This is a genomic window from Enterobacter sp. DNB-S2, assembly GCF_019443845.1.
GTDB classification, from domain to species: Bacteria; Pseudomonadota; Gammaproteobacteria; order Enterobacterales; family Enterobacteriaceae; genus Enterobacter; species Enterobacter asburiae_B.
This window is the reverse complement of record NZ_CP050520.1, coordinates 3,140,698-3,196,893: the sequence shown is the minus strand read 5'-3', so window position 1 is coordinate 3,196,893 and position 56,196 is coordinate 3,140,698. Positions and strand designations below refer to the sequence as shown.

General features: G+C 54.6%; 57 protein-coding genes and 1 other annotated feature (2 of these 58 cut by a window edge). Of the genes, 21 read left to right on the top strand and 36 right to left on the bottom strand.

The genetic code is table 11. From position 1 onward, the window contains the following. Nucleotides 1-803: the 5' portion of an NOB1 family endonuclease gene (locus HB664_RS15215; protein WP_219939734.1), read on the bottom strand. It extends 217 nt beyond the left edge of the window; the window shows 803 of its 1,020 coding nt (coding positions 1-803); its start codon is at nucleotides 801-803; its stop codon lies beyond the left edge, outside the window. A gap of 395 nt (nucleotides 804-1,198) precedes the next feature. On the opposite strand from HB664_RS15215, the gene HB664_RS15210 reads away from it, so the two are divergent. Next, complete coding sequence (locus HB664_RS15210) at nucleotides 1,199-2,152, top strand: helix-turn-helix domain-containing GNAT family N-acetyltransferase (RefSeq protein ID WP_033145754.1); 954 nt, start codon at nucleotides 1,199-1,201, stop codon at nucleotides 2,150-2,152. Nucleotides 2,153-2,193: 41 nt separating this feature from the next. On the opposite strand, the gene HB664_RS15205 is transcribed toward HB664_RS15210, so the two are convergent. Then, the gene (locus HB664_RS15205; protein WP_029741731.1) at nucleotides 2,194-2,490 is read right to left on the bottom strand and encodes a YciI family protein; all 297 of its coding nucleotides are present in this window, start codon (nucleotides 2,488-2,490) and stop codon (nucleotides 2,194-2,196) included. 220 nt (nucleotides 2,491-2,710) lie between these two features. Between HB664_RS15205 and tonB the strand changes: the two genes are divergently transcribed. Further along, nucleotides 2,711-3,433 carry a TonB system transport protein TonB gene (tonB, locus tag HB664_RS15200; protein ID WP_219940835.1) on the top strand — a complete coding sequence of 241 codons (723 nt, stop codon included), beginning with the start codon at nucleotides 2,711-2,713 and terminating at the stop codon, nucleotides 3,431-3,433. A 38-nt stretch (nucleotides 3,434-3,471) separates the two neighbouring features. On the opposite strand, the gene yciA is transcribed toward tonB, so the two are convergent. The 4 genes from yciA to HB664_RS15180 form a co-directional block, all read right to left on the bottom strand. Then, complete coding sequence (gene yciA, locus HB664_RS15195) at nucleotides 3,472-3,867, bottom strand: acyl-CoA thioester hydrolase YciA (protein WP_008502796.1); 396 nt, start codon at nucleotides 3,865-3,867, stop codon at nucleotides 3,472-3,474. 104 nt (nucleotides 3,868-3,971) lie between these two features. Continuing rightward, a complete protein-coding gene (locus HB664_RS15190; RefSeq protein WP_023312088.1) occupies nucleotides 3,972-4,511 on the bottom strand; it encodes a septation protein A in 540 nt (179 codons plus the stop codon). 56 nt (nucleotides 4,512-4,567) lie between these two features. Next, entirely contained in the window at nucleotides 4,568-5,311 is a 744-nt protein-coding gene (locus tag HB664_RS15185) for a YciC family protein (RefSeq protein WP_032656704.1), read from the bottom strand. 25 nt (nucleotides 5,312-5,336) lie between these two features. After that, complete coding sequence (locus HB664_RS15180) at nucleotides 5,337-5,741, bottom strand: YkgJ family cysteine cluster protein (protein ID WP_021240310.1); 405 nt, start codon at nucleotides 5,739-5,741, stop codon at nucleotides 5,337-5,339. 282 nt (nucleotides 5,742-6,023) lie between these two features. On the opposite strand from HB664_RS15180, the gene ompW reads away from it, so the two are divergent. Next, entirely contained in the window at nucleotides 6,024-6,656 is a 633-nt protein-coding gene (gene ompW, locus HB664_RS15175; protein WP_023312086.1) for an outer membrane protein OmpW, read from the top strand. 46 nt (nucleotides 6,657-6,702) lie between these two features. On the opposite strand, the gene HB664_RS15170 is transcribed toward ompW, so the two are convergent. The 9 genes from HB664_RS15170 to trpL all read right to left on the bottom strand — a co-directional run bounded on the left by HB664_RS15170 (nucleotide 6,703) and on the right by trpL (nucleotide 15,461). Then, nucleotides 6,703-7,041: a hypothetical protein gene (locus HB664_RS15170; RefSeq protein WP_219939733.1), complete on the bottom strand. Its 339-nt coding sequence runs from the start codon at nucleotides 7,039-7,041 to the stop codon at nucleotides 6,703-6,705. A 126-nt stretch (nucleotides 7,042-7,167) separates the two neighbouring features. Next, on the bottom strand, nucleotides 7,168-7,401 hold the full coding sequence (gene yedF / locus HB664_RS15165) for a sulfurtransferase-like selenium metabolism protein YedF (protein ID WP_003856774.1): 234 nt from the start codon (nucleotides 7,399-7,401) through the stop codon (nucleotides 7,168-7,170). After that, nucleotides 7,398-8,609: a selenium metabolism membrane protein YedE/FdhT gene (gene yedE, locus HB664_RS15160; RefSeq protein WP_219939732.1), complete on the bottom strand. Its 1,212-nt coding sequence runs from the start codon at nucleotides 8,607-8,609 to the stop codon at nucleotides 7,398-7,400. The genes yedF and yedE overlap by 4 nt, the downstream gene beginning before the upstream one ends. A gap of 181 nt (nucleotides 8,610-8,790) precedes the next feature. After that, nucleotides 8,791-9,600: a tryptophan synthase subunit alpha gene (gene trpA / locus HB664_RS15155; protein ID WP_029740534.1), complete on the bottom strand. Its 810-nt coding sequence runs from the start codon at nucleotides 9,598-9,600 to the stop codon at nucleotides 8,791-8,793. Beyond that, nucleotides 9,600-10,793: a tryptophan synthase subunit beta gene (gene trpB / locus HB664_RS15150; protein ID WP_023312081.1), complete on the bottom strand. Its 1,194-nt coding sequence runs from the start codon at nucleotides 10,791-10,793 to the stop codon at nucleotides 9,600-9,602. Before trpB ends, trpA begins: the two co-directional genes overlap by 1 nt. Nucleotides 10,794-10,803: 10 nt before the next feature. Beyond that, the gene (gene trpCF, locus HB664_RS15145; protein ID WP_219939731.1) at nucleotides 10,804-12,162 is read right to left on the bottom strand and encodes a bifunctional indole-3-glycerol-phosphate synthase TrpC/phosphoribosylanthranilate isomerase TrpF; all 1,359 of its coding nucleotides are present in this window, start codon (nucleotides 12,160-12,162) and stop codon (nucleotides 10,804-10,806) included. Nucleotides 12,163-12,165: 3 nt separating this feature from the next. After that, nucleotides 12,166-13,761: a bifunctional anthranilate synthase glutamate amidotransferase component TrpG/anthranilate phosphoribosyltransferase TrpD gene (gene trpD, locus HB664_RS15140; protein ID WP_219939730.1), complete on the bottom strand. Its 1,596-nt coding sequence runs from the start codon at nucleotides 13,759-13,761 to the stop codon at nucleotides 12,166-12,168. Then, the gene (locus HB664_RS15135) at nucleotides 13,761-15,323 is read right to left on the bottom strand and encodes an anthranilate synthase component 1 (protein ID WP_219939729.1); all 1,563 of its coding nucleotides are present in this window, start codon (nucleotides 15,321-15,323) and stop codon (nucleotides 13,761-13,763) included. The genes trpD and HB664_RS15135 overlap by 1 nt, the downstream gene beginning before the upstream one ends. Nucleotides 15,324-15,346: 23 nt before the next feature. Then, nucleotides 15,347-15,440, bottom strand: a sequence feature (Trp leader region). After that, complete coding sequence (gene trpL, locus HB664_RS22995; protein ID WP_106993556.1) at nucleotides 15,417-15,461, bottom strand: trp operon leader peptide; 45 nt, start codon at nucleotides 15,459-15,461, stop codon at nucleotides 15,417-15,419. Its footprint overlaps the feature before it by 24 nt. Before the next feature lie 139 nt (nucleotides 15,462-15,600). Between trpL and rnm the strand changes: the two genes are divergently transcribed. The 3 genes from rnm to rluB all read left to right on the top strand — a co-directional run bounded on the left by rnm (nucleotide 15,601) and on the right by rluB (nucleotide 18,071). Further along, the gene (gene rnm / locus HB664_RS15125) at nucleotides 15,601-16,482 is read left to right on the top strand and encodes an RNase AM (RefSeq protein WP_032656720.1); all 882 of its coding nucleotides are present in this window, start codon (nucleotides 15,601-15,603) and stop codon (nucleotides 16,480-16,482) included. Then, nucleotides 16,479-17,099 (top strand): L-threonylcarbamoyladenylate synthase, encoded by a 621-nt coding sequence (locus tag HB664_RS15120; RefSeq protein ID WP_003856793.1) that lies wholly within the window; start codon nucleotides 16,479-16,481, stop codon nucleotides 17,097-17,099. The genes rnm and HB664_RS15120 overlap by 4 nt, the downstream gene beginning before the upstream one ends. A gap of 96 nt (nucleotides 17,100-17,195) precedes the next feature. After that, entirely contained in the window at nucleotides 17,196-18,071 is an 876-nt protein-coding gene (rluB, locus tag HB664_RS15115; protein ID WP_023312076.1) for a 23S rRNA pseudouridine(2605) synthase RluB, read from the top strand. Nucleotides 18,072-18,106: 35 nt separating this feature from the next. On the opposite strand, the gene cobO is transcribed toward rluB, so the two are convergent. Next, nucleotides 18,107-18,697 carry a cob(I)yrinic acid a,c-diamide adenosyltransferase gene (gene cobO, locus HB664_RS15110; protein ID WP_033145744.1) on the bottom strand — a complete coding sequence of 197 codons (591 nt, stop codon included), beginning with the start codon at nucleotides 18,695-18,697 and terminating at the stop codon, nucleotides 18,107-18,109. Continuing rightward, the gene (locus HB664_RS15105; RefSeq protein WP_219939728.1) at nucleotides 18,694-19,455 is read right to left on the bottom strand and encodes a YciK family oxidoreductase; all 762 of its coding nucleotides are present in this window, start codon (nucleotides 19,453-19,455) and stop codon (nucleotides 18,694-18,696) included. Before HB664_RS15105 ends, cobO begins: the two co-directional genes overlap by 4 nt. 251 nt (nucleotides 19,456-19,706) lie before the next feature. On the opposite strand from HB664_RS15105, the gene sohB reads away from it, so the two are divergent. Continuing rightward, entirely contained in the window at nucleotides 19,707-20,753 is a 1,047-nt protein-coding gene (sohB, locus tag HB664_RS15100) for a protease SohB (protein WP_219939727.1), read from the top strand. 34 nt (nucleotides 20,754-20,787) lie between these two features. Here the strand turns inward: sohB and HB664_RS15095 are convergent, their stop codons facing one another. After that, nucleotides 20,788-21,039, bottom strand: coding sequence for a YciN family protein (locus HB664_RS15095; protein ID WP_023312072.1), 252 nt, complete (start codon nucleotides 21,037-21,039; stop codon nucleotides 20,788-20,790). A 399-nt stretch (nucleotides 21,040-21,438) separates the two neighbouring features. On the opposite strand from HB664_RS15095, the gene topA reads away from it, so the two are divergent. The 6 genes from topA (at nucleotide 21,439) to acnA (ending at nucleotide 28,924) form a co-directional block, all read left to right on the top strand. Next, nucleotides 21,439-24,036, top strand: a complete 2,598-nt coding sequence (gene topA, locus HB664_RS15090) for a type I DNA topoisomerase (protein WP_033145741.1) — start codon at nucleotides 21,439-21,441, stop codon at nucleotides 24,034-24,036. Nucleotides 24,037-24,223: 187 nt separating this feature from the next. Continuing rightward, nucleotides 24,224-25,198, top strand: coding sequence for an HTH-type transcriptional regulator CysB (cysB, locus tag HB664_RS15085; RefSeq protein ID WP_008502814.1), 975 nt, complete (start codon nucleotides 24,224-24,226; stop codon nucleotides 25,196-25,198). Nucleotides 25,199-25,536: 338 nt separating this feature from the next. Further along, a complete protein-coding gene (locus HB664_RS15080; protein WP_213327741.1) occupies nucleotides 25,537-25,677 on the top strand; it encodes a YmiA family putative membrane protein in 141 nt (46 codons plus the stop codon). Nucleotides 25,678-25,679: 2 nt separating this feature from the next. After that, nucleotides 25,680-25,850 carry a hypothetical protein gene (locus HB664_RS15075; protein WP_032656727.1) on the top strand — a complete coding sequence of 57 codons (171 nt, stop codon included), beginning with the start codon at nucleotides 25,680-25,682 and terminating at the stop codon, nucleotides 25,848-25,850. 138 nt (nucleotides 25,851-25,988) lie between these two features. After that, nucleotides 25,989-26,087: a small membrane protein YmiC gene (gene ymiC, locus HB664_RS22825; protein ID WP_032623144.1), complete on the top strand. Its 99-nt coding sequence runs from the start codon at nucleotides 25,989-25,991 to the stop codon at nucleotides 26,085-26,087. A 161-nt stretch (nucleotides 26,088-26,248) separates the two neighbouring features. Further along, nucleotides 26,249-28,924 (top strand): aconitate hydratase AcnA, encoded by a 2,676-nt coding sequence (gene acnA, locus HB664_RS15070; RefSeq protein ID WP_182930779.1) that lies wholly within the window; start codon nucleotides 26,249-26,251, stop codon nucleotides 28,922-28,924. A 37-nt stretch (nucleotides 28,925-28,961) separates the two neighbouring features. Here acnA and ribA read toward each other — a convergent pair whose 3' ends face one another. Next, a complete protein-coding gene (gene ribA / locus HB664_RS15065; RefSeq protein ID WP_008501210.1) occupies nucleotides 28,962-29,552 on the bottom strand; it encodes a GTP cyclohydrolase II in 591 nt (196 codons plus the stop codon). A gap of 197 nt (nucleotides 29,553-29,749) precedes the next feature. On the opposite strand from ribA, the gene pgpB reads away from it, so the two are divergent. The 5 genes from pgpB to yciH all read left to right on the top strand — a co-directional run bounded on the left by pgpB (nucleotide 29,750) and on the right by yciH (nucleotide 33,399). Continuing rightward, a complete protein-coding gene (pgpB, locus tag HB664_RS15060; RefSeq protein WP_048975163.1) occupies nucleotides 29,750-30,517 on the top strand; it encodes a phosphatidylglycerophosphatase B in 768 nt (255 codons plus the stop codon). A 148-nt stretch (nucleotides 30,518-30,665) separates the two neighbouring features. Beyond that, entirely contained in the window at nucleotides 30,666-30,974 is a 309-nt protein-coding gene (locus HB664_RS15055; protein ID WP_023312067.1) for a LapA family protein, read from the top strand. Between the two features lie 6 nt (nucleotides 30,975-30,980). Beyond that, nucleotides 30,981-32,150, top strand: a complete 1,170-nt coding sequence (gene lapB / locus HB664_RS15050; protein WP_023335944.1) for a lipopolysaccharide assembly protein LapB — start codon at nucleotides 30,981-30,983, stop codon at nucleotides 32,148-32,150. Nucleotides 32,151-32,335: 185 nt separating this feature from the next. Further along, complete coding sequence (gene pyrF / locus HB664_RS15045; protein ID WP_087822868.1) at nucleotides 32,336-33,073, top strand: orotidine-5'-phosphate decarboxylase; 738 nt, start codon at nucleotides 32,336-32,338, stop codon at nucleotides 33,071-33,073. Next, nucleotides 33,073-33,399 carry a stress response translation initiation inhibitor YciH gene (yciH, locus tag HB664_RS15040; RefSeq protein ID WP_023312064.1) on the top strand — a complete coding sequence of 109 codons (327 nt, stop codon included), beginning with the start codon at nucleotides 33,073-33,075 and terminating at the stop codon, nucleotides 33,397-33,399. Before pyrF ends, yciH begins: the two co-directional genes overlap by 1 nt. 105 nt (nucleotides 33,400-33,504) lie before the next feature. On the opposite strand, the gene osmB is transcribed toward yciH, so the two are convergent. The 3 genes from osmB to HB664_RS15025 form a co-directional block, all read right to left on the bottom strand. Further along, a complete protein-coding gene (gene osmB / locus HB664_RS15035) occupies nucleotides 33,505-33,723 on the bottom strand; it encodes an osmotically-inducible lipoprotein OsmB (protein ID WP_008501216.1) in 219 nt (72 codons plus the stop codon). Between the two features lie 265 nt (nucleotides 33,724-33,988). Beyond that, nucleotides 33,989-34,741, bottom strand: coding sequence for a DNA-binding transcriptional regulator YciT (locus HB664_RS15030; RefSeq protein WP_023312063.1), 753 nt, complete (start codon nucleotides 34,739-34,741; stop codon nucleotides 33,989-33,991). Nucleotides 34,742-34,784: 43 nt separating this feature from the next. After that, nucleotides 34,785-34,967, bottom strand: a complete 183-nt coding sequence (locus HB664_RS15025; RefSeq protein ID WP_024907126.1) for a hypothetical protein — start codon at nucleotides 34,965-34,967, stop codon at nucleotides 34,785-34,787. 193 nt (nucleotides 34,968-35,160) lie between these two features. Between HB664_RS15025 and HB664_RS15020 the strand changes: the two genes are divergently transcribed. Beyond that, the gene (locus HB664_RS15020; RefSeq protein ID WP_219939726.1) at nucleotides 35,161-36,030 is read left to right on the top strand and encodes a crotonase/enoyl-CoA hydratase family protein; all 870 of its coding nucleotides are present in this window, start codon (nucleotides 35,161-35,163) and stop codon (nucleotides 36,028-36,030) included. Here HB664_RS15020 and pdeR read toward each other — a convergent pair. From pdeR to HB664_RS14985, 7 genes are all read right to left on the bottom strand, one after another. Beyond that, on the bottom strand, nucleotides 36,027-38,018 hold the full coding sequence (pdeR, locus tag HB664_RS15015) for a cyclic di-GMP phosphodiesterase (protein ID WP_029740520.1): 1,992 nt from the start codon (nucleotides 38,016-38,018) through the stop codon (nucleotides 36,027-36,029). The two genes, HB664_RS15020 and pdeR, sit on opposite strands and share 4 nt — an antisense overlap. A gap of 323 nt (nucleotides 38,019-38,341) precedes the next feature. Further along, on the bottom strand, nucleotides 38,342-40,276 hold the full coding sequence (locus HB664_RS15010; RefSeq protein WP_219939725.1) for an exoribonuclease II: 1,935 nt from the start codon (nucleotides 40,274-40,276) through the stop codon (nucleotides 38,342-38,344). An 88-nt stretch (nucleotides 40,277-40,364) separates the two neighbouring features. Continuing rightward, nucleotides 40,365-41,351 (bottom strand): CMD domain-containing protein, encoded by a 987-nt coding sequence (locus HB664_RS15005; RefSeq protein ID WP_045143074.1) that lies wholly within the window; start codon nucleotides 41,349-41,351, stop codon nucleotides 40,365-40,367. A 153-nt stretch (nucleotides 41,352-41,504) separates the two neighbouring features. After that, a complete protein-coding gene (gene fabI / locus HB664_RS15000) occupies nucleotides 41,505-42,293 on the bottom strand; it encodes an enoyl-ACP reductase FabI (protein WP_003856831.1) in 789 nt (262 codons plus the stop codon). 270 nt (nucleotides 42,294-42,563) lie between these two features. Beyond that, a complete protein-coding gene (locus HB664_RS14995; RefSeq protein ID WP_219939724.1) occupies nucleotides 42,564-45,659 on the bottom strand; it encodes a multidrug efflux RND transporter permease subunit in 3,096 nt (1,031 codons plus the stop codon). Nucleotides 45,660-45,663: 4 nt separating this feature from the next. Then, nucleotides 45,664-46,527: an ABC transporter six-transmembrane domain-containing protein gene (locus HB664_RS14990; protein ID WP_109844029.1), complete on the bottom strand. Its 864-nt coding sequence runs from the start codon at nucleotides 46,525-46,527 to the stop codon at nucleotides 45,664-45,666. Between the two features lie 168 nt (nucleotides 46,528-46,695). Next, on the bottom strand, nucleotides 46,696-47,106 hold the full coding sequence (locus HB664_RS14985; RefSeq protein WP_126795657.1) for a transporter: 411 nt from the start codon (nucleotides 47,104-47,106) through the stop codon (nucleotides 46,696-46,698). Between the two features lie 247 nt (nucleotides 47,107-47,353). Here HB664_RS14985 and HB664_RS14980 point away from each other — a divergent pair, with 247 nt between their 5' ends. Then, on the top strand, nucleotides 47,354-48,058 hold the full coding sequence (locus HB664_RS14980; protein ID WP_025756601.1) for a response regulator: 705 nt from the start codon (nucleotides 47,354-47,356) through the stop codon (nucleotides 48,056-48,058). After that, nucleotides 48,055-49,119, top strand: a complete 1,065-nt coding sequence (locus tag HB664_RS14975; RefSeq protein WP_219939723.1) for an ATP-binding protein — start codon at nucleotides 48,055-48,057, stop codon at nucleotides 49,117-49,119. Before HB664_RS14980 ends, HB664_RS14975 begins: the two co-directional genes overlap by 4 nt. Here HB664_RS14975 and HB664_RS14970 read toward each other — a convergent pair. The 7 genes from HB664_RS14970 to pspF form a co-directional block, all read right to left on the bottom strand. Continuing rightward, nucleotides 49,100-50,041: an ATP-grasp fold amidoligase family protein gene (locus HB664_RS14970; protein ID WP_033145733.1), complete on the bottom strand. Its 942-nt coding sequence runs from the start codon at nucleotides 50,039-50,041 to the stop codon at nucleotides 49,100-49,102. The genes HB664_RS14975 and HB664_RS14970 overlap by 20 nt on opposite strands. Before the next feature lie 161 nt (nucleotides 50,042-50,202). Beyond that, a complete protein-coding gene (gene sapF, locus HB664_RS14965; RefSeq protein WP_023312051.1) occupies nucleotides 50,203-51,009 on the bottom strand; it encodes a putrescine export ABC transporter ATP-binding protein SapF in 807 nt (268 codons plus the stop codon). Nucleotide 51,010: 1 nt separating this feature from the next. Continuing rightward, complete coding sequence (gene sapD, locus HB664_RS14960; RefSeq protein WP_219939722.1) at nucleotides 51,011-52,003, bottom strand: putrescine export ABC transporter ATP-binding protein SapD; 993 nt, start codon at nucleotides 52,001-52,003, stop codon at nucleotides 51,011-51,013. Beyond that, nucleotides 52,003-52,893, bottom strand: a complete 891-nt coding sequence (gene sapC, locus HB664_RS14955; RefSeq protein ID WP_032656751.1) for a putrescine export ABC transporter permease SapC — start codon at nucleotides 52,891-52,893, stop codon at nucleotides 52,003-52,005. The genes sapD and sapC overlap by 1 nt, the downstream gene beginning before the upstream one ends. Then, a complete protein-coding gene (gene sapB, locus HB664_RS14950) occupies nucleotides 52,880-53,845 on the bottom strand; it encodes a putrescine export ABC transporter permease SapB (protein ID WP_023312049.1) in 966 nt (321 codons plus the stop codon). The genes sapC and sapB overlap by 14 nt, the downstream gene beginning before the upstream one ends. Continuing rightward, on the bottom strand, nucleotides 53,842-55,482 hold the full coding sequence (gene sapA / locus HB664_RS14945; protein ID WP_219939721.1) for an ABC transporter substrate-binding protein SapA: 1,641 nt from the start codon (nucleotides 55,480-55,482) through the stop codon (nucleotides 53,842-53,844). The genes sapB and sapA overlap by 4 nt, the downstream gene beginning before the upstream one ends. Nucleotides 55,483-55,570: 88 nt before the next feature. Then, a protein-coding gene (gene pspF / locus HB664_RS14940) for a phage shock protein operon transcriptional activator (RefSeq protein ID WP_033145730.1) crosses the window boundary here: on the bottom strand, nucleotides 55,571-56,196 show its 3' portion. 352 nt of this gene lie beyond the right edge of the window; 626 of the gene's 978 nt are visible here — the last part of the coding sequence; the start codon falls outside the window, past its right edge; its stop codon occupies nucleotides 55,571-55,573.

The following is a 56,196-nucleotide window of genomic DNA, read 5'->3' as shown; positions in this document are numbered from 1 at the left end:
TTGATCTCATTTTCAGATAACCAAGTTTCAAATCCTTTTTGAAACACGTTTTTCCATAGTTCATTGGATTGTGCTAGACGTTGAAACGCGTTGAAGGGAGGGGTTGCAAATTGCTCATACATTCCTTCGCAATATTTTTGAAAAGCAACTACTCCATCGCTAACGCAGGTCTCAATAAGTGATCTGCACATAAGTTCAGCCTCATCTTTCCCACTTGATTCAATTACAGCTCGCCTAACAACATCAATACTATTTTTTTTTGCATGAATCTTACGTAAGGAATCTCGGAATGTCCGTGTTACTGAATTGTGACCGCAAGCGGGGCAAAAATAGGCGCTACCAATAACAGCAAATCGTGAATTACATGCTTCGCACTGGATCTCAAGTTGCATTAAATCGGCAGCCTTAGCGGGGATAGTGAACGTCCTTTTCGGGCTTCCAGACACTTTCATTGACAGTGAAATGAAGCTGTTTTTTCGTTGGCGTTGGTTAAACTGGTTAGCCCCCTCGCGAAGAGAATTATCAATTTTACCTTCAACAATAGCTAACGCTTCGGATTGGGCGTGTTCGATTTGTTGTAATGTAAACCACTGGTCGGAAGGTGCTTCATGTCTACAAAGTGGGCACCAAACAGATTCATCTTTAAAAATATTAGCCCAGTCCTCTTTATTAACTTTAAAAACAAACTCACAGTTTTCGTTAGGGCATTGCTTGTCTATGTAGCCATTTTCATCAGTTTCTATTCCGACAGAAACAGACATCTCATTCATGCATTTAAGTTCTTGTATTAATTTTTCAAACATATCAGATAGCCTCATTGGAATTATTATTTTACTAAAGTCTATGTTAGTCATGTACTTAGTAATAATGTGCAACCTCAGGAGAGAAACTGACCTTTTCCTACCCGTAAGAATATCGCTGCATAGTTTAGGAGTAAATCTGTCATAGTTCGTTTACTGATGCTAAGTAATGTAGGATATCATGTGTCAGTTTGACATTGTACAAATGATAAGCAAAGCCCCGCATTAACGGGGCTTCTTGTATCGATGTGGTCAATCTGTGGACGCGCTCTGAAACAAATCCTTTTATTTCAATGCCTTGAATCGTTTTGAAAAGCTCCTGAGGGAGCCTTGTTTATTATGTTTGACAACCCCTCATCCATTAGTTGTATAGTGCAACTTAATGATGAGGGCACAACATGCACAGCGAAACCCCGGTAGTCAGTGTTATTCGACGTTCCTCGCGCCTTATGGTGCGAGAGTTAGGTTTTATGGCCTCGACCCTGGCCTCAACGAATTACTCACCTTCGGCCGTCCATACCCTGGTCGAAATAGCCCTACGCAAAGAGATGACGGCGAGTCAGCTGGTGCAGCTGCTGGGCCTGGATAAATCCAGCGTCAGCCGGATGCTGGCTCGCCTGATTGCCGCGGGCGAACTCGAGGAAGTTACTTCACCTGAAGATGCGAGAGCGAAGAGTCTCAGGCTGACCGCGAAAGGTCATGAGACGGTCAGTAAAATTAATACCTTTAGCAATGAGCGCGTGGTCTCAGCAATAAAGAGTCTGGCTCCTGCGCAGCAGCAGACCATTTCTCAGGGACTTTCCCTTTATGCCAACGCGCTGCTGGCGTGCCGTGAGACGGGCAGCGACACGCGCCCCGACGAGCTCACGATAGTGCAGGGATATATTCCCGGCATGATTGGCCGTGTCGCGGAGATGCACGGGGTCTATTACGCGCGCGAGCATCATTTTGGCCGTTTTTTTGAGGCCAAAGTGGCCGCAGGGGTTGCAGAATTTAGTGACCGCCTGGATAAGCCATGCAACCAGATCTGGCTGGCGGTGATGAACAGCAGGATAGTGGGGTCAGTGGCGATAGATGGCGAGGATTTAGCCCCGGGTGAAGCCCATCTGCGCTGGTTTATTCTCGACGATGGCTGCCGGGGACACGGGGTGGGGAAAAAACTGCTGACCGAAGCGATGCGCTTTTGCGACAGCGTAGGTTTCTCTGCCGTGCATCTCTGGACATTCAATAAGCTGACCGCCGCACGACGTTTATACGAATCGTTTGGATTTACGCTCGTTAAAGAGTGGGAGGGCGATCAGTGGGGAACCCTTATAACGGAGCAGCAGTTTACCCGGCGCAGAGACGCGTAACTTCCACCATAAAAAAGGCTCCTTTCGGAGCCGCTTTGGTTTCAGAACACTTTCTTATACGGTCGAACCGTCACTTTCGCATACACACCTGCGGCAACATACGGATCTGCGTCAGCCCATGCCTGAGCGCTTTCCTGAGATTCAAACTCAGCGATCACGGTGGAACCGGCAAAACCGGCGGCGCCCGGATCGTTGCTGTCTACTGCGGGCATTGGGCCGGCGGTCAGTAAACGGCCTTCATCCTGGAGCAGCTGCAAACGTGCCAGATGCGCAGGGCGCACAGCCTGGCGTTTTTCGAGCGAATCAGCAACATCTTCAGAGTAAATCACGTAAAACACGGCGAAGCTCCTTAACCGGTAAAAGTGTCAGTTACGTTATGTGAAAGGGCAAACGACTGCAATGTAAAATAAAAACAATGTTAATACCCTGATCTGAATGCGCCTTTTTTGGCCTCTCATGCGCTAAAGTTGCGCCAGAACAAAGTGTCTTATTGAATATGATTGCTATTTGCATTTAAAATCAGTGTTCGGTTTTTTAACGTTGATGATTATGACTTCGATGACCCTTGATTTACCTCGCCGCTTCCCCTGGCCGACGCTGCTTTCTGTCGTGATTCACGGTGCTGTTGTGGCGGGGTTGCTGTATACCTCGGTTCATCAGGTTATTGAAATGCCCGCGCCCGCGCAGCCGATTTCGGTGACGATGGTATCGCCAGCGGATCTCGAACCGCCGCAGGCTGCACCTCCGCCACCGCAGCCGGTGGCTGAACCTGAGCCAGAGCCCGAGCCTGTTCCGCCGCCACCGAAGGAAGCGCCGGTGGTGATCCACAAGCCTGAACCGAAGCCAAAACCTAAGCCGAAGCCAAAACCGGTGAAGAAGGTCGAGGAGCGTCCGAAACGCGAGGAACGTCCGGTTGAACCGCGCGCGACCCAGGCGGTGGAGAATGCGGCGCCTTCGCGTCCGGTGATGAATAACACCGCGACAGCGCCTAAGCCGACAGTCAGTGTTCCTGCGGGCCCGCGCGCGCTGAGTCGCAACCAGCCTCAGTATCCGGCGCGAGCGCAGGCCTTACGTATTGAAGGCCGCGTACGGGTGAAATTTGACGTCACTGCCGATGGCCGCGTGGATAACGTGGAAATATTGTCCGCTCAGCCTTCCAATATGTTTGAGCGCGAAGTGAAATCGGCGATGCGCAGATGGCGCTATGAGGCCGGGAAACCGGGCAATGGACTGATCGTGAATATTGTTTTCCGCCTGAACGGCGGGGCGCAGATGGAATAAAAAAAGCCTCCTGATGGAGGCTTTTTTTTGCCTGTCGATCAGGCCTGCGGAAGTTGACGAGGTTTTCCCTCGCTATCCACTGCAACATAAATAAACAGCGCTTCAGTGGCCTTATAACGCTGTCCAATGGGTTCAGAAGAGACTTTCTTAACCCACACTTCGATGTTGATTGAAATAGAGGTGTTGCCGCGTTTGACGCAGCGCGCGTAGCAGCAAACCACGTCTCCCACCGCAACCGGGCGCAGGAAGGTCATGCCGTCCACTCGCACAGTCACCACGCGCCCGTGGGCAATCTCTTTAGCCAGAATTGCGCCGCCCATATCCATCTGCGACATCAGCCAGCCGCCAAAAATATCGCCATTGGCATTGGTGTCAGCGGGCATTGCCAGTGTGCGTAAAACCAGTTCGCCCTGCGGGGCGTTAGTTGTTGTCATTGTTTTAACTCGTAACGGAAGACTTCAGGCGGGATGCTACTATGATTTCACAGCGGAGAGAATAGACCAGAACGCCTGTCGTAGACGTTCTGGTCAGTCATTAATCAGTGCTTGTCGTCCTGCGGCATGTGGCGATAGATGTATACGCCGCTTAACAGCGTGAAGATAAGCGTCAGCGCGGTCAGGCCGAAGACCTTAAAGTTGACCCAGATATTCTGCGGCAGCCAGAAGGCGATATAGATGTTGGCGAGACCACAGAGAATAAAGAAGACCGCCCAGGCGATATTCAGACGGGACCAGACTTCCTGAGGCAGCGTCAGCTCTTTGCCCAGCATGCGCTGGATCAGCGGCTTTTTCATGACCCACTGGCTAATTAACAATGCGCCCGCAAACAGCGCGTAAATAACGGTCACTTTCCACTTAATAAATTCATCATTGTGGAAGAACAGAGTAAGCCCGCCGAATACGGCGACCAGGACGAACGTTATCAGCGCCATCTTTTCGACTTTGCGATAGCGCACCCAGCTGTAGATGAGTACAACAGCGGTCGCAACGATCAGCGCAGTAGTCGCGGCATAAATATCGTACAGCTTATAAAAAGCAAAAAAGACCACGAGCGGTAAAAAATCAAGAAACTGCTTCATTCTGTGATTCCATCTTCTGAGCGGGGCGGGAGGCAGCGATGCTACCCGCCTCAGGATTACTGACGAATTAACATATACAGGCGGAACAGATAGACCAGCAGTACCGCTGAAATCAGATTGCTCAGCGTATTCGCCACTACCGCGCCAACGTTCGGCGTTAATACCGCAAAATTCGGTGCAAACAACAGCAGGAGCGTTTTGGCGAGCAGCCAGCCGATCACGGCGGGAGCCACCAGACGCATATTAGCCCATGCCAGTCTGATGCTGCTGCGCATCGCGGTAAAAATCCCCATTTTATCCTGCACCACCATCACAGGCGCAAATGAGAGCACGATAGCCAGTAATACGCCCGGCACCACGACCAGCATAATCCCCATTTGCACCAGCATGGTGGTTAAAAAGATCAGAATAAACAGCTTAGGTAAGACTGGCGCACTCGCACCAATCGCCCGTAAGGCGCTGACCCGGTGACCCGCCGAGACCAGCTGAATCATCAGCAAAACGCCGCCCGCCAGAACCGCATTACCGATCAGGCCCGAGAACGTGGACGCGGCAGACGCCCGCAGCAGAATTTGCTGCTGCTCCGGCGTCATGTTTTGCACCAGTTCAAACAGCCCCACGCTTCCGGCAAGATGGTCGCCCTGGCTCAGGCTGGCAATCTGTTCTTCACTCGGTGAGAAGGCATGGCCCAGCACCACCGTGATAAAGGCACATAGCAACGCGATCAGTAAAAAGGTTATGAACTGATTGCGGAAAAAGTTTCCCGTGTCACGGTAGACAGACTTCGCCGTGATAGACATGCACTCTCCTTGAGTATTGCAGGTGTTAATTAGCCGGCAATTGTACACCGGATGCACCTGCTGTGGCAGCATCAAGGCTTGTATGGAAAAGCATATCTTTGTAAAGCGGCGGTAATCCAACGCGCGCCCGGGCGCGATTACAGGCTTCGTTGACCTGCCCATCTTCCCCCGACATGGCAAATTCCCGGCACGGGCTGGGCCGATCCTCATAAATGGAACATCGGGTAGAGACCCCTGGCTCACCCTGTAGCGCTACGCAGCGGGCCTGCTTTTGGTTGGTGCCGCTCATGCAGCGCAGAAAAGGCGTTAGCGGCTCTGTGAGATGAACCGGAACGGTACCGCCGCCATCGCTGGCTTCGGCCCAGTAGAAAGAGACTCGAAAATACGCACAACAGGCTCCGCACGTCATGCACGGGTTGATATCACTCATGGCACACCTGCAAAAGAAGAACGCATCAAATCAACTTGTGAGAGCGATAAATTATCCAGCCGTCAGAGGAAGAGCAAGAGGGGGAAAAGGGAAAATTTTGTAACCGTGAAATGCCAAAAATTGACATGGAAACAACTTATCGCTTTTGGATGCGCAACAAAAAATTAATCCAGATCAATGAATGTTAAGTTACTGGTTTTAATGTGATCTGTAGCAGATCACTTATTACTCATTTGTGAGTATATTCTCATCCGCGATTAAAACCACAACGATGGAGCGGATATGAAAAAATTAGCGGTGGCAGCCCTTGTATTAAGCAGTCTCTCTGGCGGCGCGTATGCGCATGAAGCAGGCGAATTCTTTATTCGTGCCGGTTCGGCTACGGTTCGCCCGACTGAAGGATCGGATAACGTGCTGGGTATGGGCGGTTTTAACGTCAGTAATAACACCCAGTTAGGGTTAACGTTCACCTATATGGCGACGGAAAACGTTGGTGTAGAGCTTCTGGCTGCAACGCCGTTCCGTCATCGCGTGGGTCTGGGCGCAACCGGTGATATCGCGACGGTTCACCATTTACCGCCAACGCTGATGGCGCAATGGTACTTTGGCGATGCCAGCAGCAAGGTGCGTCCTTATATTGGCGCCGGTGTGAACTACACCACCTTCTTTGACGAGAAGTTTAACGATACAGGTAAAGAGGCCGGTCTGACTGACCTCAGCCTGAAAGATTCATGGGGTATGGCGGGGCAGGTCGGTCTGGACTATCTGATTAACCGCGACTGGCTGATTAACGCCTCGGTCTGGTACATGGATATTGATACGGACGTACGCTTCAAGGCGGGCGGTCAGCAGCAAAGTATCAATACTCGCCTGGATCCGTGGGTGTTTATGTTCTCTGCGGGTTATCGTTTCTGATCCCCCGTCAAACTGGCCACAGGGTGGCCAGTTTGCTTTGCTCACTTCAAAACGACGGATAAACCGGCCGCTCATCAAGCTTTACGCAGTGCCTCAGGATATTTTCCCCATCATATAAATAGCTGAAAGCGTCGCTGGACAGGGAATGGAAAAGAATATCGCCGTTGGCAAACGGGATAATTTCGGTATCTCCCGCACGTTTATGTCCCGCACCGGTTTCAAAATGACCTTGCCATCGTTCCTGGGTATGGTCATAAACGTGCAGAATGATCTCGACAAGTCCTCTTTGCGGACAATTAAGGCGCAGGAAGGTAGAAGAGAAATTCAGGGACAGCGCATGGAAGGGAATCAATAAGGCGAAAACCAGTAAAGCTCGTAAATACATCAAACCGCGAAAACTTCCTTCAAAAGGGAAGTGAGATTTTACTTAAGTCAAAGATCGCGTTTTTGCCGTGGATCAAGATGTCTTATAATTCAATGCGATAAAGGCCCCTCGCGAGGCCCCTGGCGATCATTTTTGAATCAAATAGCGAATGGTCGGGCCATCCTGCTGGATATCCAGCACCGTGTAGCCGTGGTTTTTCGCATCCAGCGGAATGTTGTTGATGGACTGCGGACAGTCGCTGACCACTTCCAGAATTTCCCCTTTTTTGAGCTGCGGTAGGGCTTCAAGCGTGGCAACAGCCGGATAAGGGCAGGGTTCACCGACCATATCCAGACGGTAATCGGGCACGATCTCTTTCATGCAGCATTCTCCTGGGTTTCTGTTTTAACACTCGCGCGACGGAAGAAGCGTTTCTCCTGCGCGACAACCAGTAAAAAAGCGACCAGCAGCAGGGCATAGGTGACCAGCAGGCCGCCGAGAGGGCCGAAGGTGCTCAGCAGGTTGACCTTGTCCCAGTTCGTGGCAAGCGCCGGGGACAGATCGTCCCAGAAGTACGCCAGGATCGTCGAGCCGATAACATTTCCCAGGCCCACCCACCAGTAATGCACCTGACCTTCAACGGCGCGGTACATCCAGCCGGTTTCACACCCGCCAGCCAGCACAATCCCGAAGCCAAACAGCAGGCCGCCAATCACCGCGTTAGGGCCAGCCCACATGATTTTCGGTTCAACGCCCAGCTGAACATAGCTGAAGATACCGATGGCGCTGACCGCCATCCCGGCGATAATCGCCTTTGCCATCATCGTGCGGCCGGTGATCCACATATCGCGAAACGCGGAGGTAAAGCAGATCTGCGCGCGTTCAATGAGCAGACCAAAACCCACGCCGAACAGCATCGCCAGGCCGAGTTTGGGCTGATTCATCGCAGTGCAAAGCGCCCAGGCGACCATAGCCAAAAAGACCAGCATACCGAGGCGGAAACGGCGACGCGCCTGGTCCGGCTTCTGGGTTAACGGAGACGCTGCGCTGACTTTTGTCATTTTCACCGGAATGCGGAACAGCGGCAGCAGGGTAAATTTGGCACCGAAGTAAGAGCCGATGGCCGTGGCGACTGCAAAGAACCAGGCGTGAAGCGAAAACTGAGGAATACCCGTAAAGAAAGCGGCCAGGTTACAGCCCATCGCCAGACGGGCGCCAAACCCGGCAATGATACCGCCGACCACCGCCTGCATTATACGAATACGGCTTTTGGGCATCCGCAACTTAACGTTGTTTGCCCACAGCGCCGCCGCGAAACAGCCGCCGAACATGCCGACGATCATCATCCCGTCGATGCGGGTAAGCGGCGTGCCGTCCAGATGAATGAGTTTAAAGTAACCCCACTCTTCAGTATGCACACCAGCGAGCTGTAGCAATTGACCACCCCAGCGGGTGAACTCGCCGGTCACGGCCCAGAAGGTGCCGGTAATACCGAAATAGTAGGTAGAGAGAATGCCTGCCGCGATAACGGCCGGAACAGGTGACCAGAACTTAACCAGGTAAGTCTGTTTGAAGTATTGCCATGACATGAATAAGCCTCTGAACTCAGAAGGATTAAAGATAAAAAAAGAGTCCAGATCATACGCTTGCACGCCAGAATGGAAAGCCATTCACGCCGAAAATATCGACGGGATCAATTTTGAGGTAATCCGTTGTAGAAGGTGGGGAAGGAAGGGTAACCGTCTGGCAGGAAGCCAGACGGTAGAGAGGTTATGCTTTACGCGTCGCCGCTTTCATTGCGGTCACAAACGCTTTCAGCTCGGCCAGCATCTGCTCGGGCTTGTCCACGTTCTTTTCGATGATCTTCACAATCGCGGAGCCGGAGATGGCACCAGCCGCCTTCGCGTCAATCGCTGCGGTGACCTGATCCGGGGAGGAAATCCCGAATCCCTGCAGCGGAGGCGCGGCATGATACTCGGCCAGCTTCTCCACCAGATGATGCAGCGGCAGTGCGGCTTTATTCTCGGCACCGGTCACGCCCGCGCGGGAGAGCAGGTAGGTATAGCCGCGTCCGTAAGAGGCAATCTGGCGCAGCAGGGCGTCATCGGCGTTCGGCGGGCAGATGAAAATCGGGGCGACGTTATGGCGCATGGCCGCCTGACGGAATGGCGCAGATTCCTCGACCGGCACGTCTGCCACCAGAACGGAGTCGACGCCCACGCGTGCGCACTCGGCGTAAAACTCATCGATACCGCGGTTGAACACCAGGTTGGCGTACATCAGCAGGCCGATCGGAATGGTCGGGTGCTTCTGGCGAATCGCCGCCAGCATCTCGAAGCACTGGGTCGGCGTCACCCCGGAGGCGAATGCGCGCAGCGTCGCATTCTGGATGGTCGGGCCATCCGCCAGCGGATCAGAGAACGGAATACCCAGCTCCAGCGCGTCGGCGCCGGCTTCAATCAGGGTGTCGATAATCTTCAGTGACTGTTCCGGGCCCGGATCGCCCAGGGTGACGAAGGGAACGAACGCGCCTTCCTGGCGGGATTTCAGCTCTGCAAATACGTTATCGTAGCGTTCCATCAGATTTCCCCTCGTGCTTTCAGAATATCGTGAACGGTGAAGATATCTTTGTCACCGCGGCCGGAAAGGTTTACCACCAGCAGCTGTTCTTTTTCCGGGTTTTCTTTCATCATTTTCAGCGCGTGCGCCAGGGCGTGCGAAGACTCCAGCGCCGGGATGATCCCTTCGCTGCGGCACAGCGTTTTAAAGGCTTCCAGCGCTTCGTCATCGGTAATGGAGACATAGTCCGCGCGGCCGGTGCTGTTTAGATACGCATGCTGCGGCCCGACGGACGGGAAGTCGAGGCCGGCAGAAATAGAGTAAGACTCTTCAATCTGGCCTTCATCTGTTTGCATCATCGGGGATTTCATCCCGAAGTAGATCCCCACGCGGCCATGCTTCAGCGGCGCGCCGTGTTCACCCGATTCAATGCCGTGCCCGGCTGGCTCGACGCCAATCAGACCCACGCTGGTGTCGTCGATAAAGTCTGCGAACATGCCGATGGCGTTAGATCCGCCGCCAACGCAGGCGATCACCGCATCCGGCAGACGCCCCTCTTTTTCGAGGATCTGCGCTTTGGTCTCTTCACCGATCATGCGCTGGAATTCGCGCACGATAGTCGGGAACGGGTGCGGGCCCGCCGCGGTACCGAGCATATAGTGCGCGGTTTCATAGCTGCCAGACCAGTCGCGAAGCGCTTCGTTACAGGCATCCTTCAGCGTCGCGGAGCCGCTGTGCACCGGGATCACTTCCGCTCCCATCAGACGCATACGGAAGACGTTCGGAGACTGACGCTCAACGTCTTTCGCTCCCATATAGATGCGGCATTTCAGGCCGAGCAGGGCGCTGGCAAGCGCAGAGGCCACGCCGTGCTGACCTGCACCGGTTTCGGCGATGATTTCGGTTTTGCCCATACGCTTCGCGAGCAGCGCCTGGCCCAGCACCTGGTTAGTTTTATGCGCGCCGCCGTGCAGCAGGTCTTCACGCTTCAGATACAGCGTGGTTTTGGTGCCTTCCGTCAGGTTGCGGCATTTGGTCAGCGCGGTCGGACGACCGGCGTAATTTTTCAGCAGGTCGGTAAATTCCGCCTGAAACGCCGGATCTTTCTGCGCGCTGACAAACGCTTCTTCCAGCTGGCGCAGCGCGGGCATCAGGATTTGCGGGACGTACATCCCGCCGAACTCACCAAAATACGGGTTAAGTAATGTCGTCATCTTCTCTTCCTTAATATGCACGCAGAGTTTTAAAAACCGAGGCCAGCTTGCTGGCATCTTTGATACCCGGTTGGGACTCTACGCCTGAATTGAAATCGAGGCCTGCGCAGCCGGTTTTAGCGGCTTCTACGCAGTTATCCGGGCTTAATCCGCCCGCCAGCAGGACGTTGTCCAGCTTTTCGGCGTTCAGCAGCGACCAGTCAAAACGCTGGCCGGTACCGCCCTGGCCGTTATCGAGGACGTATTTATCCACATGGTTCAGGTTACGCGAGGGCAACGTATCGCCAACGCTTTGCGCTTTCCAGATTTGCACCTGTGGTGCCAGCGCGGCGCGCAGGGCATCGATGTAGCTCTGGTCTTCATCGCCGTGGAGCTGCACCGCGCTGAGGGATAACGCGTCGGCTTTTGCCGCAACGTCTGCAATATCTGCGTTGCGGAAAACGCCCACGTAGCTGAGCGGAGCCGCTGCGATGACCTTACGCGCCTGCTCTTCGCTGACCGCGCGAGGAGATGAATCCACAAAGATCAGCCCGCCATAAATCGCCCCGGCTTCATACGCGGCCTGGGCATCCTGTTCGCGGGTTAAGCCGCAGACTTTGTTTTCACCCAGCAGCACGCGACGTACCGCCGCATTGAGATCGTCATGTTCCATCATGGCGGAGCCAATCAGGAATCCGTTGGCGAAGTGGCTCAGCTCGCGCACCTGGGCGTAGCTGTTAATGCCGGATTCGCTGATCACCGTGACGCCAGACCCCAGACGCGGCGCCAGCTGACGCGTACGGTTAAGGTCAATGGACAGGTCACGCAGATCGCGGTTGTTAATGCCGACCACTTTGGCTTCCAGCGCAATCGCGCGCTCCAGCTCCTCTTCGTTGCTCACTTCGGTCAGCACGCCCATGTTCAGGCTGTGCGCGACGGCGGAAAGCTGGCGATACTGCTCGTCGTCGAGCACTGAGAGCATCAGCAGGCAGGCGTCGGCCTGGTAAAAACGCGCCAGCCAGATCTGATACGGGTCGATAATAAAGTCTTTGCACAGGATCGGCTGCGGCGCGATGCCGCTGACGATCGGCAGAAAATCGAAGCTGCCCTGAAAATATTTCTCATCCGTCAGCACGGAGATGGCTGAAGCATGATGCTTATAAATGCCGGCAATACGCGCCGGGTCGAAATCGTCACGAATAACGCCTTTAGATGGGGACGCTTTTTTGCACTCAAGAATAAACGCGGTGCGCGTACCCCGCAGGGCGTCATAGAAACGACGGCTGCTCGGGACGACGTCATTCTGGAAACTCGCAAGCGGCTGCTGTTGCTTGCGGTCTTCCACCCAGATGGCCTTATCGGCAACGATTTTCGCTAAAACGGTCTGCATTCTTTACCCTCTTGCCGCAAGTGCGGTAACGCGATCGTAAGCTGCACCGGAGCGCAGTACATCCAGAACTTTTTGAACGTTGGCCTTCAGGTCTTCCTCACCGTGCAAACGCATCAGCATGGCGACGTTGGCAGCAACGGCGGCCTCATGGGCGACCTCTCCTTTACCTTGTAATAAGCGCGTGAGAATGTCACGGTTTTCTTCCGGCGTACCGCCTGCCAGCGCTTCCTGATGGTATGGCGCAAGGCCGAAGTCGGCAGCGTCCAGCTGATAGCTCAGGATTTCGCCGTCGCGCAGTTCGGCCACCAGCGTTGGCGCATGAAGAGAAACCTCATCCATACCGCCGCTGTGCACCACGGCGGCACGCTGATAGCCCAGCACGCGCAGCGTCTCGGCAATCGGCAGAACCAGCTCAGGGCTGTAAACGCCAATCAGCGCCAGCGGCGGGTGGGCCGGGTTGATCAGCGGGCCGAGCACGTTAAACAGCGTGCGGGTTTTGAGCTGCTGACGAACCGGCATCGCGTGGCGGAAACCGGTGTGGTACTTCGGCGCAAACAGGAAGCAGACGCCCAGGTCATCCAGCGCTTCACGGGAACGCTCGGCGTTCATATCGAGGTTAATACCGAATGCGGCGAGCAGATCGGAAGAACCTGACCGGCTGGAAACGCTGCGGTTACCGTGCTTAGCGACCTTCAAACCACACGCCGCCGCCACGAAGGCGCTGGCGGTGGAGATATTGATGCTGTTACTGCCGTCACCGCCGGTACCGACAATATCGGCAAACTGATAGTCCGGGCGCGGGAACGGGGCGGCATTTTCCAGCAGGGCCGTAGCGGCACCGGCGATCTCCTGCGGGCTTTCGCCGCGCACCTTCATGCTAACCAGCGCGGCTGCCAGCTGTTCAGGCTTCAGCTCACCGCGAACCACGGCGGAGAAGAGCTGATGGCTCTCCTGCTGGCTCAGGGTCTGCGCCTGATACAGTTTTTCCAGAATCGGCTGCAGGGTATTGGTCTGCTCCAGCTTCTGTAACGCCCAGTCCAGCGTCTGCTCCAGCAGGCGGGCGCCGTGGGAGGTCAGGATTGATTCCGGGTGGAACTGCAGGCCGCAGACGCGATCCGCATCGTGGCGCACCGCCATCACCATGCCTTCAAACGAGGCGTTGATCGTCAGCCCGGCGGGAATATTGCTGCCAACCAGCGAGTGATAGCGCGCGACCGGGAGCGGGTTCGGCAGCCCGGCAAACATCGCCTGGCCGTCATGTTCAATGCTGGACGCTTTACCGTGCAGGATCTCACCCGCCTGGCCAACGTAGCCGCCATAGGCTTCAACAATCGCCTGATGGCCGAGGCAGATGCCGACGATCGGCAGTTTGCTGCGCATACGGGTCAGCAGCTCCGGCATACAGCCGGCTTCGCTCGGTGCGCCTGGCCCCGGGGAGAGCATCAGCACCGGGTTTTGCATGGTTGCCAGACGGTCAATCAGGGTCTGCGCAGGAACGTGGTTGCGGTAGATAACGACGTTGTGGCCATTCGCACGCAGCTGATCTGCCAGGTTATAGGTAAAGGAGTCGATATTATCGAGCAGCAGAATGTCAGCCATCAGAAAATCTCCTGTGCATGGTGTGCGGTAGCAATGGCGCGAAGGACCGCACGGGCTTTACTGCGCGTTTCGTCAGCTTCAGACTGCGGAACAGAATCAAGAACAATCCCGGCACCCGCCTGGACGGTGGCGATACCGTCTTCGACATAGGCGGAGCGGATTACGATGCAGGTATCGAGATCGCCGTGGGCGGTGAAGTAACCTACCGCGCCGCCGTAGCTGCCGCGACGGCGTCCTTCGGCGGCGGCAATCAGCTGCATGGCGCGCACTTTCGGCGCGCCGCTCAGGGTGCCCATGTTCATGCAGGCGCGGTAGGCGTGCAGCACGTCGAGATCGTGGCGCAGCTCACCGACCACGCGGGAGACCAGGTGCATCACGAACGAATAGCGGTCAACTTTAGTCAGGTCCGCCACGTAGCGGCTGCCTGGGGTGCAAATGCGAGCCAGATCGTTACGCGCCAGGTCAACCAGCATCAGGTGCTCGGAGAGTTCTTTGTGGTCGGTACGCATTTCGAGTTCGATGCGGCTGTCCAGATCGCGGTCCAGCGAGCCATCGGCGCGACGCCCGCGTGGACGGGTACCGGCAATCGGGTAGATCTCAATCTGACGGCTGGTGGCGTCGTATTTCAGCGAGCTTTCCGGCGAGGCGCCGAACAGCGTGAATTCGTTGTCCTGCATGAAGAACATGTACGGGCTTGGGTTACTCTTTTTCAGCACGTCGTAGGCTGCGAGCGGCGACGGGCAGGGCAGCGAGAAGCGACGGGACGGCACGACCTGGAAAATTTCCCCGGCGCGAATCGCCTTTTGCATCTGGCGAACCACGGCGCCGTACTGATCGTCAGTCTGGTTAACGTCGCAGGTCATTTTTTCCACGCGCTGCACCGGCAGCGCGGGCGGTGCTTCCGTCATCTGCTGCTGCAGCTGAGCGATGCGGTATTCGAGACGTTTTTTCTCAGCGGCAGACGGCGTGAACAGGCTTGCCTGGATGCGGGTGTATTGCTTCTGGTGATCGATCACCAGCAGAGTTTCAGCCAGATAGAAGCAATAATCCGGGCAGCGATTACCCTGCTCGGTTCCCGGCAAATCTTCAAAACCGGCAACCAGGTCGTAAGCAAACAGCCCGCCGAAGAACATCGCTTCACGCTCGTCTTCCGGCACGGTGACCAGATTCTGCAGCAGGCGGAAGGCATCGAAAACGGACAGGGAGCAGAGGCGCGCGTCTTCGTCCAGCAGCTGGCTCACCGGCGGGAAATGCAGAATGCGCATTTCTGGATGATGTTCGTTTTCAATGCCTGAAGGCAGGGCGGCATCCAGCAGCGGCAGCAGCGATGCGCCATTGTCAGATAATGCCTTGATGGTGACAGTGTCACCTAAAGCGGTAATGCGCAGCGCGCTATCGACCAGCAGCAGGCTTTTGAGATCGTCCTTGCTGTCGATATCCGCCGATTCCAGCAGCAGCGTTGCCGGACGTGCCCCGCACACCTGATGAAACAGCGCGGTCGGGTTGTGGCGATAGGCCGCCTCGCAGGTCAGCAGTTCGAGATGAGGTTTGGCTGTTTGCATGTTGTTGTTCTCATATTTTGTTCAAAAAAAAGCCCGCTGGGTAGCGGGCGGGTATCTGTTTGCATTTCGCAGACGCGTGACACTGCCCGAAGATCAGGAAGTGCGCCACCAGCCGTGCAGAGTGAAATGTGCTGTCATTTTCAGATACCTTTCTCGTGTGAACTTGCGTACTAGTTAACTAGTTCGATGGCAAGTTGTCAACCCTTGATTTCAGAATTTCGCGTTAAGTCGGTATCATGGTGTTTTCGGATGTCTACAACCTGTTATGGGAAGTGCTTTGAGCGATACCACCTACGCCATTATTTATGATTTACACAGCCATACTCAGGCCTCTGACGGCCTGCTGACACCCGAAGCCCTGGTTCATCGCGCCGTTGAAATGCGTGTCGGCACGCTGGCGATAACCGATCACGATACGACAGATGCCATTCCGGCGGCGCGCGCCGAGATCGCCCGCAGCGGGCTGGCGCTGAATCTGGTGTCCGGCGTCGAGATCTCGACCGTCTGGGAAAACCATGAGATTCATATTGTTGGCCTGAATATCGATATAGACCATCCGGCACTTACGGCATTTTTGCAAGAACAAAAAACGCGCCGCAATCAGCGCGCAGAGATGATCGGCGAGCGTCTGGAAAAGGCGCATATTCCGGGCGCGCTGGAAGGCGCGCAAAAGATGGCGAACGGCGGGGCGGTCACCCGCGGTCATTTCGCCCGTTTTCTGGTCGACGCGGGCAAAGCGACGACTATGGCGGACGTCTTTAAAAAGTATCTGGCGCGCGGTAAAACCGGATACGTTCCGCCACAGTGGTGTACAATAAAACAAGCTATTGATGTGATTCATCATTCTGGCGGTAAGGCCGTGCTGGCCCATCCTGGGCGGTATAATCTTTCTGCTAAATGGCTGAAAAGGCTGCTGGCACACTTTGCCGAATGCGGTGGCGAGGCGATGGAAGTCGCCCAGTGTCAGCAGGCGCCCAACGAGCGCGCGCAGCTCGCGACCTATGCCCGCCAGTTCGGCCTGCTTGGGTCACAGGGCTCTGATTTCCATCAGCCCTGCGCGTGGATCGAACTGGGGCGCAAGCTCTGGTTGCCCGCTGGCGTTGAGCCGGTCTGGCAGCTCTGGGAACAGCCGCAGCAAATTGAAGAGAGGGAAGTATGAGTCAGTTTTTCTATATCCATCCGGATAACCCGCAGCCACGTCTGATCAACCAGGCCGTGGAGATCGTCCGCAAAGGCGGCGTGATTGTCTACCCGACCGATTCAGGCTACGCGCTGGGCTGCAAAATCGAAGATAAAGGGGCAATGGAGCGCATTTGCCGTATTCGCCAGCTGCCGGACGGCCATAACTTTACCCTGATGTGCCGCGATCTCTCTGAGCTGTCGACCTATGCGTATGTTGATAACGTGGCGTTTCGCCTGATTAAGAACAACACGCCGGGCAACTACACCTTCATCCTGAAGGGCACGAAGGAAGTACCGCGTCGTCTGCTGCAGGAGAAACGCAAAACCATCGGCATGCGCGTGCCGTCGAACCCGATTGCGCAGGCGCTGCTGGAAACCCTCGGTGAACCGATGCTCTCCACCTCGCTGATGCTGCCCGGAAGCGAGTTTACCGAGTCCGATCCGGAAGAGATCAAAGATCGCCTGGAGAAGGTGGTCGAGCTGATTATTCACGGCGGCTATCTCGGCCAGCAGCCGACCACCGTGGTCGACTTAACCGAAGATGCACCGGAAGTGATTCGTGAAGGCGTGGGTGACGTAAAGCCTTTCTTGTAAAGGTATAAGCAGATATACTACGCGGCCATCAAAGCAGGGCTCAGCCCTCTTTTGACCTGATTCGACGCCTGTGAAGACGACACCTGAGGAAGCTCAATGAGCGAGAAGTTACAGAAAGTGCTGGCGCGTGCCGGCCACGGTTCACGCCGTGAAATCGAAGCCATTATTGAAGCGGGCCGCGTGAGTGTGGACGGTAAAATCGCCACGCTGGGTGACCGCGTAGAAATCGTACCGGGGCTGAAGATCCGCATCGACGGTCATCTTATCTCCGTTAAAGAGTCCGCGGAACAGATCTGCCGCGTACTGGCTTACTACAAGCCGGAAGGCGAGCTGTGCACCCGCAACGACCCGGAAGGTCGTCCGACGGTGTTTGATCGTCTGCCTAAACTGCGTGGCGCTCGCTGGATTGCCGTCGGCCGTCTGGACGTGAACACCTGCGGTCTGCTGCTGTTTACTACCGATGGTGAACTGGCAAACCGTCTGATGCACCCAAGCCGTGAAGTGGAACGTGAATACGCGGTGCGCGTATTTGGCCAGGTTGACGAAAATAAACTGCGCGATCTGTCGCGTGGCGTTCAGCTTGAAGACGGTCCTGCGGCGTTCAAAACCATCAAGTTTACCGGTGGGGAAGGCATTAACCAGTGGTACAACGTGACCCTGACCGAAGGCCGTAACCGCGAGGTGCGTCGTCTCTGGGAAGCGGTAGGCGTGCAGGTTAGCCGCCTAATCCGCGTCCGTTACGGCGACATTCTGCTGCCGAAAGGTCTGCCGCGCGGTGGGTATACCGAACTGGATCTGACCCAAACCAACTACCTGCGCGAGCTGGTCGGCCTGACGCCGGAAACCACCTCAAAAGTGGCGGTGGAGAAAGATCGTCGTCGCATGAAGGCGAATCAGATCCGTCGCGCAGTGAAGCGACACAGCCAGGTGAGCAGCAGCCGCCGCTCCGGCAGCCGTAACAACAACGGTTAATATAAAAGCCCGGTCAACGAACCGGGCTTTTTTCTTTAGTAATCAATTCCAATTTGCGCTTTGATGCCTGCATCAAACGCATGTTTGACCGGACGCAGCTCGCTGACGGTATCGGCCATCTCCAGAATATCCCGATGACATCCGCGCCCCGTGACGATAACCGTCTGGTGTACAGGACGATTCATCAGAGCATCCAGCACGGCTTCCAGCGGCAGGTAGTCGTAGGCGACCATGTAGGTGATCTCATCCAGCAGAACCATATTCAGAGAGGGATCGGCCAGCATTCTCTTTGCATGCTCCCAGACGGCGAGACAGGCGGCGGTGTCGGTTTCCCGGTTCTGAGTATCCCACGTAAACCCGGTCGCCATCACCTGAAACTCAACGCCGTGAGGCTCAAGTAAATTCCGCTCGCCGTTGGGCCATTCGCCTTTGATAAACTGGATCACGCCCACTTTTTGCCCGTGTCCAACGGCGCGTGTCGCCGTGCCGAATGCAGCGGTGGTTTTCCCTTTTCCGTTGCCGGTAAAAACGATGACGATCCCACGTTCGTCCTGGGCTGCCGCGACGCGCGCATCGACCTGTTCTTTCAGACGCTGCTGGCGCTGCTGATGACGTTCTTCACTCATTGCGAAATTCCTGGTTTACGTCCCGGCTGGGCGTCAAAGGTCATCCCGGTTTTGCGGCGGCTGTCGTCGCCCATCAGCCAGAGATAGAGCGGCATAATGTCTGCCGGGGTTTTCAGCTTCTGCGGATCTTCGCTCGGGAACGCGCTGGCGCGCATTTTGGTGCGCGTACCGCCCGGGTTAATGCAGTTTACGCGCAGATGGCGGCTCTGGTACTCCTCCGCCAGCACCTGCATCATGCCTTCGGTCGCGAATTTTGAAACGGCATAGGCTCCCCAGTTTGCGCGCCCTTCACGGCCTACGCTGGAGGAGGTAAAGACCAGGGAGCCTGACTCGGATTTGAGTAATAAAGGAAGCAATGCCTGGGTGAGGAAAAACGTGCCGTTGACGTTAACCTGCATCACCTGCTGCCAGATATCCGGATCCTGTTCATCCATAGGCCGCACCTCTCCAAGCAGACCGGCGTTATGCAGCACGCCGTCGAGCCGTGGATAGTGGGTGCTGATGCGTCGGGCTAATTCCTGACACTCCGCGGGCGTGCAGGTCAGTAAATCGAGCGTATACCACGGAACCGGAGTGCCGTATGCGGCCTCAATCTCCTGAGCGACGCTTTTCAGTTTTTCTTCGTTGCGCCCTACCAGAATAACGTTCGCGCCGTACTCGGCGTAGGTCAGGGCTGCCTCGCGGCCAATCCCATCGCTGGCACCGGTGACAAGAATGATCCGGTTCTGCAGCAGATTTTTTTGCGGTTGATAATGCACGGTGGCTCCTCAGGTGCCCGGTGATTCAGTGGCACCTTCATAATGACTTTTCGGCTTTATGCCCGAATTAGCATGAGAATTCAATCAGTCTACAGGACGCATTACTGTAAAATTAACAATTTGCAAATATTTAAACTCCAGTCCGGGGATTCCTGAAGGCGGCTCGCAGAGGTAATGTCACGAGCGAGACGCATGGGCAGGGCTGTTGTACACTGCCGTGAAAGATTCGTGGTTAAATCAAGGTGGAACGCGTGGAATTACTTTCTCAATATGGGTTGTTTTTGGCCAAAATCGCAACGGTGGTGATTGCCATTGCGGTGATTGCCGTTCTGATTGTCAACCTGACGCAGCGTAAGCGTCAGCGTGGGGAGTTACGCATCACCCGCCTGAGCGAGCAGTATAAAGAGATGCAGGAAGAGATGTCTCTCGCGCTGCTTGATAGTCATCAACAGAAACTGTGGCTGAAAGCGCAGAAGAAAAAGCATAAACAGGATGCCAAAGCGGCAAAAGCAAAAGCGAAGCTCAATGCACCGCAGGATAAGGCCGCGCCACGCGTTTACGTGCTCGATTTTAAGGGCAGTATGGATGCGCATGAAGTGTCTTCTCTGCGGGAAGAAGTGACTGCCGTTCTGGCCGTGGCGACACCGCAGGATCAGGTTGTCGTGCGTCTTGAAAGCCCGGGCGGGGTGGTTCACGGTTACGGACTGGCCGCCTCACAGCTGCAGCGCCTGCGTGAAAAACAGATCCCGCTGACCGTTGCTGTGGATAAAGTGGCCGCGAGCGGTGGCTACATGATGGCCTGCGTGGCGGACAAAATTGTTGCCGCGCCGTTCTCCATTATTGGCTCGATCGGCGTGGTCGCACAAATTCCGAACTTTAACCGCTTCCTGAAAAATAAAGAGATTGATATCGAACTTCACACGGCGGGTCAGTACAAACGTACCCTGACGCTGCTGGGGGAAAACACGGAAGAAGGGCGTCAAAAATTCCGCGAAGATCTCAACGAAACGCATCATCTCTTTAAAGATTTTGTACACCGTATGCGCCCAACGCTCGATATTGAACAGGTCGCGACGGGCGAGCACTGGTACGGCGTCCAGGCGCAGGAGAAAGGGCTGGTGGATGAAGTCGGAACCAGCGACGATCTGCTGCTCAATCTGATGGAAGGCCGGGAACTGGTGGGCGTGCGCTTTACCCAGCGTAAGCGACTCCTTGACCGCTTTACCAACAGTGCGGCAGAAAGCGCGGACCGTCTGCTGCTGCGCTGGCTACAGCGCGGACAAAAACCGCTGCTGTAAACAAAAACGCGAGGCATATGCCTCGCGTTTTGCATTAATCGACCAGGTGATATTTCTCTGAAAGCGTATGCGCCAGGTATTTGAACATGTTAAAAACGGCGGTGCTTTTCGGGGTCGGTAAACCCTGTTCGTCAAGGAAGTATTCGCCGCTGAAAATCAGCACGCCATTACGCTGCTCTACGCCGGTGGCTTCAATGCCCGCCAGCGTATCTTCATGGTCACGGATAAGCTTGTTTGCTTCGATAAGCAGAGAGGCTCGGTCAATAGGTTGGGTCGTATTCTGCATAATCCACTCCTTAAACAGTGACAATAGTCTACGCCGAGGGCGCTTTGGGGGCAAATTTTCCCTGTAATGTGAGGGGATAAGGTGCAGGGTCCTGGCTGGCGGGATCTGCTTTTGCATGCTAATAAAGTTGCGTAACGAATTTTATCAGGTAGAGTGTGCGCTTTCGTCATTCTGGCAACAGAATTGCTTGACATTCAACCGGGAATTCGTCACGAATTACACGAGATGTGAGAAAAATACCCGAAAACTCAATCACCTGGGCGTCTTCTCATTAACGTCCGGTAAGTCAAAGGGGTTGATATCTCCTGACGCAGTCGCAATATCATTGGCTCGTCGTCAGCGGAAGGGAAATCAACGTGCGGCGTATTCCTGGAAGAATTAAATTAGGTAAAGGTGAATATGGGTAAAGCTCTCGTCATCGTTGAGTCCCCCGCAAAAGCCAAAACGATCAATAAGTATCTGGGTAATGACTACGTGGTTAAGTCCAGCGTCGGTCATATCCGCGATTTGCCGACCAGTGGCTCAGCCAGCAAAAAGAGCGCAGACTCTACCTCCACCAAAGGGGCTAAAAAGCCTAAAAAGGATGAACGTAGCGCGCTTGTCAACCGCATGGGTGTTAACCCATGGCATAACTGGGATGCACAATATGAAGTGCTGCCCGGGAAAGAAAAAGTCGTTAACGAGCTGAAGCAGCTTGCTGAAAAAGCAGACCACATCTATCTCGCAACCGACCTTGACCGCGAAGGGGAAGCCATTGCGTGGCACCTGCGGGAAGTGATCGGTGGTGATGACAAACGCTACAGCCGTGTAGTGTTTAACGAAATTACGAAGAATGCGATTCGTCAGGCGTTTGAGAAGCCGGGCGAACTGAATATTGACCGCGTAAACGCACAGCAGGCTCGTCGCTTTATGGACCGCGTTGTGGGCTACATGGTCTCTCCACTGCTGTGGAAGAAGATTGCCCGTGGCCTGTCCGCAGGGCGTGTGCAATCCGTCGCCGTGCGTCTGGTCGTTGAGCGTGAGCGCGAAATTAAAGCCTTCGTGCCGGAAGAGTTCTGGGAAGTCGATGCCAATGTGACCACGCCGGGCGGTGACGCTCTGCCGCTGCAGGTGAGCCATCACAACGACAAGCCTTTCCGTCCAGAAAACCGCGACCAGACTATGGCCGCCGTAGCGCTGCTGGAAAAAGCACGCTATCAGGTGCTGGAACGTGAAGACAAACCGACCAGCAGCAAGCCAGGGGCACCGTTTATTACCTCCACGCTGCAACAGGCTGCAAGCACGCGTCTGGGTTATGGCGTGAAGAAGACCATGATGATGGCGCAGCGCCTGTATGAAGCGGGCTACATCACCTACATGCGTACCGACTCAACCAACCTGAGCCAGGACGCGGTCAGCATGGTGCGCGGCTACATCAGTGACAATTTCGGTAAGAAATACCTGCCTGAAAGCGCTAACCAGTTCGCCAGCAAAGAGAACTCTCAGGAAGCACACGAAGCGATTCGTCCTTCTGACGTCTCGGTGTTAGCGGAATCGCTGAAAGACATGGAAGCCGACGCGCAGAAGCTGTATCAGCTGATCTGGCGCCAGTTCGTGGCGTGCCAGATGACGCCAGCGCAGTACGACTCCACCACGCTGACCGTTGGCGCGGGTGAGTTCCGTCTCAAAGCGCGCGGTCGTATCCTGCGTTTCGACGGCTGGACGAAGGTGATGCCAGCGCTGCGTAAAGGTGATGAAGACCGAACGCTACCGGCGGTAAATAAAGGGGATGAGCTCTCGCTGGTTGACCTCGTGCCAGCCCAGCACTTCACCAAGCCGCCTGCGCGCTTCAGTGAAGCGTCCCTGGTGAAAGAGCTGGAAAAACGCGGTATTGGTCGTCCGTCGACCTACGCGTCCATCATCTCGACGATCCAGGACCGTGGCTACGTACGCGTTGAAAACCGCCGTTTCTATGCGGAAAAAATGGGTGAGATCGTCACTGACCGTCTGGAAGCAAACTTCCGTGAGTTGATGAACTACGATTTCACCGCGCAAATGGAAGACAGCCTCGACCAGGTTGCCAGCCATCAGGCGGAATGGAAAAAGGTACTCGACAGCTTCTTCAGCGACTTTACCGACCAGCTTGAAAAAGCGGAGAAAGATCCTGAAGAGGGCGGCATGCTGCCTAACCAGATGGTTCTGACCAGCATCGACTGTCCAACCTGCGGCCGCAAGATGGGGATCCGCACCGCAACCACGGGCGTATTCCTTGGCTGCTCCGGCTATGCGCTGTCACCAAAGGAGCGCTGCAAAACCACCATCAACCTGGTGCCTGAGAACGAAGTGCTCAACGTGCTGGAGGGTGATGATGCGGAAACTAACGCTCTGCGTGCCAAACGCCGCTGCAAGAAATGCGGCACGGCAATGGACAGCTACCTGATCGATCCAAAACGTAAGCTGCACGTCTGCGGTAATAACCCAACGTGTGACGGGTATGAGATCGAAGAGGGCGAGTTCCGCATTAAAGGCTATGACGGCCCGATTGTGGAATGCGAGAAGTGCGGCTCTGAAATGCACCTGAAAATGGGGCGTTTCGGTAAGTACATGGCCTGTACCAACGACGAGTGTAAAAACACGCGCAAAATTCTGCGTAACGGCGAAGTGGCTCCTCCGAAGGAAGATCCGGTTCCGCTGCCAGAACTGCCGTGCGAGAAATCCGACGCGTACTTCGTGCTGCGTGATGGTGCCGCAGGTGTCTTCCTGGCCGCCAACACCTTCCCGAAATCGCGTGAAACGCGCGCGCCGCTGGTGGAAGAGTTGCATCGCTTCCGCGATCGTCTGCCTGAGAAACTGCGTTATCTGGCCGATGCGCCACAGCAGGATCCGGAAGGCAACAAAACCGTGGTACGGTTTAGCCGTAAAACTAAGCAGCAGTATGTTGCGGCCGAGAAAGAGGGTAAAGCGACCGGATGGTCAGCCTTCTTTGTCGATGGCAAATGGGTTGAAGGCAAGAAATAATCTTCCCTTACCGTAACTTACCTGTAAAAGGGCCGGATTTCCGGCCCTTTTTTATTGCCTTGTTATTATTTTTTGTTCCGTACTATACAGTCAGGCTATAAATGATATAGTGGTTATAGTTAACCTGTTTCTTATTATTAAATCGTCTTAAGCGATTGACCGCATGCGCTAAATCGGATGGTCTGGCATGAAATTACAGCAGCTTCGTTATATCGTTGAGGTGGTGAATCATAACCTTAACGTCTCTTCTACCGCCGAGGGGTTGTATACCTCGCAACCGGGCATCAGCAAACAAGTTCGTATGCTGGAGGACGAGTTAGGTATCCAGATATTTGCCCGCAGCGGTAAGCATCTCACCCAGGTGACGCCTGCGGGGCAGGAAATCATCCGCATTGCGCGGGAAGTCCTCTCTAAAGTCGACGCAATTAAGTCGGTGGCAGGGGAACACACCTGGCCGGATAAAGGTTCGCTGTATATTGCCACGACGCATACCCAGGCGCGCTATGCGCTTCCCGGCGTTATCAAAGGCTTTATCGAGCGTTATCCCCGCGTCTCTTTGCATATGCACCAGGGCTCGCCAACGCAAATTGCTGAAGCCGTTTCCAAGGGGAATGCAGACTTTGCCATCGCCACCGAAGCGCTTCACCTGTATGACGATCTGGTGATGCTTCCATGCTATCACTGGAACCGTTCTATCGTGGTGACCCCCGATCACCCCCTGGCGGGCAAAGGGTCGGTGACTATCGAAGAGCTGGCGCAATATCCGCTGGTAACGTATACGTTTGGCTTTACCGGACGGTCCGAGCTTGATACGGCCTTTAACCGGGCAGGGTTAACGCCGCGCATTGTCTTTACCGCGACGGATGCCGACGTGATTAAAACCTATGTGCGGCTTGGTCTGGGGGTGGGCGTTATTGCCAGCATGGCGGTGGATCCGGTATCAGACCCTGACCTGGTGCGACTTGATGCGCATGATGTTTTCAGTCATAGCACCACAAAGATTGGCTTCCGTCGCAGCACCTTCCTGCGCAGCTATATGTATGATTTTATTCAGCGCTTTGCCCCTCATTTAACGCGTGACGTGGTTGATACCGCCGTTGCATTACGCTCAAATGAAGATATTGAAGAGATGTTTAAAGACATCAAACTCCCCGAAAAATAATCACACCCGGTATCTTTCCCTTAGGGAAAGATACCGAAATAACGCCTCAAAGCTAAATTAGAATTATCATCATCTGCGTATCCCCTGTCATATAATGTCATTATCCATTTAAACCGTATGGTTATAATGTCGTGAATTGGCGACAAAAGTAGAAACTAATTTACGCCTTCGCAAATTTTTCTTTTCAATTATTTATTTCTGGTCAAAAGATTGAATATTTCATACCTTCCGGTGCGTAAATTCACTGGCTTTTCGGCTAAAGTTTCTTTAGGATTTATCTCAACAGATGATTAATTGTACCAATTGTTTGGTCCTAAATGATAAGCGATGTCGATTGTATGAGGTTAGCAATGCCTTCAGGAAGTGAAGAACCGCAAAGGGATCCTGCGCTCAAGCGTAAAGCCTGGCTGGCGGTCTTTCTCGTCTCTACCCTGTTTTGGGTGGTGGTTGCTCTCCTGGCCTGGAAATATTGGGGTTAAATATGGCAGTGACGGTACGTACAGAAACGGTAAAACAGATGTGTCAGCATCGTGACAACGGCCACAGAGGGCGTAAAGCACCTGCGACTGTTGTACCCGCGTCCTGGAAACTGACGCCGCAGCAGCAAGCGTTTATTGATGTGTTCGCAGAAGACGAACCCAAAAAACAATAATTTAGTTAATTGCGTAATGATGCAAATAGTCTGAATATCGACTCTGCACTTTCGTACTCTTTAATAAATACACATCAGCAATATAGCACTGAGGACTTACCTCGGAACTTTTAATAAATAATGCCTGGTGTCCCTATGATGAATAACATGACGTCTCACAAATACTGGTCATGGATCGGCGTTTTTACCGTGTCGATTCTGTTCTGGAGTCAGCTCATCTGGTTGGCCCTCCACTAAATTGTAAAACCTCGCTACGGCGGGGTTTTTTGTTTTTCCTTTCTGGACCAATCCTAAATTTATCAATTTGGGTTGTTATCAAAACGTTACGACATCTTTGTGTTATCTTTAATTACGGCCCTGATGATTGTCGGGGCATCTCTGTGATTAAGGAGGAGCTTATGTCGTTAACCCTACGCGAAGCCAGTAAGGATACGTTACAGGCAGAAAATAAAACCTGGCATTACTACAGCCTGCCGCTGGCTGCCAGAACGCTTGGGGACATTTCGCGTTTACCCAAGTCATTGAAAGTTTTACTGGAAAATCTGTTGCGCTGGCAGGACGGTGACTCTGTCACCCTCGATGATATCCAGGCGCTGGCAGGGTGGCTGGAAAATGCCCATGCCGACAGAGAAATCGCCTACCGCCCGGCCAGGGTGCTGATGCAGGACTTTACCGGTGTTCCTGCCGTCGTTGATTTAGCCGCGATGCGCGAGGCCGTTAAGCGTCTCGGCGGAGATACGGCAAAAGTGAATCCGCTTTCCCCCGTTGACCTCGTCATTGACCACTCCGTAACCGTTGACCGCTTTGGGGATGACGACGCCTTTGGCGAGAACGTGCGTCTGGAGATGGAGCGCAACCACGAGCGCTACGTGTTCCTGAAGTGGGGGCAGCAGGCGTTCAGCCGGTTTAGCGTGGTCCCGCCAGGGACCGGTATTTGTCACCAGGTTAACCTTGAATATCTGGGTAAAGCCGTCTGGAGTGAATTGCAGGATAAAGAGTGGGTCGCCTATCCGGACACGCTGGTGGGCACGGACTCCCATACCACCATGATCAACGGTCTGGGCGTGCTGGGCTGGGGCGTCGGGGGTATCGAAGCGGAAGCGGCCATGCTCGGCCAGCCGGTGTCCATGCTTATCCCTGACGTGGTGGGCTTCAAGCTCACCGGCAAGCTGTCTGAAGGCATTACCGCCACCGATCTGGTGCTCACCGTCACCCAGATGCTGCGTAAGCATGGTGTGGTGGGCAAGTTTGTAGAATTCTACGGGGATGGTCTGGATTCGCTGCCGCTGGCCGACCGCGCCACCATTGCCAATATGGCGCCGGAATACGGTGCAACCTGCGGCTTTTTCCCCATCGATGACGTCACGCTGGAATACATGCGCCTTAGCGGGCGCAGCGAAGAGCAGGTCGCGCTGGTGGAGGCCTATACCAAAGCGCAGGGCATGTGGCGAAACCCGGGCGATGAACCGGTCTTCACCAGCACGCTCGAACTCGATATGGGAAGCGTCGAGGCGAGCCTCGCCGGACCGAAACGTCCACAGGATCGGGTTGCGCTGAGTGACGTGCCAAAAGCCTTTGCCGCCAGCAATGCCCTTGAAGTGAACGTGGCGCAGAAAGATCACCGTCCGGTCGACTATGTTCTGAACGGACATCAGTATCAGCTCCCGGATGGCGCGGTTGTTATTGCGGCTATTACCTCCTGTACCAACACCTCGAACCCCAGCGTCTTAATGGCGGCCGGTCTGCTGGCGAAAAAGGCGGTAGAGCTTGGGCTAAAACCTCAGCCATGGGTCAAGGCCTCGCTGGCACCGGGTTCCAAAGTGGTATCGGATTACCTGGCGCAGGCCAAACTGACGCCGTACCTTGACGAACTGGGCTTTAACCTCGTGGGCTACGGCTGTACGACCTGTATTGGTAACTCCGGCCCGCTGCCTGAACCCATTGAAACGGCGATCAGGCAGGGTGACCTGACGGTAGGCGCGGTCTTGTCCGGTAACCGAAACTTTGAAGGGCGTATTCACCCGCTGGTGAAAACCAACTGGCTCGCCTCACCGCCGCTGGTTGTGGCATATGCCCTTGCAGGGAACATGAATATCAACCTGGCGACCGACCCGATTGGTCACGATCGCAAGAACGATCCTGTATACCTGAAAGATATCTGGCCATCTTCACGTGAAATCGCGCTGGCCGTTGAAAAGGTCTCAACCGAGATGTTCCGCAAAGAGTATGCGGAGGTCTTTGAAGGCACGCCGGAGTGGAAAACCATCAACGTCGTGGGCTCAGATACCTACGACTGGCAGGATGACTCGACCTATATTCGTCTGTCGCCGTTCTTTGATGAGATGCTGGCCGAGCCGGCACCGCTTAAGGATATCCACGGCGCGCGCATACTGGCGATGCTGGGAGATTCCGTCACGACCGACCATATCTCTCCGGCGGGGAGTATCAAAGCCGATAGCCCGGCAGGCCGTTATCTGCAAAGCCGGGGCGTCGAACGCCGCGATTTTAACTCCTACGGATCTCGTCGCGGTAATCATGAAGTCATGATGCGCGGAACGTTTGCCAACATCCGCATTCGTAACGAAATGGTCCCGGGCGTGGAAGGGGGCATGACGCGCCATCTGCCGGGGACGGAAGTCGTTTCGATCTATGATGCGGCGGTCAAATATCAACAGGAAGGAACGCCGCTGGCAGTGATCGCCGGGAAAGAGTACGGTTCCGGCTCCAGCCGCGACTGGGCGGCGAAAGGTCCGCGTCTGCTTGGCGTTCGCGTGGTCATCGCCGAATCGTTCGAACGTATTCACCGCTCGAATCTGATCGGTATGGGGATCCTGCCGCTTGAGTTTCCGCAGGGCGTGACGCGTAAAACGCTGGGACTGACCGGGGAAGAGCAGATTGAGATTAGCGGTCTGCAAAACCTGCAGCCGGGTAAAACGGTGCCGGTGAAGTTAACGCGGGCAGACGGGAAAATCGAGGTGCTGGATTGCCGGTGCCGTATTGATACGGCAACCGAGCTAACCTATTACCAGAACGACGGCATTTTACATTATGTGATTCGTAAGATGCTGGACTGATGAAACGAGCCCGGCACCCGTGCCGGGCTTTTTAGCATCACTCTTTCAGCAGATGGCCCATTTTCGCGGCTTTGGTATCCAGGTAGTGGGCGTTCTTAGGGTTACGGCCGACAATCAGCGGTACGCGCTCGACGATGTTGATCCCCGCTTCGGTCAGGATCTCCACTTTTTTCGGGTTATTGGTCAGCAGGCGAACTTCGTCGACGCCCAGCAGCTTGAACATATCGGCGCATAAGGTGAAGTCGCGTTCGTCAGCGGCAAAGCCAAGCTGATGGTTTGCTTCAACCGTATCGTAGCCCTGGTCCTGAAGCGCGTAGGCGCGGATTTTATTCAGCAGACCAATATTACGACCTTCCTGACGGTGATAAAGCAGCACACCGCGGCCTTCTTCTGCAATATGAGACAGGGCGGCTTCCAGCTGGAAACCACAATCACAGCGCAGGCTGAACAGCGCGTCGCCGGTAAGACACTCTGAATGGACGCGGGACAGAACCGGCGTCTGCCCTGAAATGTCACCATAAACCAGCGCGACATGATCCTGTCCGGTTGCCAGTTCTTCAAAACCCACCATCAGGAAATCGCCCCATGGGGTTGGCAGTTTGGCTTCTGCCACACGTTTAAGCTGCATGTGATTCTCCAGAGTAGGCTGACACGTTTCGTGCCTTTGCCCTGTTTTGCTTTCTGTATCAGTTCATTTTGCCACAAGCTCAGCAGGTTCGCCTAATGGGCACCATGCTATATGAACGTTAAACGCACGATCCGACATATCCACCAGGATGATTAATTTCAGTTATGATTGTGACGCTTAGCGAAAAAGGAGAAGACATGCTTTCAATCGCCAGACGTACGGCAGCAGGTGCGGCCATTTTACTGATTATGCCACTGGCCGTATGGCTTTCAGGCTGGATGTGGCAGCCCGGGCATAATGCCACGTGGCTGAAAACGTTATACTGGATAACGGAAACGGTCACCCAGCCGTGGGGGATTATTACCCACGTACTCCTCTGCGCCTGGTTTCTGTGGTGCCTGCGCTTTCGTTTGCGCGCGGCGCTGGTGCTCTTTGCGATCCTTGGGGGCGCTATCCTTGTCGGTCAGGGCGTGAAGTCCTGGGTTAAAGATCGCGTTCAGGAGCCGCGTCCTTTTGTCGTCTGGCTGGAAAAAACGCATCATGTTCCGGTAGATGAGTTCTACAATTTAAAGCGTAAAGATCGTGGCGCGCTGGTGAAAGAACAGCTTGCGGAACAGCAGGATATCCCGAAATTCTTGCGCAAACACTGGCAGAAAGAGACCGGGTTCGCGTTTCCTTCCGGCCACACCATGTTTGCGGCCAGCTGGGCGTTGCTGGGGGTTGGGCTGCTTTGGCCAAGGCGTCGAACGATTACTATCGTGATTTTACTGGTCTGGGCGACCGGGGTTATGGGAAGCCGCCTGCTGCTGGGGATGCACTGGCCGCGCGACCTGGTCGTCGCCACGCTCATCTCATGGCTGCTGATTATGATGGCGACCTGGCTCACTGAACGATTCTGCGGCCCGCTGACGCCACCGCCAGAAGAGAAAGAAGAAATAGCCGAAAGGGACCAGACAGACGCCTGACGGTTGATATTCCGCATTTTGCCCATAGATCCATGACCTGCGCGTCACTTTTTCCGTTTCGCGCTCGTCGCTAAAATGGTAGTTTATAAGGCTGATTGCGGTGAATTGAACACACTTTATTCGCTTGAACCACATAACGGGAAGTAATGTGAAATATTTACTCATTTTCTTACTGGTATTGGCGATTTTTGTCATTTCAGTCACGTTGGGTGCACAAAACGATCAGCAGGTGACGTTTAACTATCTGCTGGCTCAGGGTGAGTATCGCGTCTCGAGCCTGCTGGCGGTCTTATTTGCTGCCGGCTTTGCCATTGGCTGGCTGGTTTGCGGTCTGTTCTGGCTAAAAGTCCGTGTTTCTCTTGCGCGCGCTGAACGTAAAATTAAGCGACTCGAAAATAACATTGCCCCTGCGTCTGACATCCCGGAAAGCTCTGGTGTGCCGGTCGTGAAGGAATAATCGACTATGCTGGAGTTGTTGTTTCTGCTTTTGCCTGTAGCCGCAGCCTATGGCTGGTATATGGGCCGCAGAAGTGCGCAACAAACAAAACAGGATGAGGCCAACCGGCTCTCCCGCGACTACGTTGCGGGGGTGAACTTCCTCCTGAGCAATCAGCAGGACAAAGCGGTAGACCTGTTCCTCGATATGCTGAAAGAGGATACGGGGACGGTTGAAGCGCATCTCACCCTGGGCAACCTGTTCCGCTCGCGCGGCGAGGTCGATCGCGCCATTCGTATTCACCAGACCCTGATGGAAAGCGCCTCGCTGACCTACGATCAACGTCTCCTTGCGGTGCAACAGCTGGGGCGGGATTACATGGCCGCGGGGTTGTACGATCGCGCTGAAGATATGTTCGCGCAGCTGGTGGATGAAACAGATTTCCGCATCGGCGCGTTGCAGCAACTCCTGCAGATTTATCAGGCAACCAGCGACTGGCAGAAAGCCATTGATACCGCTGAACGTCTGGTGAAGCTGGGTAAAGATAAGCAGCGCGTTGAGATCGCCCATTTCTACTGTGAGCTCGCTCTTCAGCAGATGGGCAACGACGACATGGATAAAGCCATGGCGCTGCTGAAGAAAGGCGCCGCGGCGGACCGCAACAGCGCGCGCATCTCCATCATGATGGGGCGCGTCTTTATGGCGAATGGCGACTACGCCAAAGCCGTTGAAAGCCTGCTGCGGGTTATCGACCAGGACAAAGAGCTGGTCAGTGAAACGCTGGAAATGCTGCAAACCTGCTATCAACAGCTGGACAAGCAGGAAGAGTGGGTAGCATTCCTGCGTCGCTGCGTGGAAGAAAATACCGGCGCCACCGCTGAACTGATGCTCTCAGACGTCGTTGAGCAGTATGAGGGAAGCGACACCGCACAGGTTTATATTACGCGTCAGCTGCAGCGTCATCCGACCATGCGGGTGTTCCATAAGCTAATGGATTACCACCTGAACGACGCAGAAGAAGGGCGCGCCAAAGAGAGCCTGATGGTGCTGCGCGACATGGTTGGCGAACAGGTGCGCAGCAAGCCGCGCTATCGCTGCCAGAAGTGTGGTTTTACCGCGTATACGCTCTACTGGCACTGTCCTTCCTGCCGCGCCTGGTCCACCATCAAGCCAATCCGCGGCCTGGACGGGCAGTAATTTTTTAAAACGCCGCATTTTAGTTACAACATACTGATCGTTTTTCCCGTATCCTGAACTCCGTGCGGTTTGCCGGCCTGGCAGGCGCGTAAATGGATCCTGTCAATTTGCGGCGTCGGCAGGTAGAATGCTGGCCGTTTATCTGTTCCGCGCCGCTGCGCGCCCATAGACGAAAAGGGCTGGTCATGACGTCTGTTACATCCTCCACTTCCCGCGTAATTACGGATTCTCCTGTTGTTGTTGCGCTTGATTACAATAAGCGTGACGCTGCACTGGCGTTTGTCGACGGCATCGACCCTCGCGACTGCCGTCTGAAAGTTGGCAAAGAGATGTTCACGCTGTTTGGACCGCAAATCGTTCGCGATCTGCAGCAGCGCGGCTTTGACGTTTTCCTCGACCTGAAATTCCACGATATCCCGAATACCACGGCGCACGCCGTTGCCGCAGCCGCAGAGCTGGGCGTATGGATGGTCAACGTCCACGCATCGGGTGGGGCAAGAATGATGACGGCCGCCCGCGAGGCGCTCCTGCCGTTCGGTAAAGATGCACCGCTGCTGATTGCGGTCACGGTGCTGACCAGTATGGACGAAAACGATCTTCGCGACCTGGGCGTGACGTTGTCACCCGCCGAGCATGCCGAACGTCTCGCGCGTCTGACGCAGCATTGCGGCCTGGATGGCGTCGTCTGCTCCGCGCAGGAAGCGGTACGTTTCAAATCAGCGCTGGGCCAGGATTTTAAACTGGTTACGCCAGGTATCCGTCCTGCAGGCAGCGAAGTGGGCGATCAGCGCCGTATTATGACGCCTGAGCAGGCGCTGGCTGCTGGCGTTGACTACATGGTCATCGGGCGTCCGGTAACGCAGTCTGCCAACCCGGCTGAGACGCTTAAGGCTATCAATGCATCGCTGAAACAGGGGGCCTAATGACCGATTCCAACAGCCGTCTGGTCTATTCAACCGATAGCGGGCGTATAGACGAGCCGAAAGCGAAAGTGGAACGTCCAAAGGGAGACGGCATCGTTCGGATCCAGCGCCAGACCAGTGGACGAAAAGGGAAAGGGGTTTGCCTTATCTCCGGCATTGACCTGGATGATGCTGAACTGGCAAAGCTCGCGGCCGAGTTGAAAAAGAAATGTGGCTGCGGCGGCGCCGTGAAAGACGGCATTATTGAAATCCAGGGAGATAAGCGCGATTTAATAAAATCTCTGCTGGAAGCCAAAGGTATGAAGGTCAAACTGGCAGGCGGTTAAAATAAATGAGCCACGGCAAATGCCGTGGCTCGTGTTATATACGTGCGTATGTCAGACCTGAAAGGCGTTCAAATATCGCAATACCGGGGAAGGCTTAGATAATAATTATTTGCCAACCTGGTGACCGATAATACCACCGACAGCAGCGCCACCTAATGTACCCAGCGTACTACCATCCGTTAATACTGCACCACCGAGAGCACCGGCACCGGCACCAATAGCGGTGTTACGGTCACGTTTAGACCAGTTAGAGCACGCGCTCAGGGACATTGCTACAGTGATTGCCAGAACAGCGGCGGCTAATTTTTTGCTGGTTAAGGTCATAATACTTTCTCCTGAATTATCGATTCACGGAAAGATGTACACGTTAAGTATAGACGAATCGAATACTTAATTCTGTTCTCCGTGAAAGCTGGTCGCGCAGGCGTTACGTAATCACGCAGGTGATAGTCACTTCCTGTTATATCGCTAACATTAATTTTACGACTTTAATGCAGGTTAAACAGGTAAAAACTCTTAAAGAAGTACCAGGAATCATCTCAGAGAAAGAAGGGGCGTATGCGCCCGAAATTCGGGCGCGGAGGGAAACTCAGGCGGTCGTTTTAATAATATTGACGATCAGCCCGTCATCTTCCAGTTTATTACGGTGCGCATCGCTCAACCGTTCATCGGTAATCACGCGGCTAAAGCGTGACACGGGGCCCATCGTGTAAGGGTGAACGGCGCCAAATTTAGAGCTGTCGGTCAGCACAATGGCTTCACACTCTTTTTCAAGCACGGCATTCACCACGTCGGAGCGCATCATATCCCGGCCGGTAAAACCTGTCTCCGGCTGCCAGCCGTCAATCCCGATAAAGGCCTTGCTGAAATGAACCTGCTGAACATACTGACGGGTCAGTGGGCCTACCATGCTTTCACTTTTTTTCTGGTAAATACCGCCGAGCAGAATCACCTCACAGCGCGTCTCTTTGAGCAAGTGCGCGATATAGCTGCTGACGGTGATGATGGTAACGTCTTTTTGATCGGCAAGCGTGCGCGCCAGAAGGGCATTGCTGCTGCCGTTTTCAATAAAGACGGTCTCGCCGTTGTTCACCAGGGACGCGGCAAATTCCGCCAGTTCACGTTTGAGCGCGTAGTTATTCATCATGCGCGTCTCTACGTCATCACTGTCCAGCGGGACAGCATATCCGTGCGCGCGACGCAGGTAGCTCTGTTTTTCCAGCAGATTAAGATCCTGACGGATGGTGACTTCAGAAACGCCAGTGGTTTTAGCGAGGTCGACTACGCTTACGCGTCCCTGATCGATGACCATCTGCAAAATGAGTTGTTGTCGGGAATTCATAGCATCCATTTAATAAAGCGAAACGAGGTCGGAGACGGTGGGATTAAACTTCCCACGGCGCTTTTGGCTGTCTGTTTTCTGGCGCATTGTCAGCACCATTCTGAGCAAGAAGTTCAGACTTCAGGATCTCGAGATTACGGATAGCAGAGTGATAATCGCCCGCCACCAGGATATCCAGCACGGTATCAATTCGTTGTGCTACAGCTTGTGCGTCAATAGTCGACATAATCTCACCCCAGGCGCGAAAAGTTAATATTTTCAATGATGCAGAAATTAGGATCAAAAGAGAAGGGAAAAAATGCAATAACTAAATTACATAAACGTAAGTGATAAATTTATTCCCCCTCATGCAGCAGGCTTAATGACTGGATTAGTCTAAAACTGCGCGCAAGGCGCTTTTTTATAAGAGGAATTAGACTATGACAGTTATCAATCAGCCTACCTGCACACTGTTTACCGATACTGAACGGTTCACGCAGCTGTCAGGATATTACGAGGCGGAGCGTCACACGGTCTGGATGATGCTGCGGGCTCAGCCACGTCCTTGCTTTAACCATGCGTTAATAGAGGAGATCATGAACTTTTCATGGCTGGTTCGCCAGTCTGGGTTTGCGGTTGATTTTTGGGTAACCGGATCGCTGGTTCCCGAGATGTACAATACGGGCGGAGATTTACAGTTCTTCGTCGAGTGTATTCAGAACGGACGTCGGGAAGCGTTACGGGCGTACGCTCGCGCCTGCGTTGATTGCGTCCATGCGGCCTCACGGGGGTTTGATACGGGAGCCATCACTCTGGCAATGGTAGAAGGCAGTGCGTTAGGGGGCGGGTTTGAGGCCGCTCTGGCGCACCATTTCGTCCTGGCTCAGCGCGATGCCCGTTTAGGTTTCCCGGAGATTGCCTTCAACCTGTTTCCGGGTATGGGAGGATATTCCCTGGTTGCACGCCGTTCAGGCATGAAGCTGGCGGAGGAACTCATCTACAAAGGGGAATCCCATACGGCTGAATGGTACGAACAGCACGGGCTGGTGGATGTCCTGTTTGAACCGGGACAAAGCTATGTCTCCACCCGAACCTTCATCGATACGCTGCGGCCAAAACTGAATGGCGTAAGGGCGATGCTGCGCGCCCGTACGCGCGTTCTGCAATTGCCTCGCAGTGAACTGATGGACATCACGGAAGACTGGGTTGATACCGCTTTCTGCCTGGAGCCGAAAGATATCGCCTACATGGAGCGTCTGGTCACGCTGCAAAACCGCCATCACGCGGCGGGCCTGCGTAAAGCCAGTTAACGTTGATTTCGCGCTTGATATCGTTTTAGCCATCGCTCGAATGCGGCAGCGGGCATCGGCTTAGCAAACAGAAAACCCTGCCGTTCGTTGACGCCGTTCTTGGTCAGAAAGGCGTCTTCTTTTGCATTCTCCACACCCTCGGCAATCACCTGCAGATTTAACGCCTGCGCCACCGCGACGATAGCGCGCACCAGTGACTGGGAAATAGACTGCTTATGAATATCCCTGACGAAAGATTGATCGAGCTTAATGGCGTCGATAGGGAAGCGGGCCAGCTGAGAAAGGGAAGAGTAGCCGGTGCCAAAATCATCCAGATGAATTTGCGCCCCGAGTCGGCTGAACTGCTGGATCACGGACAGCGCCAGCTCTTCATTTTCGATAAGACAGCTTTCGGTCAACTCGACGTCGACCGGGCAGTATTCAAAATTCAGATCCTTCAGCGCCTGCTTTAAGTCGCTGAAGATGGTCTGGTCGGCCAGCTGGCGTGCAGAGACGTTCACCGCCACGCGCAGGTTTATTCCCTTATCGCGCCATTTTGCCACCTGGCGAACCACATCGAGCATCACCCAGCGGCCCAGCGGCACAATCAACCCCGACTCCTCGGCATAAGAGATAAACTCCAGCGGCGGGATCAGGCCGCGTTCTGGCGATTGCCAGCGTACCAGCGCTTCAAGGCTTCTGACTTCTCCACGCCAGGTTATTTTCGGCTGATAGTGGATCAGAAGCTGATCGTTATCCAGGGCCTTGCGCAGGTTGGTATCCAGCCAGAGATACTCAAACACGCGCTGGTTCATCTCGGGTGAGAAGACGCAGAACTTGCCCCGGCCGTTCTCTTTGGCGGTGTACATGGCGGTATCGGCGTTACGAATAACGCTTTCCCGGTCGTTCCCGTGCTGCGGGGCGAGGGCGATACCCAGAGAGCAGCCGGTATAAATCTCAATCAGACCAATTCGGAACGGCTGGCGCAGACGGGTTAAAATGCGCGACGCCATCGCCTCCAGAGAGCCCTGAGAGGTATTGGTGGCCATGACGATAAACTCATCGCCACCAAGACGCGCCAGCACCTGTTCTTCATCCAGACAGCTCAAGATGGCGAGGGCGACAGCCTGCAACAGCTGATCGCCAAACATATGCCCGTAAGCGTCGTTGACCTTTTTAAAGTTATCCAGATCGAGATACACCACGCCCACCTGCGTGTCGCCGCGGTTGTCGATAGCGTCAGAAATCAGATCGTGGATCGCATTGCGGTTGGGCAGGCCGGTGATGGTATCGGTATTGGCCAGCACGCGCAGCCGCTCCTGAGCGCGGCGCTCCTCGGTAATATCTGTCCCGGAACAGATAAGGAAAATTTCATTTTTACCGCTGCCGCTGTGCACGAATTTGTTTCTGAACAGAAACAGCCGCTGCCCTTTACGCGTTTTGATCCAGCGTTCAACTTCGTAGGAGCTGCCGTTGCGAAAAAAACCGGTAATATTGCGCTTTGAGGCTGCCGCTTCGCTGCGGCTCATAAACAGCTTAAACACGTTCTGCCCAATCACTTCTTGCTCTTTCAGGCCGGTGTACTCTTCGCTAAGCCGGTTAAAACGCTGAATATTGCCGTGCTGATCGAGAATAACAATGACGGAGTTGGCCTCAGAGACAACCTGCTCCGCGAAAGAGAGCCCCTGAGCCAGATCGCGCGCCACGGAGGGCGTATCGTTCCAGGCGGAAGCGGTGCCTGCCCACTCGTTGCGGGTGATTTTACGGCCTACAAGATGAACCGGGACATCTTCTCCGTACAGGGAGAGCGACATGGAAATGCTGGAGGTAATAACGGTTAAATGACGGATGAGATCGGCCTGTTCATCGTCCAGCGCCACGACCTGAGTGACATCGGCATTTTCGCTGGTGGAAAGGTGCAGAGCGTTGCTGTCAGCTGACAGGCGCCACCACGGGCTGTGAGTCCCCATGTAGCGAAACAGCAAATTCTGCTCCAGATCGTCCATCATGTTTTCTCCCGCAGCTGTTCATTAGCGCACAAATTATTCATTTGCTGTCGACTTTTCCGTTGAGAAACAGCGGCAAAACCGAAGTGAACCTGTTGTTTTTCCCTGCTTTCTTATAATAAAACGAGTCAGGTTAAAAAGGATACTGAGCGTATAGAAATTCACGTAACCGAATATAACAACACTCTTTTACTGTAGATAATTATGGCGGTTTTGGGCGAAGGGATACTGAAAATAGTAAGGAAAAATAATGATTTTGTGGCGGGGATAAAAAGAAAAATTGTCGGCCCTTCCGGAAAGGAAACGGCCGACAATTGAACCGGTTATCAGGCGACAGGGCGCGCGATAATACTGCGGGTTTCCATGCGAACTTCGGCGATAGTAACGTCAATCACGTCGGTGACTTTGTAAACTGTTTCACCTTTAATTTGCACGGTACCGTTTTCCTGGCTACAGACCATTTCGTCACGAACCGCGTGCAGGAACGGCGCAGGAATAAACGCGACAGCACCGTTATCGACCAGACGGACGCGCATCCCCCCGCGGCTGATATCGATGATCTCTGCGGCGAAACGGGTGTCCGTACCGGCTTTATCCTGCAGGAAACGTGCGTACAGCCAGTCACCAACGTCACGCTCGGCCATGCGGTTCAGACGGCGACGATCGGCCATCTGCAGCGTGGTGTCCTCCTGAGGACGGGCAATGGTTTCACCTTTGATAATCGCTTTCAGCAGACGGTGGTTAACCATATCGCCATACTTACGGATCGGCGATGTCCAGGTGGCGTAAGCTTCGAGGCCAAGGCCAAAGTGCGGGCCAGGCTCGGTGCTGATTTCCGCGAAGGACTGGAAGCGACGAATGCGGCTGTCCAGGAAGCCCGACGGCTGCGCGTCCAGCTCGCGGCGAAGCTTGCAGAAGCCCGGCAGCGTCAGCACTTCTTCCGGATCAACGTGCACATCGTGATTTTTCAGCAGGGCCGCCAGCGCTTCGGTATTCGCCGGATCAAACCCAGTGTGGACGTTGTAAATGCCAAAGCCCAGTTTGTCGCGCAGCACGCGTGCGGCACAGATGTTGGCGGAAATCATCGCCTCTTCAACGATGCGGTTCGCAATGCGTCGCGGTTCGGCCACGATGTCCAGCACTTCGCCTTTCTCGCCCAGAACAAAGCGATAATCCGGGCGGTCTTTGAACACCAGCGCATGGGTTTTACGCCACTCGCCGCGGTTGAGGCAGATGCGATGCAGCAGACGGATTTGCGCGGCAATGGCGTCTGATTCAGGTTTCCAGCTACCGGTATTTTCAAGCCAGTCGGAGACGTTATCGTAGGCCAGCTTGGCTTTCGATTCGATGGTGGCGGCAAAGAACTCGATATCGTCTTCAATCGCGCCATCTGCGGCGATAGTCATGCGGCAGGCAAGGACCGGGCGCACTTCATTTGGACGCAGCGAGCAGAGATCGTCTGACAATTCGCGCGGCAGCATCGGAATATTGAAGCCCGGCAGGTAGTTGGTGAACGCACGGATTTTCGCCGCGTCATCCAGCTTGCTGCCTTCGGCAATCCAGGCGGTTGGATCGGCAATGGCGACGGTCAGATGCAGTTTGCCATCGGCGCTCTCTTCAGCGTACAGCGCGTCATCCATATCTTCCGTGCTGGCGCTGTCGATGGTGACAAACTCCAGCGCGGTGAGATCGCGGCGCGTCAAACCTTCGTCCTGCATCTCGGTCGCTACGCCGTTCGGCGCTTCTTTTTCAAGATTGTGGCGTGCCAGCGTGACCCACCATGGTACGAAATGGTCGGCGCCAAAGGTGATGAACTGGGTCAGCTCAGCATAAAAACCGCGATCGCCTTTCAGAGGATGACGGCGCATTTCTGCTACGGCCCAGTCACCATCTTTAAAATCATGCTCAACGCCACGGGCGGCGCGGCAGGGAATGGCATCTTTCAGCAGGGGATGATCCGGCACGATAGCAAGACGATCGTCTTTTCTCTGCACCTTGCCCACAAAACGGGTCAGGAACGGTTCGATCAGTTCTTCCGGCTCGGCAGACTCGCGGTCCTTCTCGGTATGAATGACGGCCATGACGCGATCGCCATGCATCACTTTCTTCATCTGCGGAGGCGGAATGAAGTAGCTTTTCTGCGCGTCAACCTCAAGGAAGCCAAAGCCCTTTTCCGTGGCTTTTACGACCCCTTCTGCACGCGGCGTCTGGGAATGCAGTTGCTGTTTAAGCTGCGCTAGCAGCGGGTTGTCCTGAAACATAATGTTCTATTTTCGTAGCCATTGAGCGGCTGACAGTTTTACGCGATTCTCACTGTCTCAGCAAGCGCTCTTTGGGTAATTAGTATGGTTATTCCTCTTTACCAAACGCGACTTTCAGACGATTGAGCCAGCCATCAAACGCGCTGCGGGTAAGCAGCGTGATGGCATGTTCGCCGGGGAGTCCCTGATCCGTGAGCGGGGTAAACTGCGCGGCGCTGAAGCGGTCCGGAGAGCGCGTCAGCAGTTCGACCGCCGCCGAAAGTGCGGGGGACGTCAGCGGGATCGCTTCGCGGGTGTTTAACAGGATTTCTCCGGTCAGGTCGAGCAGCGAAGGCTCATGGCAAAGGACCGGCGTCAGCGCCTCCAGCGCGGGTTCTGCCTGCCAGCGGGACAGCGACTCAAGCTGATGCGCACTCGCATAGCGCAGCTCGACGACGGGCAACAGCGGCACCCAGGCGGCGTGGCTCGCGGGCAGCGTGTGCGGCTGAATATGATGGCCTGGCAACCAGCGAACGGGGTGTCCTAACAGCGCCTGAAAAACCGCGACCACGCGCGCCTGAAAACCGATAAACCCGATAATCTGGTTAATCACCACAATGTCATAGATTGACAGGCCAACCTCATCAAGCTGGTTTTGCGCTTTATCATCAATCACATCAGGAGAGCTGGCGAGCTGGCGGGCATACTGCGTAATTTGCGCCAGACGTCGGTTGCTTTCGCGCGAGGAGTCCGGGCCGGGAAGCGGGGCGAGGAGGGCGGCGTAATGGTTACAAAGCCGCTGAACGCCACAGGCCTGGGCGACCGTTAGCGCGGTGCTGAGCCGATCGTAGGCGCTGAGCGTATGCAGGCGGTTCACGGGAATCGAGAGCGGAAACAGCTGGTGGCACAAGGCTCTGGCAGGGGTAAGCCAGCCAGAACAGGCGGCGACAATCTCATCAGGCAGGGCTAAATCGAGCAAAAAACGATCGTCGACGTTAGCGGCTTCGGGCACCAGAGGCAGAACATCTGTCTGCGCGTGGTTCGACTGGGTCTCGTGATACCAGTGGCCTTTGCCGGAAAAACGGCGTTGTTCCATGTGCGTTCCTTGATCTCAAAATGGCGATCAATATCCTGGCGTAAGTCAGATAAAGGGAAAAATATTGTTAGGTGATAACAAATAGCAGAACGGAATAACGAAGGGGTGGTGCGGGGGGAAAACTCTCTTCCCGTGCGGGAAGAGAGTCACAGCTTATTTAATTTCCAGCTCGTTCATTGCAGCGATGTTGAAGCCGCCGTCAACGTGAACCACTTCACCGGAGATACCAGCGGAAAGGTCAGAGCACAGGAATGCTGCAGAGTTACCCACATCTTCAATGGTAACGGTACGACGAATTGGGGTAACCGCTTCGCAGTGTGCCAGCATTTTACGGAAATCTTTAATACCGGAAGCTGCCAGGGTGCGGATAGGACCTGCAGAGATGGCGTTAACGCGCACGCCTTCAGGACCCATTGCGTTCGCCATGTAGCGTACGTTGGCTTCCAGAGAGGCTTTCGCCAGGCCCATAACGTTGTAGTTAGGGATAGCACGCTCAGCGCCCAGATAGGACAGGGTCAGCAGGGCTGCGCCCGGGTTCAGCATCGCGCGGCAGGATTTCGCCATCGCAACGAAGCTGTAGGAGCTGATGTCGTGAGCGATTTTGAAGCCATCACGGGTAACCGCGTTCACGTAGTCGCCGTCCAGCTGGTCGCCAGGAGCGAAGCCAATGGAGTGAACGAAACCGTCGAATTTCGGCCATGCTTTTGCCAGTTCAGCAAACATGCCGTCGATGCTTTCGTCTTGTGCAACGTCACATTCCAGAACGATGCTGGAACCCAGCTGCGCGGCAAACTCTTCAACACGGCCTTTCAGCTTGTCGTTCTGGTAGGTGAACGCCAGCTCAGCGCCTTCGCGATGCATTGCCTGTGCGATGCCGTATGCGATGGACAGTTTGCTGGCAACGCCAGTCACCAGAATGCGCTTACCGGAAAGAAAACCCATAGCTTTAATCCTTATATTCATTGCTAATTTTGCCTTGTAATTCATAGCGTTACAGGCAGTATTTCAAAATCATTCGAAATTAGCTCGAAATTATAGCCCACTCACAGCCCCTTGTGTCACGATATTTCTCGCTCTTCTCCGAAGACGCCTGCCCCGAAGAATGCGCCGCGGACTCGCGGGGGCTCAAAATTTCAGCATTCGTCCAGTATATCACCCGGCAACAGGTTCACCTCATCCAACCAGCGAGGAAGCGCGATCCCGCGAGGGTATTCACGCTTTCCTGAGATTGTCGATGAAGCGCGCGATGACGATAAAGAAAACCGGTACGAAGAAAATGGCGAGAAGCGTACCGCTAATCATGCCGCCAAATACGCCGGTACCGATGGCATGCTGCGTACTGTCGCTCGCACCATTGGCCAGCATCAACGGAACAACCCCTAAGGTGAAGGCTAACGACGTCATCAGAATAGGGCGCAGACGCTGGCCGGCGGCATGAATGGTTGCCGCCAGCAGGGGCTGCCCCTGGCGATGGAGCTGCCTCGCAAATTCAACAATCAGAATGGCGTTCTTGGCCGACAGGCCGATAAGCGTAATCAGGCCGACCTTGAAGAAAACGTCATTCGTCATGCCGGCAACGGACACCGCGATCACCGCGCCGATAAGACCCAGCGGAACGACCAGCATGACCGCAAATGGAATAGACCAGCTCTCATACAGGGCGGCTAGCACCATAAACACGACCAGTATCGACAGGACGATAAGGCCCGGAAGCTGAGATTCCGATTTTCTCTCCTGCAATGAACTGCCTGCCCACTCGCCAGCCATGCCCTGAGGTAAATCTCTGGACAAACTCTCCATAACCTTCATTGCGGTGCCGCTGGACTCTCCCGGCGCCGCATTTCCGGTAATGCGAATAGCCGAATATCCCTGATAACGCGTCAACTGCTGGGGCGCAACGTGCCAGGAAAGCGTGGCAAACGTCGATACCGGCACCATCTGTCCCATCCGGTTTTTCACTGATAATGTCAGTATCTGCTCAGGCTGCATTCGGTAGGGCGCATCGGCCTGAATGATCACCTGCTGAACGCGGCCGTTGTTCGTATAGTCGTTGACATAATTTGAGCCCAGGGTGACGGAGAGCGTCTGGTTGATTTCATCAAACGAGACGCCCATCGCTTCCGCCTTTTCTCTGTCCACCTGGAGCGCGAGGCTTGTTCCTTCCGGCAGACCGTCTATATACACTTCACTCAGTTCAGGGCGCTGGTTGGCCTGCAGGACCAGCGCGTCGGCAGCGCGCTTTAACGCCTCGTAGCCCAGTCCCGCTCTGTCCTGCACGTACCAGGTGAAGCCCGACGAGGTGCCCATATCCGAAATGGCCGGCGGGAGCAGGCTCATCGTGACGGCATCAGAGACGTTTGCCATGCTGGCCTGTATCCGGTCGGCTTCCCCCTGGGCCGTCGAGCCCTGCCGATCTTTCCAGTCCTTCAGCGTGGTGAAGGCCATAGCCGAGTTTGGTCCTGAACCTGAAAATCCAAACCCCAGGATCATAATGTTGCTTTCAATATCCGGCCGGGTCGCAATTTCCTCTTCAAATTTTTTAACCACGTTGAGGGTACGCTGCATCGTGGCATCAGAAGGCAGCTGGATTGAGGACATAAAGTAGCCCTGATCTTCATCCGGCAGAAAGGACGACGGTAGCGAAGACAATCCCAAAAACAGCGCAGCACAAAGCGCAGCGTACAGGAGCAGCATACGCCCGGTTCGCTTCAGAACGGCACCCAGCCCGGCTTCGTAACTGGCGGTGAGCGAACGAAAGCGCGCGTTAAACCCGACCGCGAACCTTCCGCCTCCGCTCTTTCCTGCCTTGTGCGGCTTGAGTAACGTTGCGCACAGGGCAGGCGTCAGCGTCAGGGCAAGAAACGCGGACAGCAGTATGGAAACCGCCATGGAAATACAAAATTGTCGGTAGATAATCCCGACGGATCCTTCCGCAAACCCCATGGGGATAAATACGGCGGTCAGCACCAGCGTGATGCCAATAATCGCCGGGGTGATTTCCTGCATGGCTTGCCGCGTGGCGTCACGCGGGGACAGGCTGTTTTCCTCCATCAGTCGTTCAACGTTCTCCACGACCACAATGGCATCATCAACGATAATCCCTATTGCCAGCACCATGCCGAACATCGTCAGAATATTGATGGAGTAGCCGCTCAATAGCATCACGGTGAAGGTGCCAAGAAGTGCGACGGGAGCAACAATCGCCGGGATAAGCGTACAGCGTATCTTGTGCAGAAACAGCAGCATAACCAGGAAGACCAGGACCATCGCTTCTACAAATGTCTGAACGACCTTCATGATAGAAAGTTTCACGAACGGCGCGGTGTCGAAGGGGATCGTAAACGCCATTCCTTCGGGTAACACCCGGGAAAGTTCGTCGATGCGCGCCCGTACGCCGGAAGCCGTGCTCATCGCATTCGCGCCAGGCGAGAGCTGGATTGCTGCCGCCGTTGCGGGCACGCCATTTTCACGGATGCCAAAGGCGTAGCTTTGCAGGCCAGATTCAATCCGCGCAATGTCGGACAGTTTCAGGCGGGCACCGGATGCGTCAGATTTCAGGGTGATATTTCTGAACGCCTCTACCGAGGAGAGCTGTCCCTTCACGGTGATGGGATACGTCACCCCTTGTCCTGCAGAGGCTGGCTCATCTCCCGTTTTGCCGGGCGAAACCAGGGCATTTTGCTGGCCAACGGCGGTAAGAACATCGCTTACCGAAAGCCCGTAGCCGTGGAGCTTCATGGGATCCAGCCAAATGCGCAGCGCTTTTTCGCCGCCAAACAGCTGAACTTTCCCTACGCCGGGCACGCGACGAAGCTCGTCACTGATGTTTCTGGCAAAATAGTCGCTTAAATCGGCTTCCTCAAATTGACCCGTCGCCGACTTCAGCCCCACCATCATTAAAAAGCCAGAGTTAGCGGCCTCGACGTTGATGCCGTTTTGCCTTACCGCCTGAGGCAGACGAGGCTCGACGATCTTAATCTGATTCTGCAGATCCATCTGCGCCAGCTTGATGTCCGTGCCCGGTTTAAAGGTGACGGTAATCGATGCCGAACCGGTTGTGTCACTGGATGATTCAAAGTAGAGCAAATTATCTACGCCGGAGATTTCGCGCTCGATTAACGATACCACCGACGTGTTCATGATATCGGGGCTGGCCCCCGGGTAACTGACGGAAATAATGATTCCAGGCGGCGCCACCGCCGGATACTGCGCAACCGGCAAACGGGGAATAGACAGGAGCCCTGCCAGAACGATAAAAAGCGCTACAACCCAGGCGAAAACGGGGCGTTCAATAAAAAAATGCGGCATTAAATTAACGTCCGGTTACGTGAATTTCATCATCAGTGGATACGCGCTTGCCGATATCCCTGAGCTGCGAAAATTTCTCCAGAAGCTGCGGCGCGTCATCGAGGCTCGTCGCGAACATCCACATGTAGGTCATCACCGAGTAAATATGTCCGGCGGTGATGCCGGTTGAGCGCGTCATCCAGACGATGGTCAGCGTAAAAAGCGCGGCAACAAGCACGCCGACCCACAAATAGCCCCACGCCTCGCGGTCAGATAATGCGATACGCAAACGCGCCAGCGTGGAGTAATGGCGGTGAAGGGTAGCCGTGCCCGCCTTATGGACATAATCCACTTCTTTTTCCAGCCGATTATTCAGGCGCATGAACAGCCATTCATTTTTACGGGCATATCCTGAGACAAATCCGAGCAGGATAAATACAATCGCAAAGCACATGACGCCGGCCCAAAATTCAATAAACAGCAACATGATTGCGGCACCAAAAAGTGAGCTAAGCGAGGTAATAAGCAGGGGAAGGTGCATTTCAAAGAAATCCACATATTCGCGCGAGAGCGTTACCCTGGCGGCGATCGCCGAATGGTTGAGCTGGTATTTGCGCTGTGCCAGGACGACGGAAACCGCGAGTCCGGCATAAATGCGTGCAAACGTGCGCGTGTCTACGCTTCGTCTGGCCGCTCCGATGAACCACATGCAAAGCACCATCAGGCCATACAGCGCGGCGTTAAGCGTTTCACCGGCGAGGATGGCATTTATCGCGATGCCAGCCAGAACGGGATAAAGTAAAAACGTTACGTTTTCGGCCACCACCAGGAAAAAAGTGACAACCAGTTTTTTCCGGTGCCGTATCGCGAGTTTTTTTAGCGAGTGCATCACTCCGGCAGGTTCAGAAGAACGAAGATTATTACGGTTCATCATTATGGATAAGTTTTATCAGATTCTTAGGTGAGTTATTTTTGTGCAAAATAGCGTGAGGGAGAGTCTACCGCGCGCCTGTTTAGCGGAAATGGGCGGTTTGTGGAGGCTATGTGGAGCAACGGCTCAAATCATTCTCATAATAAGGTACAGCGGGGCTCCACCAAAAAAAATGATCAAATAACACTCGTAGTAAAAGACCAGATCCTCGATATCGGGCATCGCGTTTAACAGCACGGTGAACGTAATAATGAGATAAACAAAAATCACCAACAGCCAGAAGGCGACGACGAGTAGCTCAGTCAACGCGCCGGCTTTATTCTGGATTATCAGAGAGACAACCGATAATGCGATGCAGCCATAGATAATGGGTGAAGAGAGCAGCGTAGAGGCGACTTTTTCATCCATTTTGTGTACCAGCATCAGCCAGGTATAAAGTAATCCCCAGGACAGCAGCAGGAACAGGGAATATATGCCCAGCTTTTTAGGGGAGAAATATTTAGAAAGTTCCATGTTCATTATTTCAGCCAACTTCATAAAGTCTTTAAGTAACAGGGATAATGTGCAACGCTAAATGTAAAAAGAGTTTTGTCTCAATAGCGATTTTGAACGGGCATTGTCGAGTCATTATTGACGGAATGTGTAGGCTGTATGGAGAAATAACCGGGCAGGTAAATCAGCCGGGAAATTTTCTTAGCTACGGCACTTTTTCCCGTAGGCTGTGTCTTATTGTGCTAAAGATATCTGATAGCGAGCTCAAAGGGATTTCACCCGCGGAGATAAAATGCACAAAAATACGCTGATCCTTGTTGTTGAAGATGAAGACGAAATCGCCGATATACTGATGAGCTACCTGGAGCGTTCGGGAATGAAAACGCTCCGAGCCAGGCAGGGCGAACAGGCCATAGCGCTCAATCGCCTCCATAAACCGGATCTCATATTGCTGGACATTCACCTGCCCGTATGTGACGGCTGGAGCGTACTTACCACGCTTCGTCAGGAAAGCGCTGTCCCCGTCATCATGGTTTCCGCTCTCGATCAGGATGTCGATAAGCTCATGGGGCTGAGGCTGGGCGCGGATGATTACGTGATCAAACCCTTCAACCCTTCTGAAGTTGTCGCCCGGGTTGAGGCGGTGCTGCGCAGGACAAAACCCGCGCTTCAGCAGGCGGGTTCCCAGCCGCTCAGAACGCCATTTATTACGGTCTATCCGGATGACTTCTACGTGGAAGTCACCGTGGGCGCAGAGGTTGTCTCCCCGGTATTAACGACGACCGAATTTAAATTGCTCACATACCTGGTGAGATATCCGCGAAAGGTCTGCTCCCGCGAAGAGCTGCTCAACGCGTGTCTGCCGGAAGGGGATACGCTCGACAGAACGGTCGACAGCCATATGAGCAAGTTGCGTAAAAAACTGGAGCTTGCCGGCCTCTATGGTGTTCCCGAGAGCATCAGAGGCATGGGCTACCGGCTTGGGGAAAAGAAATGAACAAAGAGTCTGTTCTGAGCCGTCAGATCTTAACGTATATGCTGTTGCTGACGTTTACGATCATTGCCATCGCCATACTCGGCTCCTGGTTTTTTTACTCCTTTATTCTGGATCACCTCCCGGGCGGCCCTGCTGCGGGCGATGACGAGCAGATGACGATGTGGGACTGGGTATGGATTGGGACCGCGACTACGATCAGTATGATTATTGCCCTCTTTTTCACGGTCAAACTGTCATCGCGGATCCTCACCCCGCTAAACGCGGTAGCGTCCAGCCTGAAAAAGATTTCTCAGGGCGATCTGGACGCCCGGGCATTCTGCGCCAGTTCCCGGCTGGGTGAGATCAATCACCTGGTGACGGATTTCAATGAAATGGCGGAAAAACTACAGACGCTGGATATTCAGAGGAAATCCTGGAATGCCGCTATTGCGCATGAGCTGAGAACCCCTGTCACGATCTTACGCGGACGGCTTCAGGGGTTGGTTGACGGCGTTTTTACCCCGGATCCGGTGCTGTTTAATAATCTTCTCAAACAGACGGAAGGGTTAACCCGCCTGATTGAAGATCTCCGGGTTATCAGTTCGGATGGCGGGGCGGGATACACGTTATGCCAGTCAAGAACGGATCTAAAAGGGACAATACAGAACGCACTCGATACGTTCATGCCCGAGTTCAGCCGTAATGCTTTTACCGTCAATACAGACCTGAGGGAGCAGCAGTGCGTATTCGATCCATTGCGCATCAATCAGTGTTTGACCGTTTTATTTGATAATGCCTTACACTATTCAACCTCGCGCACGCTCATCGTGAAAAATGGCGTTTCTGATAAAGGCAATTTTATCCTTATTCAGGACGGGGGACCGGGCATCCCCAGAGAGTTTCATGATTTCCTGTTTCAGCCCTTTCAGCGCGATAATGGCGCCAGACATGTGAACCCGGAAGGCTGTGGTTTGGGCTTGTCGGTGGTAAAAGCCATCATGCTGGCTCATGGTGGCGATGTTACCTATACCTTATCGACGCAAAACCACTCGATATTTAAACTCACCTGGCCCGACTCGTGAGCTTCAGCGGCAGGTCAAATGTGCCTGCCGGCGATAAATGCCATATTTTTCCTAACTTAGCATCCCACTCCTGCGGGGTAATCGTCAGCTTACCGCGTCTCGGGCTTAAGGTTATTTCGCTGAAATAGATTTCATCTTTTTTTAGCATAAGGTCAACGCGGCAGTAGTCAATTCCATCCGCCAGCTCCTGGGAGGCCAACAAAGCCTGGCGGAATAAGAGCGGTTCGCCTGGTTCTGCTGAAGTATTTGGATATTCCATCCGGAAGGGTTGTAAGTTCCAGTACCTGTCATAAACGTTGATAAACCCTTTGCCGTTATCATCCGTAAAATCCGCTTCTACATAGTGGGCAACGCCGTGAAAACAATGGATCCTCAGCATTTCGGGCGTTGTGTTCCTGTCAGCATCGTCGAAGAGATCGACAAACGGCTCGCAAAGTATACTCGGCGTAATGTTTTTGTACTGCCATTCGCGCGTGGTGTAGTAAAGATTTTTCTTTAACGCGAGGCTCAGCTTTTTACACGCTTCTTTTTCATTAAATTGCGCTTTGTTTGTACATATTATTGTGCTGCCGCTGTCATGGTTGCACTTAAGGACGAATTTGTCAGGAAGAACTGAAAAATCAATCTGCGACGGCCTGGTATAAACGCCGATTAATGGCACCGTTTTCACGCGCGTTGTTCTGGAGGAAACGTATGCCCGAACGGCGAGTTTATCGGCAAGCATCGTGTAGAAGTTATTATGGTCATAGACCAGTCGATGACATATTTTTTCACTCAACGTCGTGGGCGAGTTAATGTCAGGGGTTTCCCCGGTTGTTCTCTTAAGCCTCACGGTATGAAAATGCAGGTCCGTCATTAAAAATGAGCGGCATTTTCTGATGAGATACTCTGTGTATTTTAAAATGTAAGTGGCGGTGTTCATTTCTTCTCCTCCGTAATGTCCGGATATTCTGGAGAAGAACTGTTGATTGATATTGCTTAAAATATGGAGCAGGGATGGAGACGAAAAATTAAAGGATTAAGTAGCGCACGCAGGCTATTTAATCCTTAATTTAGTGGGGCAATTTGTGTTGAGCGTCGCGCTTAGCGGTCTTTTCTCCACGCATCGGCGGTCAATGCTTCACCAAAATGACCGGCAATCAGTCGTTTTGTCAGCTCATGAAGCGGGGAGGCCATCACATCCGCCGTGCTGCCGCGCTCGACAACTTCGCCCTGGTGCATGACCATCACCTGATCGCTGATGTGCTTCATCATTCCCAGATGCTGGGTGACGTAGATATACGAGATCCCCTGTTTTTCCTGCAATTCCAGCATCAGGTTAATCAGCTGCGAGCGCATCGACATATCCAGCGAGGCAAGCGCTTCATCCGCAATGATCACTTTTGGCCGCAAAATCAACGCACGCGCCAGGCCCAGGCGCTGTTTCTGGCCGGGGGCCAGCATATGCGGGTAGTAGCTTTCGTGATCCGGCAACAGCCCAACCATACGCAGGGTTTCAAATACGCGCTTACGGCGCGCCTCTGGCTCCAGGTCGGTGTTCAGACGCAGCGGAAAATCGAGGATCTGAGAGATGCGCTGGCGCGGGTTAAGCGAGGTCGAGGGATCCTGGAAAATCATGCGGATGCGCTGGCTGCGGAAAGAGTAATCGCCGAACGTCAGAGGATGATCGTCAATCAACACTTCGCCTGCAGTCGGTTCAACCATGCCGGCGAGCATTTTCGCCAGGGTGGATTTCCCGGAACCGTTCTCGCCGATGATCGCCAGGGTCTGTTTTTCACGCAGCGTAAAGCTCAGCGGCTTCACCGCGTCGACAGTTTGACGATGAAACAGCCCCGTGCGGTAGCGAAAGGTCTTACTCAGGTTGCGAACTTCCAGTAAGGTTTCGACCATTTCACTCTCTCTCCATGTTCAGCGGGAAATGACAGGCGTACAGATGATTCTTGGCCCCGGCCAGGCGTGGCGTCTCGATACATTTACGCTGAGCATAGGGGCACCTTGGCCCCAGACGACAGCCTATCGGCAGGGATTCCAGCAGCGGAATCGCCCCCGGCAGGGTATTCAGGCGGCTCTTATGCGGCATCGCGCTGCCAAAATCCGGAATGGCGCGGATAAGCGCCTGCGTATAGGGATGATGCGGCGCGCCGATCAGATCTTCACTCGGCGCGGTTTCGACCGTTTGCCCGCAGTACATGACGTCAATTTTATCCGCCCATTTGCTGAGCATTTGCAGGTCATGGCTGATCAGCAAAATGGTGGTGTTGTTATTCTGGTTGAGACGCGACAGCAGGCGAAAAATTTGCGCCTGCGTGGTGGGTTCCATCGCGTTGGTGGGCTCATCCGCAATCAGCAAACGCGGCTGATTTGCCAGCGCGATGGCAATCATCACTTTCTGACATTCGCCGTCGGTCAGCTCATAGGGGAAGCTGCGCATCGCATCTTTGTGATCTTTAATCCCAACGCGGTGTAAAAGCTCGATGGCGCGGCGCTTGCGCCAGCCAACGCGTTGCCACCAGCGGCCTTTATAGGTCCAGCCGGGAATGTTCTGCATGAGCTGTTTACCCACGCGTTCGGACGGGTCGAGACAGGACTGCGGCTCCTGGAAAATCATCGAGACGTTATGCCCGACAAGCTTTCTCCGCTCGCGGGGGGAGAGACGCAGCAGATCGATATCGTCAAAACGCATACGGTCTGCCGTCACGCGCCAGTTGTCTTTCGCCACGCCGCAGATAGCCTTGGCAATCAGGCTTTTTCCCGAGCCGGATTCCCCCACCAGCCCGCGAATTTCACCCTCCGCAAGGGTGATGCTGATGCGATCGACGGCTTTAACCCAGCCTTCACCGGTTTTGAATTCGATAGTGAGGTTGCGAATATCAAGAAGCGGCATTATTGCACCCCCGCGTTAATTGCACGGCGAATACCGTCGCCCAGCAGGTTGATAAGCAGCACGCTCACCATAATGGCCGCACCCGGCAGCATGACCGTCCACGGTGCCACGTAGATCAACTCCAGCGCGTCGCCGAGCATCGCACCCCATTCGGGCGACGGCAGCTGTGCACCGAGGTCGAGAAAGCCGAGCGCCGCGATGTCCAGGATCGCCATCGACAGGGCGCGGGTGATCTCAGTGACCAGCCCGGCGGCGATGTTGGGCAGCACGGCAAACCACAGAATGTTGAAGGTCGTCGCGCCGTCCAGACGCGCGGCGACGACGTACTCTTTTTCCAGCTCATCATGCACCATGCTGTAAACCGAGCGCACGATGCGGGGCAGGATAGCCAGCCAGACGGCGAACATGGCGTGCGACAGGTGCGGACCGGCAAAGGCAACAACAATGATTGCCAGCAGCAGGGACGGAATCGACAGCAGCGTATCCAGAATGTGGTTAAGGACCGCCGAACGCAGGCCATGGGTGGATCCCGCAAAAATACCGAGCGCCAGCCCGCAGATCGTAGCCGCGAGCGTCACCACAAATGCGCCGCCCACCGTCGGGGCTGCACCGCTCAACAGGCGGCTCAACACGTCACGTCCGAGGTCGTCCGTTCCCAGGAAGAAAGAGACTTCACCGTAGCGCGACCAGGACGGCGGCAGCAGCTGATAGCCAAGGAACTGCTGGTCGATGCCGTACGGCGCAAACCACGAGCCAAAGACGCAAAGCAACACCAGTCCGGCGCAGCCGTAAAGGCCGATCATCGCCGTGGTGTCACCATAGAATTTACGCCACACGGTACGCAGCACGCCGGGCGTGCGCTTTTCACTGTATACGCTATCGTAAGGCATACCATTCCTTATGCTTCAATGGGTTAGCCATGGCACCCAGAATATCGGACAACACGTTAACAATAATCACCAGCGAACCAATCACCATCACGCCCGCAGAAATAGCGGCGTAGTCCTGCTGGCGGATGGCGTTAATCAGCCATCGCCCCAGGCCTGGCCAGCTAAAGACCATCTCGGTAATCATCGCCAGCGTCAGCATGGTGGAAAACTGTAATCCCAGACGCGGAATAACCGGCGGCAGCGCGTTGTGCAGGACGTTGCGGCGCAGTATGGTCAGGCGGGACAACCCGCGCGTGGCCGCGGCTTTGACGTAGTTCTGGTCAAACACCTCGATAGTGCTCAGGCGCATCAGGCGGATCACTTCGGTTGTTGGCGCAACCGCCAGCGTCAGTACCGGCAATACCATATGGCGCACGGCGCTGACGATCATCTCATGGCGCCACACCGAATCGGACAGCCACGCATCAATGATGGCAAAACCCGTCACCGTTTTAACCGTATAGAGCAGGTCAAAACGACCTGAAACCGGCAGCCAGCCCATCGTCAGCGAGAAGAACAGCGTCAGCAGCAGCGCCAGCCAGAATACCGGGATGGAGAAGCCGAACAGGGCGAGGGCGCTGATAAACTTATCCTGCCATTTATTGCGATAGATCCCGGCCAGCATGCCCACGGGGATCCCGACCATCAGGGCAAAGCCGAAGGCCAGAATACACAGCTCCATCGTGGCCGGGAAAACCTCTTTCAGCTGCTGAGAAATCAGCTGCCCGTTAATGCTGGACACGCCGAAATCCCAGTGCAGCAGCCCGTTAAACCAGAACAGCCAGGCATCCCACAGCGACGACCCCTGGAGCGGGGCGTGGGGCGTGAAATAGCTCAGGCTGAAGCCGACAAAGTTCAGGAAAAAGAGCGTCACCAGCAGCAAAAGGAGCCGACGTAAGGTAAAAATAATCATGGTTTTTTCACCTCTTGTTCTTTTTCACGCGACACGCCGGCGAACGAGGCGTTGCCGAACGGACTCAGCACCAGGCCTTTAATATCGTAACGATAGGCCTGAAGACGCAGGGAAGAGGCCAGCGGCAGCACCGGCAGTTCCTGGGCAAGGATCTTCTGCGCTTCATCATAGGCGTCGATGCGTGAGGCCAGCTGCTGGGAAGCCAGCGCTTTTTGCAGCACGGCGTCAAACTCCCGGTTACACCAGTGGGCGTAGTTGGTCTGCGAATTTATCGCCGCACAGCTCAGGAGCGGCCGGAAGAAACTGTCCGGATCGTTACTGTCGGTCGCCCAGCCGGTCAGGGTTAAATCATGATTCATGTCCATCAGGCGCGCCTCCTGGAAACGGCCCTCAACCGGTACGATGATCACTTTGACGCCCACCTGCGCCATATCTGCCTGCAGCAGTTCGGCGGTCTTGAGCGGGCTCGGGTTCCACGCCTGGGAGCTGGTTGGCACCCAAAGCTGCAGCGTGAGGTTTTCCGCCCCCAGCGCCTTCAGCTGTTCACGCGCTTTTGCCGGATTGTATTCCGTAATTTTAGCTTCACCGTCATAGGCCCACGAGGCGCGCGGTAAAATTGAGGCGGCGGTTTCCGCCGTGCCGTAGTAGATCGACTGCATCAAACGCTGGTTGTTAATCGCCAGCGCCAGAGCGTGACGTACGGCAGGGTTATTCAACGGCGGCTTATCCGTGTTAAAGGCCAGATAAGCGATATTCATGCCGGGGCGTAACGTCAGGCGCAGGCGCGGATCGTCACGCAAAATGGTGAGCTGGCTGGCCGCGGGCCAGGCGAGCACGTCGCACTCCCCAGTGAGCAGTTTTGACAGACGTCCCGTTCCACCTGAACCGAGATCGACCACCACCTGCGGCATCAGCGGGGGGCCGCGCCAGAAATGCTCATGACGCTGCAGACGAATATATTGTCCGGCGCGGTATTCAGCGAGCTGGAACGGACCGGTGCCGACCGGCTGACGATCGAGCAACTCCTGACGATCTTTTTTCGTCAGGTTCGCCGCGTATTCAGCGGACATGACTGACGCATAGTGGGTCGCCAGGTGCCAGAGGAAGGAGGCATCCGGGCGCGTCAGCGTAAATTCAACCGTCCGGTTGTCCAGCTTGCGCACGCTCTTGACGGTGTCGGCAAACTGCAGGCTGTCGAAATAGGGGAAATTATCCCCGTTAACGTTATGCCACGGGTGGTTGCGGTTAAAGATGCGCTGGAAGGTAAAGACCACGTCATCTGCGTTCAGCCTGCGCGTGGGGGTAAACCACGGCGTGCGCTGAAACGCGACGTCATCGCGCAGGTGAAAACGGTAGGTTGCGCCGTTATCCAGCACTTCCCAGCTTTCCGCCAGCTCAGGCACCAGACGGTAGGTGTATGGGTCAACATCAAGCAGACGGTCGTAAAGCTGCGCGGCCAGGGTATCCACGATCAGGCCGCTGCCCGCTTTTTGCGGGTTGAAGGTATCCACCTGGCCGCTTACGCAATAGACAAAGCCGCTGTCACGAATGTCAGGCTGGGGAGTTTGCCCGGGCGCGGCAAAGGCCAGGCTGCTAAACAGACCGAGTGCTAAAAAGGACGATAAAACCAGACGCATAATTTTTAAGGTTTTTAGGTTCGATCTGCAAAGTGTATCGCACTTACGCCTGCTTCGTAAAAATGTCTGCAGGTAAGTGCTGATATTGTCAGCGCATTTGATGCTTTTTGAGCAATGCCCTCAATTGATGGTAGGTCAGACCCAGCAGTTCAGCCGCCCGTTTCTGGTTATATTTTGCCGACTTCAGGCTTTGCTCCAGCAGCTGTTTCTCCTGATCGTTCTGGAACTGGCGTAAATCAAGGGGGAGAGTAGGGAGATCGCCTGAAGGCGCTGGTGCGGACAGTGGCGCTGCGCTGCGCTGAAAAGGATCGATAATGATATTGTCCAGCTCCGTCTCGCTGCTGCCGTGGCGATAGACGGAGCGCTCCACGACGTTTTTCAGTTCGCGGATATTTCCCGGCCAGTGGTAAGCCAGCAGCGTCTCCTGCGCATAATCGCTGAAGCCGGGGAACAGCGGCAGTCCGAGCTCGCGGCACATCTGAATCGCAAACTGGTCAGCCAGCAGCATGATGTCGCTTCTGCGCTCGCGCAGGGGTGGAAGCTGAACGACGTCAAAGGCCAGGCGGTCAAGCAGGTCGGCACGGAATTTCTCCTCCGCCACCATCTCCGGCAGGTTGGCGTTCGTGGCGCACACCAGGCGTACGTTAACCTGCAGCGGCTGGCTGCCGCCGACGCGCTCCAGCTCGCCGTACTCAATCACGCGCAGCAGTTTTT

What these genes read in the sequence shown, in the direction of transcription:
- HB664_RS15210 (WP_033145754.1), top strand. Translation starts at nt 1,199, where the DNA reads ATGCACAGCGAAACCCCGGTAGTCAGTGTTATTCGACGTTCCTCGCGC.
- tonB (WP_219940835.1), top strand. Translation starts at nt 2,711, where the DNA reads ATGACCCTTGATTTACCTCGCCGCTTCCCCTGGCCGACGCTGCTTTCT.
- yciA (WP_008502796.1), bottom strand. Translation starts at nt 3,867, where the DNA reads ATGACAACAACTAACGCCCCGCAGGGCGAACTGGTTTTACGCACACTG.
- HB664_RS15190 (WP_023312088.1), bottom strand. Translation starts at nt 4,511, where the DNA reads ATGAAGCAGTTTCTTGATTTTTTACCGCTCGTGGTCTTTTTTGCTTTT.
- HB664_RS15185 (WP_032656704.1), bottom strand. Translation starts at nt 5,311, where the DNA reads ATGTCTATCACGGCGAAGTCTGTCTACCGTGACACGGGAAACTTTTTC.
- HB664_RS15180 (WP_021240310.1), bottom strand. Translation starts at nt 5,741, where the DNA reads ATGAGTGATATCAACCCGTGCATGACGTGCGGAGCCTGTTGTGCGTAT.
- ompW (WP_023312086.1), top strand. Translation starts at nt 6,024, where the DNA reads ATGAAAAAATTAGCGGTGGCAGCCCTTGTATTAAGCAGTCTCTCTGGC.
- HB664_RS15170 (WP_219939733.1), bottom strand. Translation starts at nt 7,041, where the DNA reads ATGTATTTACGAGCTTTACTGGTTTTCGCCTTATTGATTCCCTTCCAT.
- yedF (WP_003856774.1), bottom strand. Translation starts at nt 7,401, where the DNA reads ATGAAAGAGATCGTGCCCGATTACCGTCTGGATATGGTCGGTGAACCC.
- yedE (WP_219939732.1), bottom strand. Translation starts at nt 8,609, where the DNA reads ATGTCATGGCAATACTTCAAACAGACTTACCTGGTTAAGTTCTGGTCA.
- trpA (WP_029740534.1), bottom strand. Translation starts at nt 9,600, where the DNA reads ATGGAACGCTACGATAACGTATTTGCAGAGCTGAAATCCCGCCAGGAA.
- trpB (WP_023312081.1), bottom strand. Translation starts at nt 10,793, where the DNA reads ATGACGACATTACTTAACCCGTATTTTGGTGAGTTCGGCGGGATGTAC.
- trpCF (WP_219939731.1), bottom strand. Translation starts at nt 12,162, where the DNA reads ATGCAGACCGTTTTAGCGAAAATCGTTGCCGATAAGGCCATCTGGGTG.
- trpD (WP_219939730.1), bottom strand. Translation starts at nt 13,761, where the DNA reads ATGGCTGACATTCTGCTGCTCGATAATATCGACTCCTTTACCTATAAC.
- HB664_RS15135 (WP_219939729.1), bottom strand. Translation starts at nt 15,323, where the DNA reads ATGCAAACAGCCAAACCTCATCTCGAACTGCTGACCTGCGAGGCGGCC.
- HB664_RS15120 (WP_003856793.1), top strand. Translation starts at nt 16,479, where the DNA reads ATGAGTCAGTTTTTCTATATCCATCCGGATAACCCGCAGCCACGTCTG.
- rluB (WP_023312076.1), top strand. Translation starts at nt 17,196, where the DNA reads ATGAGCGAGAAGTTACAGAAAGTGCTGGCGCGTGCCGGCCACGGTTCA.
- cobO (WP_033145744.1), bottom strand. Translation starts at nt 18,697, where the DNA reads ATGAGTGAAGAACGTCATCAGCAGCGCCAGCAGCGTCTGAAAGAACAG.
- HB664_RS15095 (WP_023312072.1), bottom strand. Translation starts at nt 21,039, where the DNA reads ATGCAGAATACGACCCAACCTATTGACCGAGCCTCTCTGCTTATCGAA.
- topA (WP_033145741.1), top strand. Translation starts at nt 21,439, where the DNA reads ATGGGTAAAGCTCTCGTCATCGTTGAGTCCCCCGCAAAAGCCAAAACG.
- cysB (WP_008502814.1), top strand. Translation starts at nt 24,224, where the DNA reads ATGAAATTACAGCAGCTTCGTTATATCGTTGAGGTGGTGAATCATAAC.
- HB664_RS15080 (WP_213327741.1), top strand. Translation starts at nt 25,537, where the DNA reads ATGAGGTTAGCAATGCCTTCAGGAAGTGAAGAACCGCAAAGGGATCCT.
- HB664_RS15075 (WP_032656727.1), top strand. Translation starts at nt 25,680, where the DNA reads ATGGCAGTGACGGTACGTACAGAAACGGTAAAACAGATGTGTCAGCAT.
- ymiC (WP_032623144.1), top strand. Translation starts at nt 25,989, where the DNA reads ATGAATAACATGACGTCTCACAAATACTGGTCATGGATCGGCGTTTTT.
- acnA (WP_182930779.1), top strand. Translation starts at nt 26,249, where the DNA reads ATGTCGTTAACCCTACGCGAAGCCAGTAAGGATACGTTACAGGCAGAA.
- ribA (WP_008501210.1), bottom strand. Translation starts at nt 29,552, where the DNA reads ATGCAGCTTAAACGTGTGGCAGAAGCCAAACTGCCAACCCCATGGGGC.
- pgpB (WP_048975163.1), top strand. Translation starts at nt 29,750, where the DNA reads ATGCTTTCAATCGCCAGACGTACGGCAGCAGGTGCGGCCATTTTACTG.
- lapB (WP_023335944.1), top strand. Translation starts at nt 30,981, where the DNA reads ATGCTGGAGTTGTTGTTTCTGCTTTTGCCTGTAGCCGCAGCCTATGGC.
- pyrF (WP_087822868.1), top strand. Translation starts at nt 32,336, where the DNA reads ATGACGTCTGTTACATCCTCCACTTCCCGCGTAATTACGGATTCTCCT.
- yciH (WP_023312064.1), top strand. Translation starts at nt 33,073, where the DNA reads ATGACCGATTCCAACAGCCGTCTGGTCTATTCAACCGATAGCGGGCGT.
- osmB (WP_008501216.1), bottom strand. Translation starts at nt 33,723, where the DNA reads ATGACCTTAACCAGCAAAAAATTAGCCGCCGCTGTTCTGGCAATCACT.
- HB664_RS15030 (WP_023312063.1), bottom strand. Translation starts at nt 34,741, where the DNA reads ATGAATTCCCGACAACAACTCATTTTGCAGATGGTCATCGATCAGGGA.
- HB664_RS15025 (WP_024907126.1), bottom strand. Translation starts at nt 34,967, where the DNA reads ATGTCGACTATTGACGCACAAGCTGTAGCACAACGAATTGATACCGTG.
- HB664_RS15020 (WP_219939726.1), top strand. Translation starts at nt 35,161, where the DNA reads ATGACAGTTATCAATCAGCCTACCTGCACACTGTTTACCGATACTGAA.
- pdeR (WP_029740520.1), bottom strand. Translation starts at nt 38,018, where the DNA reads ATGATGGACGATCTGGAGCAGAATTTGCTGTTTCGCTACATGGGGACT.
- HB664_RS15010 (WP_219939725.1), bottom strand. Translation starts at nt 40,276, where the DNA reads ATGTTTCAGGACAACCCGCTGCTAGCGCAGCTTAAACAGCAACTGCAT.
- HB664_RS15005 (WP_045143074.1), bottom strand. Translation starts at nt 41,351, where the DNA reads ATGGAACAACGCCGTTTTTCCGGCAAAGGCCACTGGTATCACGAGACC.
- fabI (WP_003856831.1), bottom strand. Translation starts at nt 42,293, where the DNA reads ATGGGTTTTCTTTCCGGTAAGCGCATTCTGGTGACTGGCGTTGCCAGC.
- HB664_RS14995 (WP_219939724.1), bottom strand. Translation starts at nt 45,659, where the DNA reads ATGCCGCATTTTTTTATTGAACGCCCCGTTTTCGCCTGGGTTGTAGCG.
- HB664_RS14990 (WP_109844029.1), bottom strand. Translation starts at nt 46,527, where the DNA reads ATGCACTCGCTAAAAAAACTCGCGATACGGCACCGGAAAAAACTGGTT.
- HB664_RS14985 (WP_126795657.1), bottom strand. Translation starts at nt 47,106, where the DNA reads ATGAAGTTGGCTGAAATAATGAACATGGAACTTTCTAAATATTTCTCC.
- HB664_RS14980 (WP_025756601.1), top strand. Translation starts at nt 47,354, where the DNA reads ATGCACAAAAATACGCTGATCCTTGTTGTTGAAGATGAAGACGAAATC.
- HB664_RS14975 (WP_219939723.1), top strand. Translation starts at nt 48,055, where the DNA reads ATGAACAAAGAGTCTGTTCTGAGCCGTCAGATCTTAACGTATATGCTG.
- HB664_RS14970 (WP_033145733.1), bottom strand. Translation starts at nt 50,041, where the DNA reads ATGAACACCGCCACTTACATTTTAAAATACACAGAGTATCTCATCAGA.
- sapF (WP_023312051.1), bottom strand. Translation starts at nt 51,009, where the DNA reads ATGGTCGAAACCTTACTGGAAGTTCGCAACCTGAGTAAGACCTTTCGC.
- sapD (WP_219939722.1), bottom strand. Translation starts at nt 52,003, where the DNA reads ATGCCGCTTCTTGATATTCGCAACCTCACTATCGAATTCAAAACCGGT.
- sapC (WP_032656751.1), bottom strand. Translation starts at nt 52,893, where the DNA reads ATGCCTTACGATAGCGTATACAGTGAAAAGCGCACGCCCGGCGTGCTG.
- sapB (WP_023312049.1), bottom strand. Translation starts at nt 53,845, where the DNA reads ATGATTATTTTTACCTTACGTCGGCTCCTTTTGCTGCTGGTGACGCTC.
- sapA (WP_219939721.1), bottom strand. Translation starts at nt 55,482, where the DNA reads ATGCGTCTGGTTTTATCGTCCTTTTTAGCACTCGGTCTGTTTAGCAGC.